The 57,671-nt window shown below is 31.2% G+C and carries 39 protein-coding genes (2 of these 39 cut by a window edge); 17 read left to right on the top strand and 22 right to left on the bottom strand.

All coding sequences use genetic code 11. From position 1 onward, the window contains the following. A protein-coding gene (locus BUB70_RS00260) for a rhamnogalacturonan acetylesterase (RefSeq protein ID WP_073117687.1) crosses the window boundary here: on the top strand, positions 1-113 show its 3' portion. Its footprint begins 1,408 nt before the window's first position; the window shows 113 of its 1,521 coding nt (coding positions 1,409-1,521); the start codon falls outside the window, past its left edge; its stop codon occupies positions 111-113. Positions 114-183: 70 nt separating this feature from the next. Here BUB70_RS00260 and BUB70_RS00265 read toward each other — a convergent pair whose 3' ends face one another. The 13 genes from BUB70_RS00265 to BUB70_RS00325 form a co-directional block, all read right to left on the bottom strand. After that, the gene (locus tag BUB70_RS00265; protein WP_073117688.1) at positions 184-867 is read right to left on the bottom strand and encodes an SGNH/GDSL hydrolase family protein; all 684 of its coding nucleotides are present in this window, start codon (positions 865-867) and stop codon (positions 184-186) included. Between the two features lie 247 nt (positions 868-1,114). After that, a complete protein-coding gene (locus tag BUB70_RS00270; RefSeq protein WP_073118536.1) occupies positions 1,115-2,857 on the bottom strand; it encodes a RagB/SusD family nutrient uptake outer membrane protein in 1,743 nt (580 codons plus the stop codon). 20 nt (positions 2,858-2,877) lie between these two features. Further along, positions 2,878-6,033, bottom strand: a complete 3,156-nt coding sequence (locus tag BUB70_RS00275) for a SusC/RagA family TonB-linked outer membrane protein (protein WP_229742998.1) — start codon at positions 6,031-6,033, stop codon at positions 2,878-2,880. Between the two features lie 20 nt (positions 6,034-6,053). Continuing rightward, positions 6,054-7,547, bottom strand: a complete 1,494-nt coding sequence (locus BUB70_RS00280; protein ID WP_084730120.1) for a fasciclin domain-containing protein — start codon at positions 7,545-7,547, stop codon at positions 6,054-6,056. Positions 7,548-7,579: 32 nt separating this feature from the next. Then, positions 7,580-9,280 (bottom strand): fasciclin domain-containing protein, encoded by a 1,701-nt coding sequence (locus BUB70_RS00285; RefSeq protein WP_073117691.1) that lies wholly within the window; start codon positions 9,278-9,280, stop codon positions 7,580-7,582. A 13-nt stretch (positions 9,281-9,293) separates the two neighbouring features. After that, the gene (locus BUB70_RS00290) at positions 9,294-10,793 is read right to left on the bottom strand and encodes a RagB/SusD family nutrient uptake outer membrane protein (protein ID WP_073117692.1); all 1,500 of its coding nucleotides are present in this window, start codon (positions 10,791-10,793) and stop codon (positions 9,294-9,296) included. An 18-nt stretch (positions 10,794-10,811) separates the two neighbouring features. Beyond that, the gene (locus BUB70_RS00295) at positions 10,812-14,093 is read right to left on the bottom strand and encodes a SusC/RagA family TonB-linked outer membrane protein (protein WP_073117693.1); all 3,282 of its coding nucleotides are present in this window, start codon (positions 14,091-14,093) and stop codon (positions 10,812-10,814) included. Between the two features lie 2 nt (positions 14,094-14,095). Further along, positions 14,096-16,363, bottom strand: coding sequence for a fasciclin domain-containing protein (locus tag BUB70_RS00300; RefSeq protein ID WP_073117694.1), 2,268 nt, complete (start codon positions 16,361-16,363; stop codon positions 14,096-14,098). A gap of 510 nt (positions 16,364-16,873) precedes the next feature. Continuing rightward, positions 16,874-17,200: an L-rhamnose mutarotase gene (rhaM, locus tag BUB70_RS00305; protein ID WP_073117695.1), complete on the bottom strand. Its 327-nt coding sequence runs from the start codon at positions 17,198-17,200 to the stop codon at positions 16,874-16,876. 2 nt (positions 17,201-17,202) lie between these two features. Then, complete coding sequence (locus BUB70_RS00310) at positions 17,203-18,210, bottom strand: family 43 glycosylhydrolase (RefSeq protein ID WP_084730163.1); 1,008 nt, start codon at positions 18,208-18,210, stop codon at positions 17,203-17,205. Between the two features lie 10 nt (positions 18,211-18,220). Continuing rightward, the gene (locus BUB70_RS00315; protein WP_229742999.1) at positions 18,221-19,609 is read right to left on the bottom strand and encodes a sulfatase family protein; all 1,389 of its coding nucleotides are present in this window, start codon (positions 19,607-19,609) and stop codon (positions 18,221-18,223) included. 146 nt (positions 19,610-19,755) lie between these two features. Then, positions 19,756-21,246, bottom strand: coding sequence for a RagB/SusD family nutrient uptake outer membrane protein (locus BUB70_RS00320; RefSeq protein WP_073117696.1), 1,491 nt, complete (start codon positions 21,244-21,246; stop codon positions 19,756-19,758). 22 nt (positions 21,247-21,268) lie between these two features. Next, positions 21,269-24,385, bottom strand: a complete 3,117-nt coding sequence (locus BUB70_RS00325; protein ID WP_073117697.1) for a SusC/RagA family TonB-linked outer membrane protein — start codon at positions 24,383-24,385, stop codon at positions 21,269-21,271. A gap of 443 nt (positions 24,386-24,828) precedes the next feature. Between BUB70_RS00325 and BUB70_RS00330 the strand changes: the two genes are divergently transcribed. The 11 genes from BUB70_RS00330 (at position 24,829) to BUB70_RS00380 (ending at position 41,388) form a co-directional block, all read left to right on the top strand. Continuing rightward, entirely contained in the window at positions 24,829-27,576 is a 2,748-nt protein-coding gene (locus BUB70_RS00330) for a glycosyl hydrolase (protein WP_073117698.1), read from the top strand. Positions 27,577-27,603: 27 nt separating this feature from the next. After that, a complete protein-coding gene (locus BUB70_RS00335) occupies positions 27,604-28,725 on the top strand; it encodes a glycoside hydrolase family 88/105 protein (RefSeq protein ID WP_073117699.1) in 1,122 nt (373 codons plus the stop codon). Between the two features lie 68 nt (positions 28,726-28,793). Beyond that, on the top strand, positions 28,794-30,161 hold the full coding sequence (locus tag BUB70_RS00340; RefSeq protein ID WP_073117700.1) for a glycoside hydrolase family 28 protein: 1,368 nt from the start codon (positions 28,794-28,796) through the stop codon (positions 30,159-30,161). A gap of 122 nt (positions 30,162-30,283) precedes the next feature. Then, positions 30,284-32,101, top strand: coding sequence for a prolyl oligopeptidase family serine peptidase (locus BUB70_RS00345; RefSeq protein ID WP_073117701.1), 1,818 nt, complete (start codon positions 30,284-30,286; stop codon positions 32,099-32,101). A 298-nt stretch (positions 32,102-32,399) separates the two neighbouring features. After that, the gene (locus BUB70_RS00350) at positions 32,400-33,470 is read left to right on the top strand and encodes a T9SS type A sorting domain-containing protein (RefSeq protein WP_073117702.1); all 1,071 of its coding nucleotides are present in this window, start codon (positions 32,400-32,402) and stop codon (positions 33,468-33,470) included. Between the two features lie 213 nt (positions 33,471-33,683). Beyond that, the gene (proB, locus tag BUB70_RS00355; RefSeq protein ID WP_073117703.1) at positions 33,684-34,763 is read left to right on the top strand and encodes a glutamate 5-kinase; all 1,080 of its coding nucleotides are present in this window, start codon (positions 33,684-33,686) and stop codon (positions 34,761-34,763) included. 2 nt (positions 34,764-34,765) lie between these two features. Continuing rightward, positions 34,766-36,016 carry a glutamate-5-semialdehyde dehydrogenase gene (locus BUB70_RS00360; protein ID WP_073117704.1) on the top strand — a complete coding sequence of 417 codons (1,251 nt, stop codon included), beginning with the start codon at positions 34,766-34,768 and terminating at the stop codon, positions 36,014-36,016. A 110-nt stretch (positions 36,017-36,126) separates the two neighbouring features. After that, positions 36,127-36,708: a Crp/Fnr family transcriptional regulator gene (locus tag BUB70_RS00365; RefSeq protein ID WP_073117705.1), complete on the top strand. Its 582-nt coding sequence runs from the start codon at positions 36,127-36,129 to the stop codon at positions 36,706-36,708. 230 nt (positions 36,709-36,938) lie between these two features. Continuing rightward, a complete protein-coding gene (locus tag BUB70_RS00370; RefSeq protein WP_073117706.1) occupies positions 36,939-37,514 on the top strand; it encodes a Crp/Fnr family transcriptional regulator in 576 nt (191 codons plus the stop codon). Between the two features lie 96 nt (positions 37,515-37,610). Beyond that, positions 37,611-38,930 (top strand): ribosome biogenesis GTPase Der, encoded by a 1,320-nt coding sequence (gene der / locus BUB70_RS00375; RefSeq protein ID WP_073117707.1) that lies wholly within the window; start codon positions 37,611-37,613, stop codon positions 38,928-38,930. Positions 38,931-39,003: 73 nt separating this feature from the next. After that, the gene (locus BUB70_RS00380; RefSeq protein ID WP_073117708.1) at positions 39,004-41,388 is read left to right on the top strand and encodes a hypothetical protein; all 2,385 of its coding nucleotides are present in this window, start codon (positions 39,004-39,006) and stop codon (positions 41,386-41,388) included. Positions 41,389-41,391: 3 nt separating this feature from the next. On the opposite strand, the gene BUB70_RS00385 is transcribed toward BUB70_RS00380, so the two are convergent. After that, complete coding sequence (locus BUB70_RS00385) at positions 41,392-42,597, bottom strand: Pycsar system effector family protein (protein WP_073117709.1); 1,206 nt, start codon at positions 42,595-42,597, stop codon at positions 41,392-41,394. A 72-nt stretch (positions 42,598-42,669) separates the two neighbouring features. On the opposite strand from BUB70_RS00385, the gene BUB70_RS00390 reads away from it, so the two are divergent. After that, positions 42,670-46,332, top strand: a complete 3,663-nt coding sequence (locus tag BUB70_RS00390) for a metallophosphoesterase (RefSeq protein ID WP_073117710.1) — start codon at positions 42,670-42,672, stop codon at positions 46,330-46,332. Between the two features lie 223 nt (positions 46,333-46,555). Here BUB70_RS00390 and recJ read toward each other — a convergent pair whose 3' ends face one another. The 8 genes from recJ to BUB70_RS00430 all read right to left on the bottom strand — a co-directional run bounded on the left by recJ (position 46,556) and on the right by BUB70_RS00430 (position 54,655). Continuing rightward, positions 46,556-48,274: a single-stranded-DNA-specific exonuclease RecJ gene (recJ, locus tag BUB70_RS00395; RefSeq protein ID WP_073117711.1), complete on the bottom strand. Its 1,719-nt coding sequence runs from the start codon at positions 48,272-48,274 to the stop codon at positions 46,556-46,558. Between the two features lie 89 nt (positions 48,275-48,363). Continuing rightward, the gene (locus tag BUB70_RS00400) at positions 48,364-50,292 is read right to left on the bottom strand and encodes a leucine-rich repeat domain-containing protein (protein ID WP_073117712.1); all 1,929 of its coding nucleotides are present in this window, start codon (positions 50,290-50,292) and stop codon (positions 48,364-48,366) included. 15 nt (positions 50,293-50,307) lie between these two features. Continuing rightward, positions 50,308-51,675 (bottom strand): CotH kinase family protein, encoded by a 1,368-nt coding sequence (locus tag BUB70_RS00405; RefSeq protein ID WP_073117713.1) that lies wholly within the window; start codon positions 51,673-51,675, stop codon positions 50,308-50,310. Positions 51,676-51,681: 6 nt separating this feature from the next. Then, entirely contained in the window at positions 51,682-52,326 is a 645-nt protein-coding gene (locus BUB70_RS00410; protein WP_159431398.1) for a DUF2490 domain-containing protein, read from the bottom strand. A gap of 40 nt (positions 52,327-52,366) precedes the next feature. Then, positions 52,367-52,966, bottom strand: coding sequence for a DUF4956 domain-containing protein (locus BUB70_RS00415; protein WP_073117715.1), 600 nt, complete (start codon positions 52,964-52,966; stop codon positions 52,367-52,369). Between the two features lie 199 nt (positions 52,967-53,165). Then, the gene (locus BUB70_RS00420) at positions 53,166-53,807 is read right to left on the bottom strand and encodes an O-methyltransferase (protein WP_073117716.1); all 642 of its coding nucleotides are present in this window, start codon (positions 53,805-53,807) and stop codon (positions 53,166-53,168) included. Positions 53,808-53,810: 3 nt separating this feature from the next. Beyond that, positions 53,811-54,077: a hypothetical protein gene (locus tag BUB70_RS00425; protein WP_073117717.1), complete on the bottom strand. Its 267-nt coding sequence runs from the start codon at positions 54,075-54,077 to the stop codon at positions 53,811-53,813. 8 nt (positions 54,078-54,085) lie between these two features. Further along, entirely contained in the window at positions 54,086-54,655 is a 570-nt protein-coding gene (locus tag BUB70_RS00430) for a sigma-70 family RNA polymerase sigma factor (protein WP_073117718.1), read from the bottom strand. 158 nt (positions 54,656-54,813) lie between these two features. Here BUB70_RS00430 and panB point away from each other — a divergent pair, with 158 nt between their 5' ends. The 4 genes from panB to cysM all read left to right on the top strand — a co-directional run. Next, a complete protein-coding gene (gene panB / locus BUB70_RS00435) occupies positions 54,814-55,632 on the top strand; it encodes a 3-methyl-2-oxobutanoate hydroxymethyltransferase (protein ID WP_073117719.1) in 819 nt (272 codons plus the stop codon). A gap of 80 nt (positions 55,633-55,712) precedes the next feature. After that, positions 55,713-56,654 carry a 2-hydroxyacid dehydrogenase gene (locus BUB70_RS00440; protein ID WP_073118541.1) on the top strand — a complete coding sequence of 314 codons (942 nt, stop codon included), beginning with the start codon at positions 55,713-55,715 and terminating at the stop codon, positions 56,652-56,654. A 40-nt stretch (positions 56,655-56,694) separates the two neighbouring features. Beyond that, positions 56,695-57,471: a serine O-acetyltransferase EpsC gene (epsC, locus tag BUB70_RS00445; protein WP_073117720.1), complete on the top strand. Its 777-nt coding sequence runs from the start codon at positions 56,695-56,697 to the stop codon at positions 57,469-57,471. 5 nt (positions 57,472-57,476) lie between these two features. After that, positions 57,477-57,671, top strand: the beginning of a protein-coding gene (gene cysM / locus BUB70_RS00450) for a cysteine synthase CysM (RefSeq protein ID WP_073117721.1). It continues 690 nt past the right edge of the window; the window shows 195 of its 885 coding nt (coding positions 1-195); it begins with the start codon at positions 57,477-57,479; its stop codon lies beyond the right edge, outside the window.

The raw sequence follows: 57,671 nt of genomic DNA on the forward strand, positions 1-57,671 counted from the left end.
CTCATACCAATATCAAAGGAGCTACTTTTATTGCTACTACTGTAGCCAACTACCTTAAAAACAATAAAGAAATTGGATTACGATTTTTTATCAATAGTTTTTATGAGAAATAACAACTGCTAAATATTATAAAAAAAGCTCTAACCTTTTGGTTAGAGCTTTTTTTATATAAATATTGAAAATCTATTGATGAATATAAGTTGCTACTTGTTTATTAATTTGTTCCATTCCTTTTATGGAAGGATGTCCTGATTTTTTATCGATATCTTTCAATTCAATACAATCAACATCATAATGTTTACAAATGGTTTTCACGGATTCATTGATTTCTTCTTTTAATTCTGTGTTTAAAATAAAATAAACTTCAACATTTGGATATCTATTTGTAATATAATCTAACATATAAGCCATCGCTGGGCGGAAACTATATAAATCTTTAGTATCCCAATTATTATATTGATATTCTCCTATTGGAGCACCAGCCCAAGCATCATTTGTAGCTCCAAAAATTAATATCATATCAGGCGAACCCAAATTTTTCATACGAGTAATAAAAGAACAAAAAGTATAATCTTCTTTATTATAACCTGTATTACAAATAGTAGAACCAGAAAAAGAATTATTCATTTCTAGTTTATAATTATTCTCCGACACAAATTTATGCCACCATGTTTGGTTTACACTAATTACATCTGTATTATTTGATGGGTTCTCGAAGTACCAAACCCTATTCTCACTAGGTTGTACATGTTCATCAAAAGTTGAGTAAGAATCTCCTAAAATAGAAACAGATTTTAAGCTTTGAGCAAAACAAAAATTACCAATCCCAATGGTAATTAATAAAAGGGTTTTAAATTGTAACTTCATTATTTTCGTGTGGTTTCATTATAGATTCTAAAGTTAATGTTTTACTTCAAAACATCCTAAGCTGAAGTTACTCTGGGAAAAGTAATTGTAGCAAAATACGAATAGAACAAATAAATGTTTATTGAACATACTTGTTATTTATATATAAAGTTAGACAGGCATATAGTAACTAAAGTTTAATACCACTCAAAAAAAAGGTTTTAAAAGTAGACACTTTTAAAACCTTTTTTTTGAATAGTTTAAATTATTATTTCCAATTAAAAGGTAAATACCAATTATCTGGATTCATAAGTTTTGTACGGACTGAACCTGCATTAGGGTTTCCATCTTTAGATAACTTATTATAAATTTTATCTGCTAAAAAAGTAGGATCATTACGTCTTAAGGCGATACGTAATAAATCTTCCCAACGGTTTCCTTCGTATGCTAATTCTAAAGCAGACTCCATAATAATATTGTCTTCTAAAGAAATTAAAGGATCACCTATGATTGGTGCTCTTTCAACATAAGCCCTACGACGAATACCATCATTTCTATGCCAATCACCTCTATAATATGGAAAATCTCCTTGTCTAGCATCAAAATCATAAGGAAATGGTAAATCTGTTTTTTCTTCATTCGTTACATCTACTGCTCCTGTTGTATATTCAGACTGAATACCAACATTTAATAAAGCATCAGCTATTCTTTGTTGACCATCTCTGTTTGCTGCTTCAGCAAAACGTAAATGTAATTTTGCTGCACGATACAAAAACCAATTTCCACCTGTTTCAAACATATCTATAGGTAACTGGTTTTCACCAAGGTAATTATATAAATATTTCATAATTACTGGTTGATCGTTAATCATGTTATATGTAAATTTTTTTCCTCTTGCATCATAACTAAATCCATTTAATTGCTTTTGATCATCCCAATAATCAATAGCCGCCTGAGAAGGCTTTATTAAATAACTACCACTAGGTGAAAAAATATCTATAAAAGGATTTCTAGGAGCAAAACTTGCATCAAAAGGTAAAGACCAAATCCATTCGGTATTCCATAATTCATCTCTTTCTCTAGAAAACATTGAACGCCAACCATCATCATTACTATTAATTAGCGAATTAATATCTTGCTCTCTATACCTTAAATATCCTACGGCCAAAGTTACCTGATTAGGGAAATTAGCTCTAATTCTATATATATCATAACGATCATTTATATCTGCAGCCCCATCCGCAGTTGACATTACTTCCTTATAATTAGAAGCTGCCTTTAGATAATTTCCTTGCCACAAATATAAATCTCCTAATAAACATTTTTTGTTAATAAAGAACTTTGCTGTATTATAACCATCAACATCAATTACTAGACTACTAGAGTTGCTATAGGGATCTGTATAAGGCAATTCTTCTTCTACAAACTCTATTAAATCACTTAATAAATCATTAAAAGACAACTTAGCATCTTCTTTAAGATCCTTAATATCATCAACATTTTCAATTGGCTCTGTTACATAAGGAACATTCCCATAATGAATTCCTAATTGTAAGTATAACCAACTACGTAAACAACCAATATCTGAATAACGTTCATTGTACTCACCTGAAGACATTGTCTTCTCATTTTTCATGATTTCAAAATTCTTAAGAGCATCATTACATAAATTAATAAGCTCATAAAACTCTCTAGGATTTGCATAAGGATTATCATCACTAACTGAGTGTTCACTTAATTCTTTTATAAACCTAGTTGCATTTTCTGTTGGACTAGCCAAATCGGCTCTTAGTTCATTTAATAACACATGTTTTTCAGCAAGTTGCATGAACTTACCGTATATCCCCACAATTGCAGCATCAGCATCATATATATTGTTATATACTTGCTTATTATTTAATTTATCTTGTGGATCAATATTAATAGAGTCACTGCAAGAACTCAAACAAAGAGCAGCAGTCAAAACTCCTATAATATATTTTCTTCTAGTATTTTTGATCATTGTTTTCATTTTTGTAAAATTTAAAATCATTATAGTCCTATACGCAATCCTAATTGGACAGTTCTAAACTGAGGCATCAAACCAACATCAGTACCTTGACCATAAATAGAGGATGTAGCACTAAACTCAGGATCAAAACCTAAATAATCAGTTATTGTAAATAAATTATTTGCACTTGCATATAATTTTAAGTATCTCAGAAGACTAGATTTTACATTAAAGTCGTATGAAACCATAACAGTCTTAAGTCTTAAATAAGACCCATCTTCAATCCATCTACTAGAAAATTCTGAATTTCCTAAAGGATCTCCCCAAGTAGCCTTAGGAATAGATGTTTCTTGACCTTCAGCCATCCATCTATTTTGAACAGCTAAACTTTGATTTTCATAACCACTCATTTTCTCTAAATTATTACGAACACTATTATAAATATCGTTTCCTAAAGAAAAATTCAACAATCCTGATACAGTAATTCTTTTGTATGTAAAGTTTGCACTCACACTTCCTGTTAAATCTGGGTTAGGGTTACCAATTACTCTACGATCTTTATCATCAATTATTTTATCACCATTTAAATCTTCAAATATAACATCTCCTCCTCCAAAAGGGATTAATGTACCATCTGCAGTCCTTCTAGATAATCCTGCACCTGAAGCTTCAGACGTAGAGCTATATACTCCATTTGCTTTTAAACCATAGAATAAGTTAGCATCTTGTCCTTCTGCAGTAATATAGGTAGCCCCACCAAATTCATTAAGAATATTATCACCTGGAAGACTCAATACTTTATTTTTATATCTAGCTAAATTTAAACCTACATCAAACTTAATATCTTTTGACTGTATCAATCTAGTATTTAAACTTAATTCATAACCATTGGTTTTCATACTTCCTCCATTTGCAACAATATAATCTAAACCTGTAATTGTATTTGTTGATTGATATGTAATCATGTCAGTTGTTTTATTCTCATAAAAATCCAATGAAGCATTTACTCTTTCATTAAACAAAGACATATCAAGACCTACATTAAACTTACGAACTTGTTCCCATTTTAAATCTGGATTTCCAATATTACTTAGTACCAAACCTTGAACTCCTAGTAAATTTTGAGAAACATATAATTCTTGAGATGTATAGTTTCCAATATCATCATTACCACTTAGACCATAGCTTGAACGAATTTTTAATAAGTTAATGGTACTCATATCTTTCATAAAATTCTCAGATGAAATCAACCATCCAGCTCCAATAGTACCTAGTAATGACGAGTTAGTATTGTTACCAAAACGACTAGATTTATCAATTGAAGAATTTAAAGTAAAGTAATATTTGTTAGCAATGTTATAATTAAAAACACCATATAAATTATACCAATTCCATTCTCCGATTCCTCCTCCAATTACTCTTAAAGAATTATCACCCGCACCAATAGTGGTAAAATCATCTGTAGCAGAATTGTAACCCAATCCTAAATCATTTTCTGATTTGTTTATTTGACTTCTAAAACCTGCACGTAAATGAATGTTATTAACTCCTCCTAATGTTTCTTTAAAATTCAAGTATATATCCGTATAACTTGACTTGTATTCTTGTACTTCACTACCACTTCTATTGGTTCCAATAGCTGTTGGTAAAATTACATTTGCTGTACCAAAGTTGGGTACAAAGAATTTTTCTCTCTCTTTACTATAAGTCATCCCTAATAAGATGTTCGCTGTAAGAGAATTGCTAATTTTATATTTAGCATCTAAATTTCCATAAAAACGGTAATTCTTATTAAATGCATATCCATATTTATTAATTGCATTTGGGTTACCACTGTCAAAAATATCTGTATCTGTTAAATTTGGAGACTCTTTACCGTTCTCATCATATTCATAAATTCCAATTAAAGGAGATTTTGTTAAAGCCAAATACATCGGGCTTAATTTATATGCTTGTCCTTGATGGTTTTGAGTTTCTTCATTGTATGCAAATGAAATATTTGATAGAATACTTAATTTTTCAGTCAAACGTAAATCTGCATTTAACCTTGTATTATATCTACTTAAATCAGTCCCTTGAGTAATTCCTTGATTTTTTAAATATCCAACAGACAATCCATATTTAGCAATATTATCTCCTCCTTTTATCTTTAAAAAATAACTAGTATTTTCTGTTGATTTAAAAACTTGATCTTGCCAATTTGTATTATTATGATATCTATAATATGATAACGATTGAGGATCGTCATTCATCCAAGGTAATTGAGAAATTTGTTGTTGACTATCACCTCTAGTCGCAACTAATTGAGACATATAAGTTCTATAGGCGTTTGAATCCATTACAGGTAATATAGATGGGGCTTGATTTACCCCTCCTTGAATTGCAAAATCAATTTTTGTAGTTGATTCTGTAGCTCTAGTTGTAGTAATAAGAATAACTCCATTAGCTCCTTTGGTACCATATAAAGATGATCCATCTTTTATTACAGTTACATCTTCAATGTCTTTTACATCTAACATCGTTAAAGGAGATGAAGTATTATTTTGGATAATCCCAGAACCATAATCATCATCTTCATAAATCATTCCATCAATAATAATTAATGGTTTGTTAGTAGCGTATAAAGAATTGAATCCTCTAATTGTTAAATATGATCCAGCTCCAGGAACACCCGAGTTACCAACGCTGTTTAAACCAGCAACTCTACCTTGAATAAAATTCTCAACAGACTGATTTGTTGTTATCCCCCATTGATCTTTCTCAAAATCTACGACAGTTGCTGATTGTATATTTTCATATTGTAAAACTTTTTTACCAGGTGTATTGGCTTCTTGGAAATTTTGAGAATAATTTTCTTCATAAAGACTAATTTCAAGTCCTTCATTTCTCGAATTTACTGGGTAAACTTTTGCTTGGTATCCTTCTCCTTTTACAGATAGTAAACTATTTAAGTTAGGAACTTTAATTGTGAAAGTTCCATCTTCATTAGATATAGCTGATGAAAAATTCTCTACAGATATACTTATCCCTGCAAGTCCATTTCCTGTAGCAGCATCTTTAACCAATCCTTTAATTAAAGTACCGTTTTTGGTTTCTGAATTAACAGTGTTATTGTCTACTTGTGCATATAAATTAGTGTTGATCCCTCCGAAAAACAATGCACATGCTAGACTTGTTAGTTTAAATATTTTGAGCATAATAGTTAGTTTATAAGACATTATTTAATTACTGGAACTAATTTTAGATAATCTAATGTTATAGTATTATTACCATTAGTTCCATTGTTTGCAGCTATTAATGATACTAAAGTTTGGCCACCTGGAGCTATAAAAAGTTCAAAACCACCAACTTCAACCTCATTATAAATATTAGGAGCTACATCAACATAAGGTGTTTCTGCCCATTCATCAACGATAGATCTCTCACCTTGATCATTAACCGCTAAAGCTCCTCCAAAACTTAATTTTTGCTGAAAAGTATTTGTTTGAATATCATTTATGGCTCTCCAATAAACTTTATACTCTGTTGTATATAAATCATTAGCAGTATAAACAACCCTTAATTGAGGAATCCCATGATTTTGCATCATAAAATCTATAAAAGGTTCACCTGTTAAATCTTCTTTCTCTCTTGTATATAAGCTCGAACGAGGATATTGTTGTAATACATATGACCTATTTTCACCTTCAATAATTGTAGGTACTAATCGTTTTGTTAAAGGAATATCCATGCTACTCATCACATAGACCACACCATTACTTAAATCAATCTGTTCAACAATCTTACTTTGATCAATTGGTACTTCTACTTCAAACTGAGAAGTTAAAAAACTTGGTAATTTTTGTTGATCAATTGCTTTATAAAAAGCCAAATCTCTTACGTTAAAATAACTTGCATATATAGCAGTAGAATCTACAGTACCTTTTATTAAATATGGCTCTAATTTAGCTACTTCTGCATCAAAGGCAGCATCTTCTAATAAGAAGAATGTATATTTATTTTTCTCATTATTTAAGTTAAAAACATTTTTTAAATAGGAATTGCTTAGTGAATCCGAAAAAACACCTGTTAATGGTGCAATATTAGCAATACTATCTGTTGCTTTTGCTATACTATCTGCCCTGTGATAAATATTAAATTCATCTAAACTTAATAAGTAATCAGCCATTTTATTAGTTCCTTCTAAACTTTTAATATATTCCCAAATATTTTTTCTTGGGATAATAGCCTTATCGATGATATGTAACAATCCATTTGATGCATATTGATCTGCTTTTAAAACCCCAGAGTCATTAATAACCGTTCCATTTTCCAAAAAGTCAAAATACTTATTAGATAACATTTGGACATTTACAGTATCCATTTCACTAACCGTAGAAAAAGCTGTTAATGCAATATGATTCTGAACAAACAATGTTTTACTTTCTTTATCTGAAAGTAAATTAGGATCTACCTGACCAATTGCTTCATTTGTTGGAGCCCATACAGTAAAAGTTTTAGAACTAGATAATATTTTATCCATTCCTGTTTCTTTCAACAATTTACTAAACTCACTTGTTTCTGAAGTCATACTGATACGCTCAGTAAGATTATCTGACAAGTTTTTATCTTTTATTTCGCTTCTGTCATCCCATGGGTCAGAACAGGAAACGGCTGTTAGAATGGCCATACCCGCAAATATGGCCTTTGAAAATTTATTTATTGATATCATCCTTAATAGAATAAGTTAATTTATTAGTTTTTTTATTGATCGATTAGTCCATCTCCTCCAGACTCGAACTTAGGATATAACTGATCCATATCTATTGGTCTAAATTCAACTACATCAAACCAACTAGCCCCACTTGCACCTGTCAATGATTCAAATCTTATTTTGTGTCTTCCTGTAGTCTCTACATTTATAATTCCTAATAATTTACAGTTAAATTCTGACCTACTTGGAGAAATATGACGTTTATAACCTTGTGACTCTAAAACTCTTTCCGCTTCACTCTGATTACTATATTCAGTCATATTTAAAGTTCTTGCTAACGCTACATCATTATAGTACATTCTAACAGAATTAGGTGCTCTACGATTCTGTCTGTAAGACACCCATACTTTATATTGTCCTTTAATAATTACTGGAGTGGTAAATTCAAGGTTATTAATGTATCCTGTTCTTAATCTATAAGCCTCAAACCAGTCTCCATGCCATCCTGCAGCATTTTTATCACCAATTCCTGCTGCAAAATATGTAACGGCAGGGCTACCCTCCCATGTTACATCTGCTAATTCAGCATCAAACAAAGATGCCCCGTTACCAGGTTTTCTAAATACCCCACTCAATTTTCTAAACTCTGGTTGATCAGCCAAATCAAAATAAACAGGAGCAGGTAGCCTTTTCTTAATAAAGAAGTTCTCATCAACATTATGTAAAACACCATTTGAAGTTGTTATATCACTTGATGCTCTGTTGATAGCCACCCCTTTTTCTAATACACCATTAAAAGTTTCTTCATTTAGTAAAATGGTATCTAAAGCCAATTTCACACCAATTACTTCTAATGGGGCTTTTGTTAAAACAGCCTGCGTTACCGCTAAATCTGCCATATAATTTAATCCTGGCACTATTCTATACGCTACAAATAAATTAAGACTATCTGCAGGGTTGGTTGGATCATTTAAATGACTATACTTAGCTTTTAATTCTGCATAACTATTAATATTGTCTTTAGCAAAAACTTCATTGGTCTGAGCCAATACAGTTAAATGACCTGTATAAACAATTTCTGTTTCATCATCAACAATAATTTCATTACGTACTAAAGGTTGATTTAAAGCATCGTACCAATTTGTTTCATGAATAGCCTCTGCTAAAATTGAAAGATTTGGATCACTATCAATAGTCTCAGCTAATGTTTTCACGGCAACAATTAATACTTTATCGATTACATGAATAATTCCATTTCCAACTTCATAGTTTGAAATAACAATTTTAGCTTCTTTATTTACAACAACGCTAGAAATACCTTCATCATTTACAGCTCCAGTAATTAAATACTGACCTTGTAAAGTTGGACTTGCTATTTTTCCATCTGTAAACTCGGTAGTTGTTATCTTTTCTTCTAATACATGTAATTTAGCAAGTTCTTGTAAATCCGTTAAAGGAACTTGATCTATTGATGTGTAATTATTATCAACTAGGTAATTCTCTATGGCATTATTTGTCGGCAAAAACAAAGTATACGTACCATAAGTATTCATAAATGTATCATATCCTGTTTTCTCTAAAATTTCAAGAAACATAGAATATTCAGGTGTATCCCTTAAGTACTCAGTAATATTAGGAGTTTCATCTGTAGTTTCCTTGTATTGTTCTGGCTCACATCCAATTAATAATGAAATTGAACATATCGTCAGAAACATCAACCTAATTATAGGTAATTTTATAATATTTTTCATGACTTATAATTTTTTATTTATAAAAAGGATTTTGTACTAGAGCCTTATTATTAAACAACTCATTTTCGTTTATTGGCATATAATGACTATTAACATCTTGAAGCTTAGCTGTAATAATTTGTTGTTGATTTGCTGGGGCAGACTTTAATGCAATAGCGATGATGATATCTTTATATGCATAATTATCTTTTCTTGCATTTCTTAATATATCAAACCAACGCTTACCTTCAAAAGCTAACTCCCTAGATCTTTCGGCTAAAATATACTCTCTAATTCCAATTTTATCATTTTCCGACACTACTTGCTCAGTTAAGTCTATGGCTTGTCTAGAGAAGCGAATGTCTTCGATAATATCGATAGCTTCTTGACCTCTATCTAATTCGTTTAATGCCTCTGCTTTCATTAAAAGTAAATCAGCATATCTATAAACAAACCAGTGAGTATCTGATGATTGAGAAGGCTTACGTTGTAAGTTATCACTAGTTATACCTGTAAACTTATATATTTCATTGGTTCCTGGAACTAAAGAAGCTCTTGGTCCTCTTACATCAACATTGTTTGCATCATTGTAATCTAATCCAAATACATCTTCTAAAACACTTGCTTCTGCTATAAAGTTTGGATTGTTAGAAAACATCTGGTAGAATGGGGAAAGTATTTGAGTATCATACTGTAATTCAAAAATACTTTCAACAGAATTTCCTCTTGCAAATACTGTGTTAAACCAATCTAAAGTTCTTGAATCAAGCAACTGATAATCTTCACTAGAATTGATTACTTTATCTGCAGCAATCAGAGCTTCATCATATTTTTCTTGCCATAAATACACGTCTGTAAGCATGGTATTAATAGTGTTCTTTGTTATGCGTCCTTTATTAGATGCATTGTCACCATAATCTTCTACTGCTAAAGACTCTGCTTTAACCAAATCAGCCACTACTTGATTAAAAATATCCTCTTGTTTGGTCACAGGAATTTGGAAATTATCTCCATCTGATAATGTAGCTGTTAATACCAAAGGAACGTCTCTAAAAATACGAGACAAAGAAAAATACATGTATGATCTTATTGCCAATACTTCTGAAGTATAGTTATCTAACTGTTCTTGTGTAAAAGTGGGATCTTTCTCCAACACACCTGGTCCAAATGCTAGTACTTCATTACAATAATTAATAATTTCATAAAACATATCCCATCTTGAAAGGCTGTTTGTAGGAAGAATGTTAGTAGTTAACATATCTATCTGGTCTCTTGTTGTAAAAGCCAAATCTACCATACCTCCTCTTATTTCTCCATGAACAAACATCTGCTCTGCAATAGTTCCGCTATTTTTTGGTGCATTTAACATTGCTGTGTACACTCCAAAAACAGCTGCTCTTACATCTTCTTTGGTTTGCCAAAATTCCTCTCTAGTAGTTCCATCTTCTGGATTTAAATCTAAATAGTCATCACATGATGTTAGATTTAAAGATGCTATGATGATAGCATATATATATATAATTTTTTTTCGCATGATCTAATATTTTTTTTATTAAAATCTGGCAGATATTCCGACAGTAAATTTACGTGGTACTGGAGTTCTTGATTTATCTACCGCTATTCCAAACATGTCTCCACCTTGCATACGCGTATCAGGATTCTGTCCACGATAATTTGTAAAGGTGTAAATATTATCTACAGTAAAGAACATTGACAAGTCATCCATTTTTAATCCTTTAAGAACTTTTTTATCAAAACTATATCTTAAACTAGCTGTTCTAAATCTTAAAAAAGAAGCGTCTTCTACATACCTATCAGAAGCTAACCAGTTAAACCCTCCTCGATATATAGCTCTTGGCATATTGGTTACATCTCCAGGATTTCTCCAACGAGACAACACTGCTGTACTTTGATTGTCAAAACCATACATATTTGTAGTATACATATCTGTTTCATTAATCACATCATAATCTAAACGATAGTTAAAAAACAACATTAAACTTAAATTCCTGTTATATTTTACAGTAGTTCCAAAACCTCCTGTAAACATAGGATTACTGTTTCCTAAATACACAACATCTTTACTATCTATGTTACCATCATGATTTATATCTTCATAAATTGCATCTCCAGGTTGAAAAGTATAATCTGTATTAGGATAATTAAATCTCATATATACATCTTGCCCGTTAGGGCCTACAATTACGTTCCCTTGAGCATCTCTAGCTTTTGTTGCTTCTAAGTCTGTATATACTCCTTTAAATTTATATCCGTAAAAAGATCCAAAAGGATTGTTTTCCTTCACATATCTCTTATAAGATCCATTTTGTTCAGCACTTCCCGCTTCTGCAACCAAATATTCAGATAATTCACGAACTACGTTTTCATTTCTAGAAATGTTAAAGTTAAAGTCCACTTGCCATTTATCTGATTTATATGGTGTTGATTGTAAACCAATTTCAAAACCTTGGTTATCCATAGTTCCAACATTTTTATAGCCTAAAGAGCTATAACCTGAGGATGATGGAATTGATAAGTTTTGGAATAATAAACCTCTAGTACGGTTTTGATAAAATTCTACATCTAAAGAAAATCTATAATCAAATAACCTTGTGTTAAAACCAATATTCTTACCTGTTAAAGTCTCCCACTGTAAATCATCTAACTGAACATTAGCTGAATATACTCCATTTTCTCCTAAATAAGTATTTCCAAAAGTATTATATTGGTTTTGATAAATATAATTACCACCTTTACTAGGCACCCCTCCTGATTGCCCTATACTAGCACGTAAACTTAAATCGTCTACAAATTTTAAATTCTTCATAAATGGTTCTCCAGAAACTCTCCATCTGGTAGATAACGAAGGAAACGAAGCAAATCTTCTACCCGGTCCAAACTTAGAATCACCATCTGTACGAATCCCTACATTAAATAAATATCTATCTAAAAGTCCATATTGAGCACTAAATACGGCAGCCACATTTCTGTGAGTACCACTACCACTACCTATACCTCCTGTGTTTGTTCTAGAAGGAATAGAAGGATCTCTTAACAATACTGATGCAGAATTAGAAGTAGTTGCTATATAACCTTCACTTTGGTATTGGTTTGTTTGAAAAGATGCTAATGCTGATAAGGTATGAATATCTGAATTCATTTTAGGCGTGAAAATAAAATTCGTTTTTGTTTGAATTCCCAAACCATCAGAGTTTGATTCATCTACCAAGTTCACAATACTTTCAGTAAATGGTCTACCCGTTGCATTTTGTGGTAAAAATCTTTTTCTCTTAACACTATTAAAATCAAATTGTAAATCAAAAATTGTTTTTAACCAACCAGGAACAAGATCCGCATCTAATCTAAATTTAGGAATAATACGGTTATCTTCTTGTGTATTTTGAGCAAACTCTATCATAGCCAAAGGATTATAAGTCCCTGGATAAGACCCTTGAATGTTATTTTCAGGAGAAAATAAATTTGGAGTTAAATTCCCTTGTTCATCATACTCATAAATACTCATGTTTGGCATTTTTTTCTGAGCAACTCCTCTAATTAAATCACGATCTTTAGATCCATCTGTATAATTTCTGTCATTCTTTGAAGTTGTATAAGATAAATCTGCTCTAAACCTAATTCTATCAGAAACTGTATAATCTAAATTTAAACGACCATTTAAACGTGTATAGTTTGCTCCTTTGGTTACTCCATTAGAATCATAAAATCCAACTGAAGCATAGTACCTAGCCTTATCTCCACCCCCATTCATGGTAATATTATGATCTTGCGTAAATGCTGTTTGGGTAATAGCATCTACCCAATCTGTATTGTTTGAATAATTTTTATACCAATATACCTCCTGAGGATCATACTGAAATTCTTTTACAGTTAAAGTATTTAAAGGAACCCCTATACGGTTCATATACGCTTCAGGAATTAACTGAGAATATTGATCTCCATTTAACATTGGAATCTGTTCTGGCAAAGACTGCATGGTTCCTCTATATGAATATTGAAATCTTGGTTTACCAACAGCTCCTCTTTTCGTATTAATAATTAAAACCCCACTAGCAGCACGAGCTCCCCACATAGCTGTTGCAGCAGCATCTTTTAAAATACTAATGGTTTCAATATCACTTGGAGCAATATTTAACATTGCCGCATATCCTTGTTGATCAGCAGTACTAAAATTAAATCCTTCAGGAACCGAAGTTTCAAGAGGCATACCATCTACAACAATTAAAGGTTCTGAACTACCATTAATAGAAGAAGTACCTCTAATACGAATTTGCATTCCAGCACCTGGATCTCCAGAACTTGCTGTAATATCCATACCAGGAACACGCCCTTGAAGTTGCTCCGCAATAGAAGCCCCTTGAACATTCTCAACCTCTTTTGCATTAATCGTAACAACACTTGTTGTTAAATCACGTTCTGCAATATTTAACAAACCACTCTCTGGTGTTTTTTTAGCTACCAATTCAATTTCATCTAAATCAGTAGATGAAGAAATCATGGCTACAGTCATCAATTTGTTCATTGATGGTTTTACCTTTTGAGTAGCATATCCCATATAGGATACTACTAAATTACTTACTTTATTTTTAAATCGGATCGCAAAATTACCATCAAAATCTGTTACTACAGCTGATATAGTTCTATTTTCTGCATCTTGTTCTGTTACTGTTGCACCAAGTATTGGTTCATTGGTCGTTGCATCAATTACTGTTCCCCTAACCAACATAGTACCTTCTTGAGCAAAAAGCTTATTGGTTGTTATTGAAATAACAATAAATGAAAAACAGTATAATAAGTTTTTTATATTATGTTTCATATTTATTCAGTATATAATAGATAGTTATCAACTAAGTGAATTAAAGTACGATTGGCAAGGTTATTACTCTGTGCTGGAATAAAACTAGCCAACCTATTTCCATTATCTGTAAATATTAAGTCACCTGGGGCACTTGCTATATTTACATATGTCTTTTCACCTAATTCCGTTTTAAGTAAAGTTTCTGACAATCCATTTACCAAACCATCATCAGAAGCAGTTCTAGTAGCTATAATGTGATACTTAAGAAAAGTAGCTATCTGCTCTTCTTCGATCACATCTGCAGCTGAACCAACCGTTGGATCTCCTGGCAATACACCATCTAATACAGCTTGTTCAATTGCAGCATTGTTTGGAATTATAAAAGTGTAAGAAGTTCCTAATTCTACCCCATCTATAGAACCTACTGTATTATCAAAAATTGGACTATTATTTAAGTAATTATAAAAATATTCAAATTCAGATCCTGGTTGAGTTGCAAGAGTTTGTAATACAGCTCCTGGGAAGTTCTCAGCTGGTTGTAACAAATTATCTATATAATAAGTACGCCCATTAGATTGTTCTTCATATCTAGGTTGCCCAGTAGAGGCATCTATTTTTAAATTTACACGATTTCCTAATTCATCATTTCCAGCAGTCCAAAGTTGGTTGTTTTCCCACTTTATGTATTCTCCAGCTAAATCAACATCTCCAGATCTAATAATACCAGAACCTGAAAGATCATCTAACTCACCATTTGGTGTTGGTACTATACCATTAAACAAAACTCTTAACAATCTATTTCTTGCTAAAGTCCCTCTAACTTCATTTCCGTTTATATCTACATAAACCCATTCTGTTCTATTAATATCATAGTCAAAACCTAATTCCCCTAGAACAGTATCTGAAGGTAAGAATAAAGTATAATTACTATAAATATTACTTATAATCTCCTTATAGCCAGAACCATCATTAAACAAACGTGTTGCTAAAGTAAACTCTGGATCTAGATAAGCAGATGTATAAACACTGTAAAACAAATTTGATTCTTGAATTTTATTAGTACCATAAAAGAAACCATTACTTAAGATTTGTGCATTCTTTTTTTGAGTTACAGGATCAATATCAATATCGGCATTTAAATCAATACGAATATCCTCTTCTAATGCATTACTAAAACCGGCTGCTTTTGATGGCCATACAGAGTTCTGAACCATATGCGCATTAAAGAAATCTTCAAATACATATTTTGGTAATTGATTTAAAGATGTATAGTTTTTTAGCAACACTTCATCTATAAAAGTTTGAAGCACTGTATTGTTTGGAACAAATAAAGTATACCCGTCAGTTTGAGCATCGTTATCATCACTTTTTAAATAATTTTCATTATTTGGAGAAAAAATTAAAGCTGGATCATATGTTTTCAACAAAACCTCATCAGTCTTACCCGTGTAGTTAAAATAAGCTGTTGTAGCATCTTGATTTACAGGATATTCAACAAGATGCTCCTCTAATAATTCTCTAAAAAGACTATAATTAGGACTTTCTTGTAATTTCTTATCTAGGCTAGGTAAAGGCAATAATACTTTATTTGACTCATGAATAATACCATTCTCAGCTACAATATCAGCATTTATAACCTCTGCATCTAAAACATTAAACCCCATATAATTAGCATCTGGATAAAAATAATTATAATCAGAAGCTCCTAATCCATTAGCTGTCATAAATTCATCCATGAAATAAGAGATATGTTTATTATTGTTATCTCCCGACACATATGGAATACTTCCTTCAGCATTATTTCTGTTTGACTGAATTAATACTTTATTCCCACTACCTACGGATACATTTTCTTCATAACCAACATAATAAGCAGTTCTTCTTTTAAAAGCCATATCTTCCATCCAACCAGCTGGAGATTGATAATCGGACATTCTTTCTGTACGAAAGGCATTGTAAATTAGTGCGTATTTAACTATTTTAACAGCTGTAGTATCTTCAACAGCAGCTGCATTAGCATAACCTTGCTCTTGAAAAAATTCAGCAAAAGCTGCATCATTAGGAGCTATCATTGTCCAATAACCAGATTTACCTAAAATATCTTTATATCCTGCTTTTTCAATTAATGCAGTTAGACTGGTAAAGTTACCACGTGCCACTAATTGTTGATAAATAGGATCTTCAAGGCTGTCTGGTCTTTCATAATACTTATTTACCTCATCTTTGCTACAGCTAGTAAAAAGAATTAAAGGCAAGAAAAGCAAATAATAGCGTATCATTTTCTTCATTATTTGTTATTTAGATTAGTTAGTTGTTTAAATTAATTTAAGCTTGTACGACCTTTTCTCATTCTACCAGTAGATCTGGTATAGAGAAAAACATAAGAATTAGAAGATTAGATCGTCATTTGATTTTTCATCGTCTAGATAGTTGTTTAGTTTAGTTATTAAAAGTTGTTTAGTTTAATCGTTTATTTCAAAGTAAACGATTAACATCAAAAGTATTAAAACTTATAGCTTCACCCCGTCCTGCACTATCCTGTTATCTTTACATTTTTACATTTATTACATGCTTTTTTTTATGATTTCACTAAACGAAATCGTTTATTTATTACCAAATAATAACCTATAAGCTTAAAAAACAAGATTCGAAAACTCCAAACATTAACGATATCTAATGACTATATTTATTTTTATTTCCCTTAATCAAGGATTAATGAAACAAGAAAAAGGGTGTAAATAATAAACAATCATCTACACCCTTGTATGGAATATTTTTCTCAAATATTAAATTTTGCTTTAATCCATATGAAAAACTTCTTTTAAAGGTTTTTCTACAGGGGAATTATCTGGGTTGGTATCCATAATATCTCCCATATAAGCCCACCATTTTTTTACTATAGGATGATTTGGCAACAAGCTACTATCAAAATCCTTATTAAGTTTTTGTACTGCAAAAAGAATCAAAGTTTCTTCATCTAAAAAAATACTATAATCTTGAATCCCTGATTCAGACAATAGTGTTTCTAATTCAGGCCAAATTTCATCGTGTCGTTTTTTATACTCTGCCTCAAATCCAGGCTTTAACTTCATTTTAAAAGCATTTCTAACTATATCTTTTTCCATTTTTATGGTTTTAAATTTATTTGTACAGGCAAATTACGATTGCATATAATATTTCCGTTTAAATATTCTAATTCCGCTACTTGAATAGAGGTTCTTCTTGTTTGGGTGTTATCTTTCCCCTCATTTTCTGCAGTTCTACCCGGATGTGTAAAATAAAAAACATAAGCACTACCATCGTTTACGATTACATCTGGATGTCCACCTTTTACTCCATCATCTTTTCCTGTTCCAGGCATTTGCAAAATATTTTTCTCTTGTCTTTTCCAATCAACAAAATCATCTGAAGCATAAACCCCTAAACCTTTCCAAGCATCGTTCATCATCCAATTTTTTCCTTTCCATGTAAAAACCACAGGTCCTTCCCCTCTATCTTTAACTACTTTTACTCCACTATCTACCCAATGATATAAATCTTTACTATCAGCATAATAAATAGATTTTCCATCATTTTCATTGTTGTAATACATTCTGAAAGTCCCATCAGGCAACTGAAAAACATCCGCATCTATACATCGCTCTGAAGCTAGGGTTAATTTTGATTGATATCCCCAATCCATTAAGTTTTTGCTAGTTAAATGAATAATATATCTGGGGTGATACCAATCTTTAAAAATACCTGGCACAATAGTTAAATACATATGATAAGTATTTTTGTACTTAATTACCTCAGGAGCCCAATAAGTAACATCTTTTAGATGATAATTAATATTACAAGTATCCTTATAAGTCCAATGCGCACCATCGGTAGATTCTGCAACCCCAATTTTAGTCCCGTGAACCCAATCAATTCCTTTAATAGAAGTATCATTGGCTCTTCTATTGGTATAAAACATCAACCATTTTTGTTCTTCATCACTCCAAATAATGGAAGGATCTGCTGCCCCATCAAAAACAGGATCTCTAAACAATGGCTTATCAGCAATATTCTTTTCGTTATGCTGTGCTTTTATAGAAACCGAACACATCACCAACAAGAACATCAAAATAACTTTATATGATATTTGATACATTTTAAAAATCTTATTTAAGTTCAACATTTACTGTTTTATCGTCTTTTACAAATTGATTTTGCAATAATATTTTTAACCTTACCAACACCTCTGGTTTTTGATTGACTAAATCTTGTTTTTCTTCAGGATCTTCATCAATATTGTATAATTGATATAAAGCAGCAGAACCATCTTTATGTCTTGTTCTAATAATTTTATAAGGTTGATGAATTAAACTTTCCTGTTTATGCCCTCTTACATAAATATCATGATTGGTTTTAACTTTAGCATCCGTAATAGATGGCCAAACATTAACACCTTCAACATCTTTCGGAATCTCTTTATTGATTAATGATAAAATGGTAGGCATTACATCACTAACAGACATATAGTTCCAATTTTCTTGATTCTTTATATGATTTTTCCAATACACAATTGCAGGAACTCTTATAGCTCCTTCATAATTTGAAGTTTTCCAATCTTTTAACGGATAATTACTTCCCAGTACATCATTTGCTTTAAACTTTCCGTTGTATTGATAGGTTGGATTCCAATCTTCCATCGCTCCGTTATCACTCATAAATACAACCAAAGTATTTTCTTCTAAACCTTCATCTTTTAAAGTTTTTAACACTTTACCAATACTATGATCTAAATGAGACATGGCTGCTGCAAAATCTCTACGAGAATCATTTTTAATCGTTTCTAAATACGGTTCTTTCCATTTATCTTCTTCTTGTAAAGGAAAATGGGGAGCACTGTAAGCCAATTGCATATAAAAGTTTTTAGCTACATTTCTTTTCTTAGTCATCCATTCAATCGCTTCTTTGGTAACTAAATCTGTGGTATGACCTTCTTCTTCAATCATGTTATTATTTCTATACCAACTTGCATCACCATTTTTATATCTGTGTGTATATTGATCTATTTGACCATGAAGAAATCCATAAGAATAATCAAACCCGAAAGCATTTGGACCATTAGAAATATCTAACCCTAAATGCCATTTACCAAACAAAGCATTTTCGTAATTGTGCTTTTTTAAAGCCTGTGGCAAAGTAGTAATAGAATCTGGCAAAGTTTTATTACTTTTTCCACTAATGGGAGCTACAACACCAATTCTACTAGAAGGCATTCCTGTTAACAGCGATACACGAGAAGGAGAACAAGTAGGGTTTGCATAAAATCGATTTAATTTTACTCCTTTACTAGCCAAAGCATCAATATTGGGTGTATTGATTTCGGAACTATTATAACCAACATCATTCCAACCCGCATCATCAGCAATGATGACTAAAACATTTAATCCTTTTTCTAAAATATCCACATTAGCTTTTTTTGATTTTTGTTGACAAGCAGTGAATACCGATAAAAAAAGAAATGGTAAAATTTGATAATATTTCATTTTAACTCTAGTCATTTTATCTTGTTTTTAACAAAACTGACGATAAATCTATAATAATAAAAACTACACGGTATCCTGCACCATACTGCTATTAACAACAAAAAGCACCACAACCCTGAGGCTATGATGCTTTTCTAATTAACATAAACTAACTATCTATACTAGTTATATCCTTCATTTTGTTGATACAATCCTTCTTTTACCGTAATTTGATTAGACGGAACAGGATAAATGACAAAATCTTCTTTCATGGTAGCAATTTTACCCGAAACATCATCGTTTGTAATCCACGCATTCATCACTTGCACTACTTTACCTGTACGAACCAAATCTGCCCATCGGGTATTTTCCCCTGCAAACTCCAATCTTTTTTCAGCCAACAAACCATCAATATCTACATTTGCTAAATTCCCTACTAAACCTGCTCTTGTCCTAATGAAATTCACAGGTGTATCCACATCTGTTTGTCTTCCTGTATTACTCATTAAAATAGCTTCTGCTCTCATTAACTGAACATCTGTATATCTTATTACAGGATAATTCAACCCCCAGTCAAACCTATCACGACCCTTAAAATTTAAATCTATATACTTTCCATAAAAAGTAACATCATTAAATATATTATTTTCATCAGTATAACCATCTATTATAGTAACATCATCTCTTACATCTAAAAGATCATAGCTATTGATTAAATCTTCTGAAACTCTTTTATTATCTTCTCCATTAGTAAATCCTGCCCCATTAGCTCTCAAATAAGCATCAGGAACTGTAATAGATGGATAATCTGCCCCTACTTCTGCACCTGAATTATATTGAATATCAAAAATAATTTCTGAATTATTCTCATTATCATAATCAAAAATAGTAGCATAGTCATCTTCGTAATCAAACGGACCGTTGTTAATAACATCGTCAAATAGGTCGATAGCTAAATTATACTCTCCACTATTTAAACCAGGCCCTTCTATTCCATAAGTAGGTCCAGATTTTGTTAAATAAACTTTCCCTAACATGGCTTTTGCTGCCCAAGAAGTGGCTTTCCCTAATTGATTTCCAGAAAAACTAGGAGGCAACAATGAAATAGCTGCATTTAAGTCTGAAACGATTAAATTGTATATTTCAGAAACATCACTTCTCCCTATTTCTAATGTTTGAGCAGGCGTATATACTTGATCTATCAAAGGAACTTTCCCAAAAGTTTTCACCAAATCAAAATAGAAAAAAGCTCTTAAAAACTTAGCTTCTCCTTCCATCCTTTCTCTAGTAGCCTGATCTGAAACCACATTATCATTTAAAGACTCTAAAATGGTATTTACCCTTAAAATCCCCTCAAAATTAGTATCCCAAACATCACTTAAATAAGTATTGGTAGCAATGCTATTATCTAAATTATTAACAGGCTCAAAAGGTCTTACTCCTGTCTCTGTAATTGCATACATATTATCAGACCTTACTTCTTGCAAGTGAAATTGAGTATCTGGAAAAAAACGTAACGTACTATAAGCTCCATTTATAGCTATTTCAAACTCCTCTGTATTTGAATAAAATCCATTAGCTCCCAAATCTGATATTGGAGACTGATCCAATTCATCCGTTGAACACGAAACGAACCAAATGGATAAAATCGCTGTTATAAATATATTTTTCATTTGTGTTGTTGTTTTTTTGTGATTAAAAAGTAAAGTTTAAACCTGAAATAATTGATCTTGATAACGGAAACCCTCCATAATCATCTCCACTACTATTTACTGCTTCTGGATTAAACCCTCCAGAGTACTTATCACCTCCAAACCAGTTTTCCATAGTTACATACACTCTTAATCCTTTTATACTTTTACTTTTTAAAATAGCTCCTAAATCATACCCTAATGTAATATTTCTAATTCTCCAATAATCTGAAGAGTACAACCAATCTGTATTCTTAATTCTACCAAAACTTCCATTTACCTTTCCTTCAACTCCCGCACCAGGACTTTCTGCTGAACGCCATCTATCTCTAGCTCTACCAACAGTATTCTCAACAAACCCCATGCTTGTTCTATTTATAGCCCTACCAAAAGTTGAGTAAATTAATCCCCCTTGTTGTCCTTGAACCAATACAGACAAATCAAATCCTTTATATTTAAAAGTATTATTAACACTCCATAATAAATCTGGATTAGGATCTCCAGACAACTGCCTATCTTCTGGTCCTATAGATCCATTACCATCAAAATCAACATATTTATGATCTCCAGCACTTTGATTCCCTAAAGTTGGATATCCATTATCTATATCTTCTTGAGATAAAATTCCATCTCTTTGTACCAAAAATAAAGTGTACATTGGTAAACCAACTTGTAATACATTGTGTTGAATATCAAAACTACCTCCATAGATTGGTGAATTGTCTGGTCCTAATTTTTTAACTTCGTTTTGGTTGCTACTCAAATTAATATTAGTTGTCCAGTTAAAATCACCTGTAAAGTTTCTAGTAGTTAATTCCAGTTCCCAACCTTTGTTCTGCACTTCACCAATATTAGTTACTGCAGAACCAAAACCTGAACTTGTTGGAACTGGTACATTTAACAATAAATCACTATTGGTTTTTACGTAGTAATCTAAAGACGCATATATTCTATTATTTAAGACTCCTACATCCAATCCAATATCGTATGTTTCGGCAGTTTCCCAACTTAAATCTGCATTGGCAGAATTAGAAGGAACCTGACCTGGCATTGAACTTCCTCCTAATGAATAATTAGAAATTCCCATAGTAGCAATACTTGCATAATCTCCAACTCCATTATTTCCTGCAACTCCCCAACTTGCTCTTAACTTTAAGTCTCTAAAAACGTTTTGGGTTTTCATAAACTCTTCATTATTAATTTTCCATCCTAATGAAGCTGATGGGAAAGTACCCCACTTGGTGTCTTTACCAAAATTTGAAGAACCATCACGTCTAATACTTGCCGTTAGCAAATAGCGATCATCATAACTATATTGTGCTCTACCAAAGTAAGACATTAAAACTCTTTTAGTTTCCGAAGTATAAGTTCCTCCCTGATTAATACCATTAGCAGCATTTAAGGTTGTTATGTAATCCGTAGCAAAACCTCCAGCAGATTGTATTCTTTGCTCATCAAATTTATAGGTACTATAAGATCCTCCTGCCAATAAGTTTAAATCATGTTTATCATCAAAAGTATTATTATACGTAACAGTATTTTCATTTACAAAACTTTGTCTTCTATATGTTCTATGACGAGCACTTGCTGTTCTGTTTCTATCTGTAAACCCAGGTGTAAAAAACTTATAACTACTGTCAGAATTATCAAAGTTCAAAGAAGACTTTACCTCTAACCCAGGAATTACTTCGTACTTACCAAACATTGTTGCTAAAGTTCTAAACAACTTGGTGTCTCCTGTGGTGTTTTGAACATATCTTACTGGACTAGGCCTACTAGCCCCCCAAGTATAAACCGTATTATCTCCTGTATTATAATCAACACCGTCTTCATTTACTGGTGTTGCAGATACCGCTAAGTGCAATTGCTGATCTTTTCCTTCAACTCCTGGGTTACTAGCAATAGAATATGACGGAGCTAAATTCACCCCAAAAGTTAACTTATCGTTTGGAGAAACCTCAACATTAGCTCTTGCAGAGTATCTTTTATACCCTAAACCAATAGCAACTCCTTCTTTATTTAAATGATCAGCACCTACATAATATTTTATATTATCTGTACCTCCTCTTGCAGATATTTGATAGTTCTTTACCAAACCTGTTCTAAACAACTCATCCTGCCAGTCAACAAACTCTAAACCCGGATGACCTGGCATAGCCCATCTATCATCTTTTATGAAATTACGATTAAAACTACCTAAAATAGCTTCTCTTTCAGCACTAGTTTGATTAGCATTTCTACTCCCATCAGTTACAGAGTTCACCCAATTGTAATCAATAGCTTCAGAAGCTCTTTCTATCCACTCCTCCGAACTTAATACATCTAATTTTTTTACGGTTTTATTTACCCCTACATAAGTATTAAAATTGATAACAGGTGCACCACTTTTCCCTTTTTTGGTAGTAATTAACACTACTCCGTTAGATGCTCTTGACCCATAAATAGCTGCTGCCGCTGCATCTTTTAACACTTGGATAGATTCAATATCGTTAGGACTAATATTGTCCAATGGATTTCCTGATCCATATCCACCTGATGTACTTTGTGTTTGTTGATCTATCGGAAAACCATCTATTACGTATAAAGGCTGATTACTTGCAGATATAGAACCAGCACCTCTTACCTGTACATTAAATCCCTGACCTGGAACACCACTAGTCTGAACTACTCTAACTCCAGCCATTTGCCCAACCATTGCTTGATCTACAGCTGCAACTGGACGTTGATCTAATAAATCTGTTTTCATTGAAGCAACGGATGATGTAATATCTCCTTTTTTCTGAGAACCATACCCCACAACTATAACTTCATCTAAATCAGTACTACTTGCTTTCATAGTAAGATTATATGTAGTAGAACTCCCTATTAATCGCTCCTTAGTTTCATAACCAAGATAAGAATACACAAGAGTTTGCCCTTCGGAAACTAAAATACTATAATTCCCATCAAAATCGGTAGCAGTACCACTATTAGTACCTTTAATAACTATATTAACTCCAATCATTGGTAAACTTGAGGAGTCTAAAACAGTTCCTGTAATTGTTTTTTGTTGTGAATAACTTGATGCATGGATTAAAACAAGCATCAGAAAACTCATCAACAAAGTTCTTTTGTTTTTCATATTATAAAAATTTAGTAATTGTTTCATCAAAACTATTTATTACCAACTAGTAGGCTATCCTGTACATTCCTGTATACCCCCATACAAAACCAGTGTGAATAATACACTTACCAACAGTAAAGCCTTATATTTTAAAGAGATGTAAATTAATTAAAAACTTAAAAAAAAATTAAATCAATTATTAATTTAACAAAAAAACCAACAAAAAAAAACAAAAAACACAAAAAAAACAAAAAAAAACATAATTAAACACTAATGAATCGCTACCGAAATTAAATCTATTGAGCGATGACAACAAAACACTATAACTCCAATCAATACAGGAAAGAACAGGACACATTATAAAACCAAGTTTAATAGTTTTATAATCTCATTATTGGTATGTGTTTTTTGAACTATTATTAAAAAACCATACCTTTTATCTAAATTTCTATAAACACATAATGAAAATAAAACTCAGTTATATTCCTGTACTTTTTTTGATATTAAATACAGTAGGTTGTTCAACTCAAAAGAAAGAAACAAATAACCCAAATTTAAATAAAAAAGCTTGGCCAGAACAAACTAACACAACAAAACCATGGACACGCTGGTGGTGGATGGGTAGCGCTGTTGACAAAGAAAATATAAAACAGAATCTAATAGATTTACATAATGTAGGAATTGGTGGTGTTGAAATTGCTCCTATATACGGAGTAAAAGGAGAAGAAGATAATTTTATTGATTATTTATCTCCTAAATGGATGAGCATGTTAGATTACACTGTTAAAACTGCTGATAGCTTAGGAATGCAGGTAGATTTAACCTTAGGAACAGGTTGGCCATACGGGGGACCTCAAGTAACTCCAGAGTTTGCAGCAACTAAATTAGTAACCGAAAAGTACGAAGTTAAAAAAGGAACTATTTTTAATCAAGAAATTATAGTCACAAACGAAAGAGACAGAAAGAACGCTACCCTGCAATACGTTTTAGCATATGGCGAAAAGGGCGACTTTATAGATTTAACTTGTGAATTGAAAAACAACTCTTTGAAATGGAAAGCTAAAAAAGACAATTATACTATTTATGCTGTTTTTGAAGGAAAAACAGGACAAAAAGTAAAAAGAGCTGCTCCAGGTGGTAGTGGATTTACACTTGACCATTATTCTACTGATGCCTTAAAAACATACGTAAAACCTTTTGATGATGCTTTAATTGGTTTTGATGGTAAAATAAGATCTATTTTTAACGATAGTTACGAAGTTTACGGAACTGATTATACACCAAAATTCTTTGAAACTTTTGAAAAAAATAGAGGATACGACTTAAAACCCTACCTTCCTTTATTGTTGGATAAAAACGATACAGAAGAAGGAAACAGAATCAAAAGTGATTACAGAGAAACCATTTCTGATTTATTAAAAAACTTTGACAACCACTGGACTGCATGGGGAAATAACAAAGGATTTAAATCTAAATTACAAGCTCATGGTTCTCCTGGTAATTTAATTGATTTATACGCATCTGCTGATATTCCAGAATGTGAAACCTTTGGTTCTATGCCATATGATATTCCTGGATTACGAAGAGAAAAAGAAGATATTAGAGACGGTGATGCAGATCCTGTAATGCTTAAATTTTCATCCTCTGCTGGACATATTTCGGGAAAACCTTTGACTTCATCAGAAACATTTACTTGGTTAAGAGACCACTTTAAAACCGCTGTTTCTCAATGTAAACCAGAGGTAGAAGATTTACTTTTAAACGGAATCAACCATGTATTTTTACACGGAACTACTTATTCGCCAAAACGTGCTGCTTGGCCAGGTTGGAAATTCTACGCTTCGGTAAACTTTAACCCAAATCTTACGATTGGTGAAGAAGAAGCTCAATTATTTTCTTATATCGCTAATTGTCAATCTTTATTACAATCGGGAACTCCAGACAATGAAAATTTATTGTATTGGCCTATTTATGATACTTGGGGTAAAAACTTAGACGGAACTTTGTTTTTTGAGTTTAAAATTCACTCATTAAAAAAGTGGCTACACGGTACTTCTTTTTATGATACTACTAGAAAGTTGATGGACAAAGGGTACGGAATGGATTTTATTTCTGACAACTTCATCAAAAAAGCAACTTTTGAAAATGGAATGATTCATTTACCTGGAGGAAGCTACAAAACTTTAATTATTCCGGCTTGTACAAATATGCCATTGGCTACTTTAGAAAAATTAATCGACCTTAAAAAACAAGGGGCTAAAGTTATTTTTGAAGGATTGCCAAGCTCAGTTCCTGGGTTTAACGATTATCAAAAAGAAAACAACAGGTTAGAAAAATTATTAGTCAAAAATAAATCTATCATCTATCCTACTAAAGATGTTTTTGCTGATTTAAACGAGGCAAACGTACAACCAGAAAAATTGGTTGAAACTGGATTAAAATTTATTAGAAGAGATGACAATGGAAATAAAATTTACTATTTGGTAAATCACACAGCCAAAGCAGTAGATCAATATATTCCTGTAAACATTAACAACAAAGAAGTGATTATTTTTAACCCAAACACTTCTGATTACGGTAAAGCACAAACAAAAAAACAAGGAGATATTACTTTGGTTAAAGTACAAATAAAACCTGGTCAGTCTTTATTTTTAAAATCTGAAGATACTTCTGATATTAAAAATTGGTCATACTTTACAGCAACAGATAAAACTTACAAAGTTGAAGGTAATTGGGAAATTTCATTTTTAAGAGGTGGCCCAAGCATCCCAAAAACTGAAACCATTTCTGAATTAACTTCTTGGACAACTTTAAGCAAAGAGACAGAAGGTTTTTCTGGAACTGCTAAATATCAAATCACTATTCAGAACCCTGATGAAAACGTTCAAAACTGGTTATTAAAATTAGGTGATGTTAGAGAAAGTGCTAAAATTTGGGTAAACGGAAAGTACGTTGGAGCTTTATGGTCTAATCCTTTTGAAATGAATATCGGATCGCTTAAAAAAGGAGAAAACACCATTACTTTAGAAGTAACCAACTTATCTGCAAACAGAATTAGAGCCAAAGAAATGAGAGGTGAAGAATGGAAAAACTTCTATGAAATTAATATGGTAGACAAAGATTACAACAAATTTGATGCAACCAAATGGAAACCTATGCCATCAGGTTTGTTAGGCCCTATCACTTTAACTCCATTAACAAAAAATTAAATCACACAAATATTAAAAATATATCACATGAAAAAACACATCTTACTTGTATGTATTTCTGTCCTGAGTCTTCAAACTGCATTTAGTCAAATTTCTGACAAAAAGAAGGTTTTAGAAAAAATGCAACTTGCTAATGAATATTTTATGAACAAATGGCAAGATGTAGGAAAAACCATTATTACAAACAAAGAACGCCCAAGTAATATTTGGACTCGTGGCGTTTATTATGAAGGATTAATGGCTTTGCATGAAATTTATCCAAAAGAAGAGTATTACAAATATGCATACGACTGGGCTGAATTCCACGACTGGGGATTTAGAAATGGAAATGCCAACAGAAATGCTGATGACTATTGTGCTGCACAAACTTATATTGATTTATATAATTTAGAACCAGATGCTAAAAAATTAAAAAACACAAAAGCATGTATCAATATGCTTTTAAACACTCCTCAGTTAGATGATTGGTCTTGGATTGATGCCATTCAGATGGGAATGCCCGTATTTGCTAAATTAGGAGTTTTAGAAAATGATGATCGTTACTACGAAAAAATGTACGATATGTATATGTATTCTAGAGACAAGCATGGTGATCACGGACTTTACAATCCTAAAGATGGACTTTGGTGGAGAGATGCAGATTTTGATCCTCCATACACAGAACCAAATGGTGAAGATTCTTACTGGAGCCGTGGTAACGGATGGGTCATTGCTGCTTTGGCAAAAGTATTAACCATTATTCCAAAAGATGCTCCACACAGAGAACAATACATGATGGATTTAAAATCTATGGCTCAAGCCTTGGTTCCAATCCAAAGAAAAGATGGTTTTTGGAACGTAAGTTTACACGATCCTAAACATTATGGAGGAAAAGAATTATCAGGAACTGCTTTGTTTGTTTACGGAATGGCCTATGGAGTAAATAACGGAATTTTAGATAAAGAAACTTATTTACCTGTGATAGAAAAAGCTTGGAATGCCATGATTAAAGATGGAGTTCATAAAAACGGATTTTTAGGATATTTACAATCTACAGGAAAAGAACCTAAAGATGGACAACCTTTGTCTTATGATAAAATACCTGACTTTGAAGATTACGGTTTAGGATGTTTCCTTTTAGCCGGTGCCGAAGTTTACAGAATTAAATAATTACAAAAAACAACTATCTTTTAGATAGTTGTTTTCTTATATACTATATTCATTTAGACATATTAATTATGAAAAAAGTTATCTTACTTATAACTACTATTTCAACTTTATTGTACGCTTGTAATCATAAAAAAGCAGCCATGACTTTTGATGAAATTAAAGTAGAAGCTCCTTTTGAAATGCCTAGCATTCAAATTCCTAATTTCAGCAATTTCAACACCTATTCTATTGTAGATTTCGGAGCAGTTAAGGGCGATAAAGAAAAAAATGCTTTGGCTATTGAAAAAGCCATTAACGAGGCCAATAAAGCTGGAGGAGGAACCGTTGTGATTCCCGAAGGAGAATGGATTACAAAAAAATTACATTTTAAGAGCAATGTTAATTTACACTTAAACAAAAAAGCTGTTCTTTTATTCTCAGAAAAACCTGAAGATTATTTACCCGCAGTACATACTACTTGGGAAGGAATGGAATGCTACAATTACTCTCCTTTAATTTATGCTTATGAATGTGAAAACATTGCCATTACAGGTGAAGGAAAACTTAAAGCCAAAATGGAGGTTTGGAAAAAATGGTTTGCAAGACCTACTCCACATATGAACAGTTTAAAGCACCTATACAATTTGTGTGCTAAAAATAGTTTGGTTGAAGAAAGACAAATGGTAAACGATACCGCAAACTTACGTCCACACTTTATTCAGTTTAACAGATCTAAAAACATATTATTAGAAGGGGTTAGCATTGAAAACAGTCCATTTTGGACCATCCACCCTTATTTATCAAAAGATGTAGTCATCAGAAATATTAATGTTTATGCTCATGGTCACAACAATGATGGGGTTGATCCTGAAATGTCACAAAACATGTTGATTGAAAACTGTGTTTTTGATCAAGGTGATGATGCCATTGCTGTAAAATCTGGACGTAACCAAGATGCTTGGCGTTTAAATACTCCTACCAAAAATTTAGTCCTTAGAAATTTATTAGTGAAAAACGGACATCAATTGTTGGCTATTGGTAGTGAACTTTCTGGTGGTATTGAAAATGTTTTTATGGACAATTGTGAAGTCGTTGATGGTGCCAAATTAGGTCATTTGGTATTTATTAAAACCAACGAACGCAGAGGTGGTTATGTTAAAAACATTCATGTTAGTAATATTAAATGCGGTAAGATTGATCTTGGTGTTTTAGGAATTGAAACTGATGTATTGTATCAATGGAGAGATTTGGTGCCAACTTACGAAAGAAGATTAACTCCTATTAGTGATATCTATCTTGAGAACTTTACAACTAAAGATGTAAAATTTGTAACCAATATTCAAGGACAAAAAGAAGAACCTGTTAAAAACATCAACCTAAAGAACATTAAATGTGAGGTGGTTGAAGGAGAAGAACATATTCAAGAAAATCTTATTGGTTTTAATGAAATAGAGTAAGTCTCATAATAAATCACTATTATTTTTCTATCAAAACTTGTTGATTATATTTATCAAACAGAATTAACACAAATACAAAGTCTTAAAGAATAGTTGAAAATTATTTATAGACATCGAATTTTATGAAAAAAACAATTAAAAATCTTAACAAAGCACTGCTATTTAGTTTAGCATTATGTGCTGGAGTATCAACAAACTCATTTTCACAAGAAAATCAAATTCCTTTATGGGATAAAGTTCCCAACTCTAAAAAAGATAAAGATTATAAAGAAGAACCTAGATTAGACAAAAACGGAAACAGAACAGGAATCAGAAAAGTAACAAACCCAACCATTACTCCTTATTTGGTTGACAATGGTTCTGATGAAAATACAGCTGTGATTATTTGTCCGGGAGGTGGTTATTCTGTGTTATCTTTTTATAAAGAAGGGATTGACATCGCTAAATACTTTAACTCTATTGGTATTTCTGCTTTTGTTTTAAAATACAGATTACCTTCTGATATTATCATGAAGGATAAAAACATTGGTCCTTTGCAAGATGCTCAAGAAGCCATTAGAACAGTAAGAAGAAATGCGAAAGAATGGAACATCAATCCAAACAAAATTGGAGTGATTGGATTTTCTGCTGGAGGACACTTGGCTTCTACCCTTTCTACACATTATAATGATGAGGTATACAAATCAGACAAAACTAGTGCAAGACCAGATTTTTCTATTTTAATCTATCCTGTTATTTCTATGGAAGATGGTATTACTCATAACGGATCTAAGGTTAATTTAATTGGAAAGAAAGCCTCTGTTGATTTGATTGAAAAATACTCTAACGAAAAACAAATCGATGCCAATACACCACCTACATTCTTTGTACACGCTACAGATGACCATGCAGTACCGGTAGAAAATAGCATCAACTACTATTTAAAATTAAAAGAAAATAAAGTAAGTGCAGAAATGCATATTTATGAAAACGGAGGTCACGGATTTGGATTAGGAAGAAAAGGAACTAGTTTAGATTGGTCCAAATCCCTTACAAGTTGGTTAAAGGAGAATAATTTAACTCCCGAAAAACCAGTATATATGTTTTCTTATTTTAAAGGAAATGGACAAGATGGTTTACACTTTGCATATAGCAACGATGGATATACTTTTAAAACCTTAAAAAATGATACTTCTTTTTTAACTCCTGAAGTTGGAAAAGACAAGTTGATGAGAGATCCTTGTATTATTAAAGGAGGAGATGGTTTATATCATATGGTTTGGACAGTTAGCTGGACAGACAAAGGCATTGGATATGCAAACTCTAAAGATTTAGTTCACTGGTCTAAGCAACAATTTATTCCAGTCATGGAGCATGAAAAAGACACAAGAAACACTTGGGCTCCAGAAATTACTTATGATGATTCGACTAAAGAATATATGATTTACTGGGCATCTACCATTATAGGTGCTTTTCCTGAAACTCAAATAAAAGAAGATGCCGGATATAATCATAGAATGTACTATACTACAACCAAAGATTTTAAAGACTTTAGTAAAACTAAATTACTTTATGATCCTGGATTTAATGTAATTGATTCTAGCATTCAAAAGCAAGGTGATCAATTTGTAATGTTCTTAAAAGATGAAACCAAAAAGCCTGTGCAAAAAAATCTTAAAGTTGCTTTTAGCGATAAATTAACAGGGCCTTATACGGAAGCAAGTAAACCTATTACAGGGAAATATTGGGCAGAAGGACCTACTGCTGTAAATATAGAAGGAAATTGGATTGTTTATTTTGATAAATACACAGATCATAAATATGGAGCCATCCGTTCTAATAATTTAAAAGATTGGGAAGACATCTCTGATCAAATAACGTTTCCAAAAGGAACAAGACACGGAACTATTTTTAAAATTTCTCAAAAGGAATTTAAAGAACTTCTAAACCTTATTAAATAAATCAGAAAGTTTTATTAACATACTCAAAACACCTTAGTGATTAAAATCACTAAGGTGTTTTTTTTTACCAAAGCAACTAAAACAACACAACAACAAAAACCACACTAATAACACACAAAAACAAACTATATAACAATAAAGAACAATAAAAACAATAAAAAACACACCAAAACACCATTTTTATCAACAAACACACAACTAAGCAGGATAGAACAGGATTGTATCAACCTTATACAATATTATCTTTACGAAAAACAAGGGTTTACAACACCTATTATTAACTTTAAAATAAAAATAAATGAAACTAAAACTACACAATTTTAAAACTTCAAAATTATTTATGACTGCTGCCTTGGTAGCATTTACTTCTTTTTTCTCTTACGCTCAAACTTGGACAGGAGCAACAAACACTGACTTTCTAGAGGCAACTAACTGGGATGGAGGAGTAATACCAAATGACACTGATGTTATCATCGCTCCGTCATCTAACAATCCCGTAATGAATGCATCTTTAACATCTGCTGGTAATGCAAATGATTACATTTCTCATCTAGTAATTAATCCTGATGGTAACTTGACTATTTCTACAACTTTATTAATTGGTGCTAGTGGAGGTAACTACTTTGGAAGTGGTACCTTAAATGTGGAAGAAGGAGCTGATATTAATATCCGAAACCAAGGTCGTTTTGGAAGTGATGCCGATAATCCTCAGATAGTTAATATTAACGGAGGACTACTGAACACTAAAAACCAAATTATCATTGGAGATAATGGAGATTGTACATTTAATATTAATGGTGGTTTAGTAACATCTACGACTAATGGAATTATTTTAGGTGGTTACAACGGAGTTGGAATTGTTAACATAACAGGAGGTGTAATGCGTTTAAACGGTGGATTAGCAATTGACGACAGAGATGACAGACCAGGAAGTGGATATATAACTATAAGTGGAGATGGTTCTCTAGAACTGGTTGGAGATCAAACTGAAGCTGTAGCTCCATATATTACTGCTGAAAAAATTCGTACTTCAAATGGTACTTTACAAGCAGTATATGATGGTAGAATTGACATGACTGTTATATCAGTTGATCCTGCAACATTATCAACTAACAATGTATCACTTGTAAAAGACATAAAAATTTCTCCAAATCCAACAAATGGTGCTTTTACAGTTAATTTACCCGTAGCTTTACAAAATATTACAACTGAAATCTACAGTATTAATGGAGCTTTCGTTACTAGTCAAAAACATCAAGACAATCAAACTCAATTAAACATTAACATTAGTAATATTGCTACTGGAGTTTATGTTTTAAAAGTACTTTCTAATGAAGGTCCTATGAGTTTTAAATTAATCAAACAATAAGACCACGCTAAGTTTATAAAACTTTAATTAGCAAGTAAAATTAAAACCTTCAACAGATGTTGAAGGTTTTTTTGTTTCTCTTCATCTTTATTTAAATTATTTTATTTATCAAATGAGCACCAATGCTTATCAATAGCGTTTGTACATTCTTTAAAAAATAACGACTTTTGTAATACCATATTTGTTTTTTCATTATTAGAAGCAATAACCACCATGAATGTTATATCTAAGAAGATTTTAATTAAAATAGGTTCCAATGTTCTTACGCTTTCATCAGGTGCTCCTAATAAAGAACGTATTAAACATATTGTGGAACAAGTTGCTACTTTAAAAAAGCAAGGACATCAAGTTATTTTGGTATCCTCTGGAGCTGTTGCTGCAGGTAGATCTCAAGTTACTTTACCTTCATCGTTAGATGCGGTTAGTAAAAGACAAGTATTAGCCTCTGTTGGTCAAATTGCTTTGATGAATTTATATAATAGCTTTTTTAACAGTCATCAATTGGTTTGTTCTCAAGTATTAATTACTAAGGAATCTTTTAGTACAAGAGAGCATTATTTAAACATGACCAATTGTATTGAAGCATTGTTAAAATGTAACATTACTCCTATTATTAACGAAAATGATGTGGTTTCTGTTACTGAATTAATGTTTACAGACAATGATGAATTGTCTGGTTTGGTAGCAAGTATGGTACAAGCAGATGAATTGCTGATTTTAAGTAATGTTGATGGTATTTTTACAGATCATCCTACAAAACCTAATGCAAAACTAATTAGAGATTTTGAGAATGAGGAAATTAATTTAGAAGATGCCATTAGCGAAGAAAAATCAGAATTTGGACGTGGGGGAATGTTAACCAAAGCCAATACCGCTATTAAAATTGCAGCTTTGGGTGTAAATGTATCTATAGGAAATGGTACAGTCCCCGGTATTACTGCCCAGCTCTTAAATAGAGAAACTGGAACGTTTTTTAAAGCTCGTCACGATAAAAACAAATCGGCAGTAAAAAAATGGATCACCAATTCAGGAACTTTTTCTAAAGGAAAAGTAACCATTAACAAAGGAGCTCACGATGCTCTTTTAAGCAGTCAAGCAAACAGTTTGTTGCCAATTGGAATCGAAAAAATTGAAGGTGATTTTAAAAAAGGTGACATCATTACCATTATTAATAGCGAAGGTAATGAAGTAGGTTATGGAAAGGCATCTTATGGTGCAGAGAAAGCCCATGTGTTTCAAAAAAAACACAACCAACCTGCGTTAGTGCACTATAATTACTTAACAATAAAGTAAGAATGGAATTTAAATTAGAACAAACATTTCAAAATGCTAGAAACGCAAGTAGAACATTAATTGAAATACCATCAGAAGAAATTAACAACATATTGATAGAAATTGCAGACAAAGCAGTTGCAAACACTGATGTTATTTTAAAAGCAAATCAAAAAGATTTAGATCGTATGGATAAAAACGATCCAAAGTACGATCGTTTATTATTAGATGCTGATAGAATTACTGGAATTGCAGGAGATATTAAAAATGTAGCTCGCTTAGAAAGCCCTATCGGGAAATTGATTGAAAATAAAGTTCTAGACAATGGTTTAGACATTTCTAGAATTAAAGTACCAATTGGAGTTATTGGGGTTATCTATGAGGCCAGACCAAACGTATCTTTTGATGTATTTGCTATTTGTTTTAAAACTCAAAATGCATGTATCTTAAAAGGTGGTAGTGATGCTGAATTTTCTAACATTGCTATTGTAAATATTATTAAAGAAGTCTTAAAAAATCACAATATCAATACAGATGTTGTAACACTTTTACCTGCAGACAGAAGTGCTACTACAGAAATGTTAAATGCAGTTAAATATGTAGATGTTATTATTCCAAGAGGTAGTCAAGGATTAATTAACTATGTACGTGAAAATGCAAAAGTTCCTGTGATTGAAACTGGAGCTGGTATAGTACATATCTATTTTGATAAAGATGGAGATATTGAAAAAGGAACAGCTATTATAGCCAATTCTAAAACAAGAAGAGTTAGTGTTTGTAATGCCTTAGACTGTTTATTAATTCACGAATCTCAATTAGCTAATCTAAATAAGTTATCTACCGAGCTGGCAAGCAAAGGAACTATAATTTATGCTGATGAGAAATCTTTTGCAGAATTAACAGACTATCCAAAAGATTTATTAAACAAAGCCGAAGAAGCTCATTTTGGAACTGAATTTTTAGCCAATACGATGTCTATTAAAACAGTAGCTAATATAGATGAAGCCTTAAATCATATTGCTAAATATAGTTCTAAACATAGTGAGTCTATTATTTCTGAAAATGCAGAAACCATTGCAAAATACTTAAATGTGGTAGATGCTGCTGCCGTATACGCAAACGCATCAACAGCCTTTACTGATGGAGCTCAGTTTGGTTTAGGGGCAGAAATTGGTATTAGTACTCAAAAGCTACATGCTAGAGGGCCTATGGGATTAGATGAAATTACTTCATATAAATGGGTCATCAAAGGAAATGGACAAATCAGGTCTTAACTTCCTGTTTTAATATAATTTTTTATACAAGCATAAAAATCTGTATATTTGAATAGTTACCTTCTAGTATTGAAGGTAACTATTCTTTTTTTACTAAAACTGAACTTAAAATGCCTAACAGAATTGTAGATTTTTTATCGAGAACCCAGACAATACCTACTACAGAGGCTGAAATACTAACAAGTTTGGTAAAACCTATGACACTTATTAAAGGTGAATATTTAAATTTTGAAGATAAAATCCCAAAACATGGAGCTTTTATTATATCGGGGATCTTAAGAGAGTTTTATACTGATGCAAAAGGAGTAGACTACATTAGAAGGTTTGCCTATGAAAATTGGTGGATGGTTGATTTGTATGAGTTATTACAAAACAAACCTGCTCTTTGTAGTGTACAAGCCTTAGAAAAAACTGAGTTACTTACTTTTACCAAAGAAGATTGCTGGGTCTTAATGGAAAAATGCCCTGTTGCTTCTAAAGTATTAGAAGAAATTTCAGCTGCAGAAAAATACTCACTTGCTAAAAAAGAAAAACAAAAAAGAAGCTTATCGGCACAAGAAAACTACGAATATCTTTTAAAACTTCATCCTAGTATAGATAAAAGAATTCCATTGTTTCACATTGCTTCTTATTTAAATATCAAACCAGAATCGCTAAGTAGAATAAGAAAACAAATGAGTCTAACAAAATAACCCCTTATATACTTCATTATCTTTTATTTAAAAATATATAAATCATAAAATTTTAATATTTATTATATTATTATTTTTTAATGTAATTTTGCTGACCTATTAAAGAAAATTAACAAAGTTGTAAAACGGAATTATTGTTGTATTAATATATAAATATCTGCTAATATTTATATAATATCTATGCTATGTAAGATATTACGATTATAAAACCACCCTAAATCATTTGAGTAATGCTTTATGAAATAAAAGAATACTATAAAAAAAGAGGCGTTATTATCCCTGAAAATGAATTTAACATCATTTCTGAACTGCTTCAAAGTAAATCTTTAAAGAAAAAAGAATTTTTCTACAAAGCTGGAGACACTAACACTTCAGTGGCTTATATCCAAAAAGGATCTGTAAGAGTATTTATTACTGACAAGCAAAAAAAAGAATACAATCGTTTTTTTGCTTTTGAGGATTGGTGGATTGGAGAATATCATCAAGTGATGAACAGTCTACCTTCTAAAACAAGTATACAAGCTCTTGAGAAAACAGAAATGATTGAAATTACAAAGAATGCTTTTGATATTATTCTAGAAAAATGTCCAATATTTACAAGAGCAACTTTTAACTTTTATTTAAAAAGTTATGCCAATCTTTTAGAAAAAGAAGAGATTAAAAAAACCTTGACTATTGAAGACTTGTATCTAGACTTGCTAAAAAATAAACCTGAAGTTTTAAAGAGAGTTCCTCTTTATCATATTGCAAGTTATCTAGGAGTTAAACCAGAATCTCTAAGTAGGGTTAAAAAGAAATTTCAATAAACATAATAGGCTATAAAATTTAATTTTATCGTTTCATTATTTGCTTTGATTTTATAACCATTCATTTTACGTATCTTTGCACAAAATTTACATTTCATGAATAGTATTGTAGCAATTGTAGGGAGACCAAATGTAGGGAAATCTACATTATTTAATAGACTAATTCAACGTAGAGAAGCTATTGTTGATGACGTTAGTGGTGTTACTAGAGACAGACACTATGGTAAAAGTGATTGGAATGGAAAAGAATTTTCTTTAATTGATACAGGAGGATATGTTGAAGGATCTGACGATATTTTTGAAGAAGAAATTAGAAAACAAGTTATTTTAGCACTTGATGAGTGTGACATTATTGTTTTTGTGGTAGATGTTACTGCAGGAATTACTCCTTTAGATGAGACTGTTGCTATTCTTTTAAGAAAAACAAAAAAACCTGTTTTTGTAGCTATCAACAAAGTTGATAACGCTATGAGAGAATCTGATGCATATGAATTCTACAATCTAGGTTTAGGTGATTTTTATACCATTTCATCAATCAATGGAGGTGGTACAGGAGAATTATTAGATGCTTTGGTAAAAGAAATGCCTGAAAAGGAAGAAGAAGATACTGATATTAATCCAGGCGATGAATTACCAAGATTTGCTGTAGTAGGAAGACCAAATGCAGGAAAATCTTCTTTTATCAATGCCTTAATTGGAAAAGACCGAAATATTGTAACCGATATTGCTGGAACTACAAGAGATACTATTGATACAGTTTACAATAAATTTGGTTTTGATTTTAAACTTGTAGATACCGCTGGAATTAGAAAAAAATCAAAAGTTAAAGAAGATATTGAGTTTTACTCGGTAATGAGGGCGGTAAGAGCTATTGAATATTGTGATGTTGCCATATTAATGATAGATGCTACCCGTGGGTTTGAAGGACAAGATCAAAACATATTTTGGCTGGCTCAAAAAAACCGTAAAGGAATTGTGATATTGGTTAACAAATGGGATTTGTTAGATAAAGAAACAAATACCATGAAAAAGTGTGAGGAAATGATTCGTAAAGAAATTGCTCCTTTTACTGATGTACCAATTGTTTTTACTTCTACCATTACAAAACAACGTTTGTTAAAAGCTTTAGAAACAGCTGTAGAAGTACACAAAAGCAGAAGCAATAAAATTGCTACTAGTAAGTTAAACGAAACCATGTTGGAGGTTATTCAAAGTTATCCGCCACCAGCAGTAAAAGGAAAATATATTAAAATAAAGTATTGCATGCAGTTGCCAACTCCAACTCCTCAATTTGCTTTTTTTGCTAACTTACCTCAATATATTAGAGATCCTTACAAACGTTTTCTTGAGAATAAAATGAGAGAAATTTACGATTTTAAAGGAGTTCCAATCACCATTTATTTTAGACAAAAATAACCTGTTATTACTAATTATATTTTACGACCTATATTTTGTAATTTCATTATGAAATACATTAACAAGGTTATATATGTATATTTTAAAAAGTCCAGTAGTCAATAAAGAATTACCTATCAAAGTTCACGTTAGCTTTGATAGTATATTTGAGTACTTGGAAAATCAGGCAAACAACTCTGAAAGTATTTTTCATGAATCTGCTATTAAATTACTTAAAGAAGTTAATCAATACCCTGAGCTTAAAGAAGGATTTACAGATTTATCTTTATTAAAAACATATAAGCATCAAATTAAAAGATTATTATCTGTTTTATTTCCTGACCTTTTACAAAGCAACGAAATAAAAGCAGCCTCAATTCCTTTTGACATGACAGCTTTTATGCTTTCTAAAAGATTTAGAAGTATTATAGACAATGCTGGAGATGATTTTAAATACGAAATAAGAAACTTTGACACTAAAAACATGTACATACTTACTTGTGTGTATATTTTAAGTTTTTACTACAACGAAAAAATAGATTTTAAAAGACCTTTTTTCTACGATATCCCTGATGTAAAAAATAATACCATCAAAAGTTACAGAGCTTTGTACAATGCTGATTTTGCAAAAATTATAAAAACAGACAATGCTCCAGAATTAACCAAAGATGACATCAAACTCCTATTAAGAAACTTTGACAATATTGATATTTGGAAAGAAAAAATCCCACCAAGTTCTTATATATTTAAAGGTTTTGGAATCATGAACCTTTTTGATGTTACGCAAGATGAAACCATTTCTAACATCAAAAATACCGTTATAAAAAGAGACCTCAATACGCTTGTTAATCTTGAAAAAAACTTACAAGATTTATTTAACGTTCCTGATTTAAAAATGGGAATTTCTATTTATAATAAAAACGAAGGAAACAGATCTGTTAACTTTATAAAAACAAAAATTGATCATAGTATAATTGCCAACGAAAATTGTTGCGATGTTAAAGATTATTTTTGTCATAATATTAAAAATCGTGTTTTTAACGACTATTTAATCACCAGTATTGCAGATGTTGAGGAATATAAAAAGAATTCAAACGAAGATCATTTCTATAAGTCTATCAACTCTAAAAACATCCAAAGCATCATACTTGTTCCCATACTACTTGACAACGATTATATTGCCGTATTAGAATTGGCTTCTCCTAAAAGCTATGCCTTAAACTCAGTAAATGCCAACAAACTAAAAGATATTTTACCTGTATTAAATATTAGTCTACAAAAGGCTATTGATGAACGTCAAAATTTATTAGAATCTGTTATTCAAGAAAACTATACCACCATTCATTCTAGTGTCAAATGGAAGTTTTACAATGCTGCTGATGAATATTTACTAAACAACAGCCAAAACAACAGTACTAAACTAAAAAACATCACCTTTAAAAAGGTATATCCATTATATGGACAATGTGATGTAAAAGACTCTTCAGCCGCCAGAAACAAAGCCATTCAAGATGATTTAACTTCTCAATTAAAAGACACAATTTCTTTGTTTGAAAAAATTCATCAAGAAGAAAAACTTTTGGTTTATGATGAGATTATTTATCGTTTGCGAAAAACGTTAAAATCTATTAAAAACGGTATTAAAACCTCCGATGAATTATTAATTACCGATTTTTTTAAGAATGATATTTACCCTGTATTAAATCATTTAAAAGAACATCATGCATTTATTAAAAATGATATTATTGACTACGAAAGTAAAATTGATCATACTTTAAAAATTGTATATAAAAAACGTAAAGCTTATGAGGATTTTATATCTAGCTTAAATAGTAGTTTGGCTAAACACTTAGACCATGCGCAAAAAGAAGCACAAGAATTTTACCCACATTATTACGAGCGTTTTAAAACCGATGGTTTAGACTACAACATGTATATTGGGGAAAGTATTAGCAATACAAAAGAATTTCATCCTATATACATTAAAAACATTAAACTTTGGCAGTTAATCCAACAATGTGAACTTGAAAAAATTGCAAAACAAATTGACAGTAATCATAAAGATATTAGTCTACAAGTCACTTCTTTAATTTTAGTTCATTCTCAACATCTAGACATTAAATTTAGAATGGATGAGAAAAAGTTTGATGTAGATGGAGCTTATAACATGCGCTACGAAATCATCAAAAAAAGAATTGATAAATCTTATTTAAAAGGAACCAAAGAAAGATTAACCCAAACAGGAAAATTAGCCATTGTTTATACCCATGAACATGACTTAGAGGAGTATTTAAAATATATTGAATACTTAACCAAACAAGATTATTTTACAAAAGACATCGAACTAGTAGACATAGAAGACCTACAAGGTGTTTCTGGTTTAAAAGCCATTAGAGTAGGAATTAATTACAACCGTATAAATAATGATTTATTGTCTTTTGAAAAATTATTAAAAGCAACTGAGTTGATTACAAGGTAATATTTAAATTCCTAAACTATAAAAAGCAAGTCCAAAAGATATCACAGAAAGAATAATTCCTGTCATGAAAATAGTATAAGTTATTCTTAGTAGCTTATACTTTCTTGCCAATACAACTCCTAAAAAGTATAAGTCTTTATTTAAAGATTTATACAAATATTCTCTATCATCAATCAAAGCAAACATACTATCATCAAATGTTTGTAAAGGCATTTTATGAAAATTTCCAAAAAATAATAAATTCACTTTTTTATTATCTACATCCTCTTGCGTAAAAGTCCCAGAAGTAACCTTTGGGCGGGTAGATAAAATGGCAAATATGATTGAAATAACCGCTGTTAAAAGAAATATAATGGTTGGTGTAATTAAGTAATGATTGTCGGCTTTATCTAACTTTGGAAACAAACTAGACAATGCTAAAGATAAAATAATAGCATTTACACTTAATAAAATATTTGCTTTAGAATCTGCAATAGCACTTAATTTTATATGGTTACGTAATGTAACTCTATACATGGTTTCTACAGTCTTATCTGCCTTTTTATCAAATGTACTTTTAGTACTCTTAGATTTATTCTTTTCTCTTTTTAGCAATGCATCATCTTCTTTTTGAATGGCATTTTTTAATTTTTTTTCATTGGATGCCAAATTAGATGATTTTAAAGCACTCCAATGTCTAAATGCAAAATCTGTATAAAACTTATGTGCTTTTAAAAATTCAGAATTACACTGAAACCATTCTACATCTGTTAAAGTTTTTCCTTCTAATAACTCCCACTCTGCTCTTAATAATTTGCTATCAGATTCAAAAGAAGAAGTTGCTACGTGAAACAAATCTGCATCACAAATAATTTCTTCTATTTTATTCGTAGGATTTTGAGGCATTTTTGTAGCTCTAATACAATTAACCACTACCTCTATTTTATTTTCATCATAATGATGATCTTTTAAAAAACTAATGACCTCTTTTACGCTTCTTTCTTCATGTCCATCTCCTCCTTTTGTATATCCAATATCATGAAACCAAGCTGCCAACAACAAACTTTCTTTATCTTCTTCAGAAATTTTTTCTTCTTTGGCCAAAGTTTTAGCAGCATCAACCACATCTTGTGTATGCGTTATGCTATGATAAATAGTACCTGAAGGTAAATTATGTTTTAAATAACTAACAACATATAATTCTGCAGACTCTACTATGGAAGATTTCATATCTTTATATTGAGGTTCAACCAAATTTATTAAAATAAGTTTACTTTTAGTTTATCATTACATCAAATAAAAATGAATTTAATTTCCCTTAAAAATTCACTTCTATTCATTTCTATGTTATTAGTAATGAGTTGTGCTACCTACAAAAAACAAATTTCAGAACAATTTAAAAACTGGAATGTAAACAAAAATACATCTAAAGAAATTAGTAACATTTACTTAATTGGTGATGCTGGTGACCTTGCAACAGGAAATAAAACACTAGAAAGTTTAAAAAAAGAACTTTTAAATCAAAGTGAGAACAGTACTGTTATTTTTTTGGGTGATAATGTATATCCTAAAGGGATTTCTCCCAAAAAAGGAAAAAAACAAAAAGATGGGATTTCTAAACTAAACGCTCAGTTAGATATTCTAAAAAACTACAAGGGAAAAACTTTATTCATTCCAGGAAATCACGATTGGTATTACGGACTTGATGGTTTAAAAAAACAAGAAAAATTAGTAGAAGATGCCTTGGGAAAAAATACTTTTTTACCAGAAAATGGTTGTCCACTAGAGGTGGTACATTTAAATAAAGAGGTAGATGTTATTGTAGTAGATTCTCAATGGTATATCACAGATTGGGATCAGCATCCGGAAATGAATGACAAATGTGATGAAATTAAAACCCGTGAAAAGTTTTTTGTTGAGTTAGAAGGATTGATAAACAAAAGTCAACAAAAAATAACACTTCTTGCTATTCATCACCCTATGATTAGTAAAGGAACTCATGGCGGTGAAAATTCTTTTAAACAGCATATCTTCCCGCTCCCTATAAACATTCCTTTACCTGGACTGGGAACTCTTTTTCAAGCCATTAGAAAAACTAGTGGCTTAAGCCCTCAAGATTTAAATGCTCATAGATATCTTCAACTAACCGAAAGAATTACCACCCTAGCCAAAGAACATCCACATCTTATTTTTGTTTCTGGACACGATCATAATTTACAATATCTGTACAAAGATGGAATTCCACAAATTATTAGTGGTGCAGGCTCTAAAACCTCCCCCACTTATTTGGGAAAAGAAAAAGGATTTACTTATGGTAAAAATGGTTATGCAAAACTAAGCATCTACCCAAATAAAGAAGTTAGTGTAGCATTTAAAAATAATATCAAGACAATATTCGAAACGACTGTTTTTAAAGCAGAACAAGAAAAAAGAGAAACAGTATACAATCATTTAAATATTCCTCCTTTTGTTAATGCTGCTATTTATCCAAAAAACTTAACAGATAAGAATAAAGTTTTTAAAGCCATTTGGGGACATCATTACAGAAACGAATATAGCATTCCTGTAAAAGCAAAAACTGTTTTGTTAGATACTTTATATGGTGGTTTAACTGTAGTTAAAAAAGGCGGTGGACATCAATCTAAATCTTTGCGTTTGGTAAATCCTGATGGAAAACAATACGTAATGCGTGCTTTAAAAAAGAGTGCTGTTCGTTTTTTACAAACTGTTGCTTTTAAAAATGATTATGTTACCAATCAACTAAAAAACACCTATACCGAAAATATTTTATTCGATTTTTATACTTCTGCACATCCATACACGCCTTTTATTATTGGTGATTTATCCGATCCTATAAACGTTTACCACACCAATCCTAAATTATTTTATATACCCAAACAAAACGCTTTAATCCCTTATGACAATGAATTTGGGGATGCTTTATATATGATTGAAGAAAGACCTGAAGAAGATCAAAAAAAAATAGCTTCTTTTGGTTTTCCTGATGATATTATTAGTACTGATGATTTATTTGAAGAACTTAGAGATGATAAAAACAACAAATTAGACGAGAAAAATTACGTAACCGCTCGTTTATTTGATATGATTTTAGGAGACTGGGACAGACATACCGACCAATGGAGATGGGCAGTATTTAAAGATGGTAAACACAAAACTTTTAGACCTATTCCTAGAGATAGAGATCAGGCATTTTCTAATTATGATGGTCCTTTGTTAACTACTTTAACCACACTTGTTGACCCTATTAAATTGATGCAAACGTACGATAAAGACATCCGAAACTTATTTAAGTTTAACGATGAACCTTACCCTATTGACGTTTCTCTATTACAAGAAAGCAATTACAAAATTTGGGAAGAACAAGCCAATTATATCAAACAAAATTTGACTGATGAAGTTATTAACAAAGCTTTTGATCAGTTACCTGATGCCGTTAAAAACAATAATATTGAAAGAATAGAAGAGGTTTTAAAATACCGAAGAGATCATGTGATAGAAACTGCTAAAAATTATCGTAAAATTTTAGAAAAATTTGCCATTGTAAAAGGAAGTGATAAAGATGATTGGTTTGAAGTTACAGCAGATAAAAAATTAACTACAATCCTTGTTTTTAACATTAAAGATGGTAAAAAAGAAGACTTACATTTTACCAAAGAATTTAATAACAACAACACCAAAGAAATTTGGATATATGGTTTAGATGATAACGATTATTACGAAGTAAAAAACATTAGTAAAAAAAGTCCTAAAATACGTTTGATTGGTGGACAAAATCATGATACTTATGAGATTGATAATGCTAAAAACATTAGAGTTCACGATTTTAAAACCAAGAAAAATACTTTTAAAGGCCGTTTTAAAAAACATCTAAGCAATCAATACGATAAAAATATTTATGAGTACCGAAAAGTAAAGGACAATACCTTAACAGTATTGCCTCTTGTAGCATACAACCCTGATGATGGAATTAATTTTGGCCCTAGTATTACCTTTACTAATTATGGTTTTAACAGGCAACCTTTTACCAATCAACACCATGTAAGTCTTAAATATTTTAGTGCTACAGTTGGTTTTGATTTTGCTCATAAAAGCGAATTTGCTACTTACTACAATCATTGGAATCTGTTTGTAAATACAAGATTAACAAGTTCTAATTTTAGTAATAACTTTTTTGGATTTGGAAACAACACCATGAATAATGATCATGCTTTGGGTTTAGATTACAACCGAGTAAAATCTGAAATAAAAAGTATTGAACCTGGAATTACTTGGAACAATTTAATGGGTGCTAAGTTTAATATCAGTATTCCTTTAACTATTTATGAACTTGAAGAAACAGAAGGAAGATATATTAATACTTTACCTATTGAGTTTGATGAGCAAAATTTTGCAGGAATTAAAACAAGTCTAAACTTCTCTAATTTTGACAGTACTTCTTTACCCTCTTTAGGTTTCGATTTTAATTTAGATTCTGGTTGGGATTATAACCTTTCTAAAGAATCTTCTTTGGCTTATGTAAAAACAAATTTAGGAATGATGTTCCCCATCTCTTTAAATCACAAATGGGTATTTGCGAGTAAAATTCGTTCTCAATTTAATTTTGGAGAAAATTTTCAATTGTATCAATCTGCATTTATTGGAGGAAACAATGGATTAAGAGGTTTTAGAAATGAACGATTTGCAGGAAAAAGTGCCTTTACCCAAAACTCAAATATTAGATATACTATCAACAAAGTTAAAACTCCTATTTTACCTGTTACTTACGGCCTAAGTTTAGGCTATGATTATGGTAGGGTTTGGCTGCCTAATGAAGTATCTGACAGATGGCATACTTCATACGGAACCACCTTATGGTTTAGTGCCCCGTTGGCAAAAATAAATTTAAACTTATTTAACAGTAAAGAAGGGTTAAGATTTACTTTTGGAGTTGGAGTAGATTGGTAAATGGTGAGTAGTGAGTAGTGAGTAGTGAGTAGTGAGTAGTGAGTAGTGAGTAGTGAGTAGTGAGTAGTGAGTAGTGAGTAGTGAGTAGTGAGTAGTGAGTAAAATTAGAAAGTCGACTGAACAGCTCAAGCTCTAACCACTTAAACATATTAACAAGATAGCAGTTTTTCAGTCAGCAGCGCTTAATAAAAACATCAACTAAACAGTTAAACACATAAAACAACTACTCTGTGACTCTTACATCTTTTAACATCAATTGTAAGGACGTATAACCATTCCAATTATTTTCTTCTAAAGTAAAGGCTGCTTCAAAAGTTTCCGCATTTACAATATCTTCTAGTTGATTTCCCATTCCAAAACCAATGGCATTATAAGTTTTGTCATCAGCACCATAAATAATATTTAAACGCAAATGTTCTGGCAAATCATTTTCGTTTTCCACTTTACCAATACGTTTTCCATAGCCATTATCTCTTAAACCTGTAGCTTTAAAAACAGGCTTCATATTAGCAGGTCCAAAAGGAGCAAATTGTGATAAAATTCTGTAAAACTTTGGATTTAAATCTATCAAATCAACCTCAGCATCAAGAATAATTTCGGGTGTTTTTTGTTCTTCAGATAAAGTTTCTTTCACCACTTGTTCAAAAGCTCTTTTAAAAGCTGTATAATTTTCAGGTAACAAAGTCAATCCCGCAGCATATTTATGTCCTCCAAACTGTTCTATATGCTCTGAACAAGCCTCTAAAGCATTGTAAACATCAAATCCTTTTACTGATCTTGCCGATGCCGCTAGTTTTTCACCACTTTTTGTAAATACCAAAGTGGGTCTATAGTAATTTTCTATGAGTCTTGAAGCCACAATACCAATAACACCTTTATGCCAAGTTTCACAAAAAACAACACTCGTGCTGTTTTGCTCTTCATTATTTTCTCTAATTTGTTGTATAGCTTCATCTGTTATTTTTTTATCTAATTCTTTTCTATCAGCGTTGTATTGATCAATTTCTCTAGCAAACTTTTTTGCTAAATTCATGTCTTGCTCGGTAAGTAACTCTACTGCATGAATCCCTTGTTTCATTCTACCCGCCGCATTAATTCTTGGAGCAATCATAAAAACAACATCCGTAATGGTCAATTCTGTTTTTTGAATTTGTTCTAAAACAGCTTTGATTCCTGGTCTCGGATTTGAGTTAATCACTTTTAAGCCATGATAAGCTAAAATTCTATTTTCTCCATCCATAGGAACTATATCAGCAGCAATACTTACCGCCAATAAATCTAAATACGGAATCAATTCTTCAAAAGGTTGTTCTTGAACTTGTGCAATGGCTTGAATCACTTTAAATCCAACTCCACAACCGGACAATTCATCAAAAGGATAATGACAATCTGTTTGTTTTGGATCTAAAACCGCTACAGCATCAGGAACGTTAGCTCCTGGCCTGTGGTGATCGCAAATAATAAAATCTATATTTTTTTCTTTGGCATAAGCCACTTTATCAATGGCTTTGATTCCACAGTCTAAGGCAATAATTAAACTGATATTATTATCATCAGCAAAGTCAATTCCTTGAGTAGAAATTCCGTATCCTTCAGCATATCTATCAGGAATATAAGTCACTACATTAGGATGCAAAGTCAATAAATAAGAAGACATTAAAGCAACAGCTGTAGTTCCATCAACATCATAGTCACCAAAAACCATAATAGTTTCATTATTTTCAATGGCATCAAAAATTCTTTGCACAGCAGCTTCCATTCCTTTCATTAAAAAAGGATTGTGTAATTCTGCTAAATTAGGCCTAAAAAAACTCTTAGCTTTTTCAAAAGTATCAACACCACGTTGTACCAATAAGGTTGCTAAAACTTTATCAATCCCTAAAGAGTTTGATAAACTAAGAACCGTTTCTTGATTTGGTTTTGGTTTTGATATCCAACGCATTTTTTAAATTATGAAAATAAAAACAAACTTAAAAGAAAAATGTGCAATGGAACATCTTAAATAAATAAAAAAATATAGTCTATTAATTTTTATTGAACATACATCTTTTTCACAACCATATTACCTAAACTATCATTAGCAACAACAATATAAATTCCGTTTAAATTATTGTTTAAAACTTGTTGTCCTTTAGTATTATAAATTTTTAAAGAAACATATTCTTGTAAATTGTTGCTTATAGTTCCATGATTAGAAATTAACAGTAAACCTGGTATTTGATTTATTGTTGTATCAATTAAATCTGTTCCATCTGTAATACTTTTAAAACCTATCCAATAAGAATCATTATAGGCATAATAAGAATCTGCTGGTATTGTTAAATCTATATTGTTTTTGTTTGCAAACAAATCATTATATAAAAAAGGCTTTGAACTCTTACAGAATACTTCTGATACAGGATTATTATCAAAAGCAAAATATTCAATACTCTTTACATTTTCTGGTATAATTACTGTTCTTAAAAGATTATTATTAAATGCAGAAACACCAATGGTTTTTAATCCATTACCAATTATTAAATTTTTTATTTTATTACCATAAAAAGCAAGATTAGATATGGTGATTACATTATCTGGAATGGTAACATTTGTTATTTTGTTACTATGAAAAGCATAAGAACCTATTTTTTGAACAGAACTACCAATTGTAAGTGTTCTAATACTATTATCATAAAAAGCTGCATTACCAATAATTTTAACATCGTTAGGAATTAAGACATTTGTTAAAACATTTTCAGAAAATGCCTCATTTCCTATGTAATTTACTTTAGAAGATAGATTAACACTAATTAATTGATTGTCTTTAAAAGCATAAGAATCTATTGTATAAACATTATCAGGAATAGTTATAGTAAGTAAATTATTATGTGAAAAAGAATCGTATCCTATTCTTGTTAAATTATTTGGTAAAATTACACTAGATAAATTTTTGTTCTTAAACACTAAATCACCTATTTCAGTAATCTTATAAGTAGATCCTTCATGAACTACTTCACTTGGAAGAACTAGATCTATACTACTTCCATAATAATTTTCTATTTCAACATGTCGTAGCCCTAAATTTATAATAGAGTACTCTATTTCATCAATAATAAATGTTTCTAACTCTAATGTTTCTCCATTTACACTACCAAAATCTACCCAACCAGCATTGGCATAAACCTCTGAGGTATTCTCTGGAATAGTTAAACTAATATTAAAATTATTATCAAATGCACTTAAAGGTAAATTGGCAGGGGTTGTACTTAATGAAGTTACATTTACAACAGGATTGTATAAAAAAGCTCCTTCTTCAATATTTGTTACACCAGAACCAATTGTTATATTTTCTATAGAGTTACTTGAAAAGGCATTCTTTTTTATAGTTGTAACTTTGTTTGGAATAACAATTTCACTTATAGAGTTATTATTAAAAGCAGATTCTCCTATATTTTCTAGATTAGCTCCTAACACAACGGTTTCCAATAAATTACTAACAAAAGCATATTTCCCAAGAGATATAACATTATCTGGTATATCTATATTTGTAATAACATTGTTTGCAAAAGCCGAATCTCCGATAAAGGTTATACTATTCGGAAGGCTTATACTAGTTAAAGAGTTATTAGAAAAAGCATCCGAACCTATAGTAAGAACGCCATTTGAAATAAACACTGACGTTAATTGATTACTTGAAAACGCTCCAGATTCTATAGTAACAATAGAGCTTGGAATACTAGCACTAGTTAATCCCTTTTGATAAAATGCACCATTTTTAATTTTTACAACTTGGTAAGTAATATTATTACTCTCTGCAGTATTAGGAATCTCAATATTTGTGTCACTTCCCAAATAAGTAATGATTTCAACTTCATTTGTACTTATAACATTGTATTGAATATTGTTTACGGTAAATATTTGAGCACTTAATAAATAACTATTAAGTAATATACTCAATACTAAAAGTAGTTTCTTTTTCATAATTCCTCTTAGTTATTAATTTAAGTATAACATTATCGCTTCATTTCTTGACACGCAAAATTCTTTCATTTTCTTAACTGCAGTTTCAAAATCATCAGAACCAGCAAACAAACTTGTATACTTTGAAGTTTCTGAAGTTACACCTGATAAAATTAAATTGTAATAGTTATCAAATATGATTTCCATTCTAGCTGGGTTATAATAATTCTCTACAAAATCTCTTAAATATGCTTTGTAATCTTGCTCGTAAGAATCTACATCAATTAAAAAAGATATTAATGGCCAATCAGAGCTTACTTCACTCATACTTAACGATACTGCTTGTAATTGTGCAGCACCTCCCTGAAACGCTTCATTATTATCCCATACAATCCATTTAATAAGTCCATCAGCTGGATCGTGATATAAATAATAATTATGTCTCATGTTTCCATAAGTATCCCAATTTTGTATAGTGTTATTTACCGCCAAGTATTTCAAAAAACCTTGCACATCAAAGACACGCTCTAAATTAGCTTTCCAAGCCTCAACATCAGAAGTTCTCAAAGGAGAATGTAATACCTCGTATAATTCTTCAATATCTGAAAAATCAGCTATTTCTTCATTTGTTTTTTTCTCAAAATCACTCAAAGTAAATTCATTCAATGAAAACATAGATCCACTCCCATTTGGTTTGTAACAATTTCCTGTGTTACTCCCAAAAACTGAATTTAGCATAGTGTCAAACACCACCTCGTCTAGGGTATATAAACCATTATACACTGGTGTCCCTGTACCTTCATCTACATAAACTTCATAAAAAGCTGTTTTAACTGCAGGAACACCAAAATCTCTAAATAATTCTGTTGCTATTTTCTCCCTCATAAACGAAGGATCGTTATAATTACTTCCTAAAGACAGGTGTTGAAACCCATAAAATCGCTGATTCTTAATTTCAGGATATTCATCTTCAAAAGCATCAAACTTAAGTCTTAAAGGAAGTTTCTCATTCCCATTATTATTTGCACCATACAAACTTGAATTCCCTTTGTATCTAATTCCTACATGATACCATTCTGTTCCATTGAAGTATAAATCACATGGAGAATAAATTGGTTTATTATCCGTTAAATCATTTGGTCCATCTGCTTCAGTAATCAATTTTGCTAAATTAGACCTGATCGTTTTATACTCAGATGGAGAGAAAACAATATCAATTCTATTTACTATGTCTTTGGGGAAAACAACATCATAATTTACCCCATTCAAATCCGAATGAGTTTCGAATGTCCACTCTTGAATGTCTTTATTGGGAATAACCTCAACTTCTCTACAAGATACTATCAAGAGTAAAATGATTAAAATCAACCACACAGATTGCGTATTTTTGATTTTTATATTCATAATGTTTTACTTTAGATTGTATATATATTTTACCCCAAGAATACTTACAGCCTTAGGAAACTCAGTATTTAACTCATTATCAAAGCCATAAAAGAGCTTCATTTTCGCTGATTTATGAATATCAAAAGTAGTTCCTAAAGTAATTCTATAACTTTCTAGCTGATTATTTGATTCGGACCCAACAGAACGAAAAAGCTCTCCTGACAACTCAGGATCTAACTTCCACTTTTTGATATTATACTCAGCATCAACTTTAAAACGAACTATTTCTTTTAATTTATCATCCTCATTTAACTCCTTACTATTCTGATATCGAATCCTATACTTTAAACTTAAATCATTAATTTTTTGTTTATAAACACCATCAAAATTATACCTAAAATGATCTCTATAACCTTGAATGCGACCTTTATTGTCATTCTCTTTTGTATAACGTAGCCCTCCTGAAAACTCAAAATGCTTAGAAAAACTATACTCTAATTCAAATTGTCCAAAGTATTTTTTTATTTCTGAACTATTATTGTTTAATCTCAACTCTCCCTCAAGAAGCGCAGTCCATTTTTTATTGATTTTATGTTTTAACCCCACACTAGACCAAGTTTCCATATCTCTTACTACAATTGTATCTTGTCCATATGTATAAATAGACATCAAAAACATTCCTAATAAGAAAAAAGGCCTAAGTCTAATCTTATTTATTTTCAAAGTAAATGATAATATCTGCATATTTTTTTCTAAAATTAACTTCATCAATTTTTATTTTATCAATGCTTAAACCTGTTCTTTGTTCCAAATCTCCCTTTAATAAACTGTAGTTTTCAGGCTTTAAATTTTCTAAAACTTCATATACAATTTTTCTTGAAACTTGGTGCTTTAAACTCCAAAACCACTCCGTAAACCATAAAACAGTAATAATTAACGCATTAGCTGCAAACAACTCAAAATAACTCATTTTCTTATTAGCTAAAGAGTTTACTACTGAAACCCCAATGACTATAAACAAATAGGTCATTTCCTTGATATCAATAGCATTGGTTCTATATCTGATAATTCCAAAAATAGCAAACAACCCTAAAGCCATTCCTAAATCTAGTTCAAACTTTTTAAGAGTAAAACATAAAAAGAATACAATTACACTTATCATATAGTAAGTAAAAAAGTATTCTTTATTTTTTGTCTTTTTATAGTAAAGACCTCTTATTATTATAGTTAAAAAAACAATATTAACAACAAATCGAAAAAGCATCTTATAAAAATCATCATCAAAAACTGGGATGTTAAATATTTCCATATTATTTTTTTGTTAAATATTTTGAATGTGCAAAAATGAAAAAAATAAAATGATTTTTTATGGTAAAAAATCATAAAAAATTAACATATATCAAAATACAACTAATTATTAAAACAATTTTTAGATATATTTCCATAAATAAACAAGGTATTCTTATATAAGAATACCTTGTTTATTTATTTAAGAATTTAAAGATTTGTTATTTAACTCTAGTGATAGTTAATCCATCTCTAATAGGTAACAAAACAGTTTCAACCCTAGGATCTTCGTTTACTTTTTTATTATAAACAACTAGCTCTTGTGTATCTATATCTTTAGGATCTATTTCTTGTACTACTTTACCACTCCACAGTACATTATCTGATAAAATTACGCCTCCTGGATTCATTTTATCAATAATTAAATCAAAGTAGTTTCCGTAATTGGCTTTGTCGGCATCAATAAAAACCAAATCAAATTTTTCATCAATAGTTGGAATAATATCTAACGCATTCCCAACATGTTGATGAATTTGAGTTCCGAAGTTAGACAAATCAAAATACTTACGTTGTAAATCGTATAACTCTTCGTTTTTATCTATCGTGTGTAAATTCCCATCTGTTTGCATTCCTTCGCACATACAAAGAGCAGAATAACCTGTATAAGTACCTATTTCTAAAATATTTTTAGGATTGATGAGTTTAGAAATCATGGCTAAAAGTCTTCCTTGAAAATTCCCACTTAACATACGAGGATTTAATACGGTTTGCCAAGTTTCGGTATTTAAAGCTTCTAAAAGTTCTGGTTCGGGTTGAGAGTGATTTACGGCATATTCATCAATCTCATCTGGTAAAAAGTGCATTTTCTATAATGTTTTTTCTAATTCTTTTATTTGCTGTTTTAACTTTGCTTTGTCTTCTTCTGACAAACAACATTTAGACAATTCTCTTTGTTTTTTTACCATGCAACACATGGTTGATAGTTTAGAGTTTTGCTTACTAAACACCTTACATACTTTACAATACATAAAGTGTAAGTTTAACTTTATTTTTTCTAGAAAAGTAGCTTCTCCGTACTGTGCTTTTGAACAGATGGTAGTAGCTTCTTCACATGTAATTTTTATTTTTCCCATCACCTTAATTACTTTTTAAACCAATTTTCTTCCATACATTCTCTAAGCTGAGTCCTAGCCCTATGGATGATTACCCAGAGATTAGACGGAGTGATATCTAGCTCATTACAAATATCCTCAGTATCAAAACCTTGAATAGTTTTCATTTCAAATACAATTCTATACTTTTCTGGTAATTTGGCAATGCAAGACTGTAAAGCTTCTCCTAACTCTTCTGTTTCTATTTCAGCATCTGCATCTCCAGACCAATCTTGTGGCACTCTTTCTTCTATCCAATCCCCTTCTCTTTCTCCATCGCTATAAAAGTTCATGCGCACTTCGGCCTTTCCTTTATTAGAATTTATTTTTCTATAATGATCAATAATCTTTCTTTTCAATATTGAAATCAACCAAGTTCTTTCACTTGCTTTTCCTTCAAAATTTTTCATTGACTTTAAACCCGCAAAAAAAGTTTCTTGCACTAAATCTTTTGCTTTGTCCGCATCATTTACCCTAGCAATTGTATAATTAAAGAGGTAATCTGCGTAAGCATCAATCCAATTATCTGGATTTAAAGTATGTATTTTGGTTTCTGACATAATCCTTGAAAGGTTTTCTCTAGGATAAAGATATAAATATTTAAATGTAAAACTCCATTCTTTTTACGACCAACTTACTTGTTTTACTTCTTCTTAATTAATTGTCCGAATTCCTTAAAAAAGAGTAATTTTACAATCCGTTTTTATTTTAAAAATATATGTCTGCTATTAAAAAACAATATAAAAGAATTACTACAAATTCATTAATTGAAATGAAAAGTAATGGAGAAAAAATCTCTATGCTTACTGCCTATGACTATACCATGGCTAAAATTATTGACAATGCAGGAGTTGATGTTTTATTGGTGGGTGATTCTGCCTCTAATGTAATGGCTGGTCATGAAACCACTTTACCTATTACTTTAGATCAAATGATTTACCATGCAAGTTCTGTAGTAAGAGCTTCTAACAGAAGTTTAGTTGTAGTAGATATTCCTTTTGGTAGTTACCAATCTGACTCTAAAGAAGCTTTGCGTTCTGCCATCAGAATTATGAAAGAATCTGGTGCTCATGCGGTAAAAGTTGAAGGAGGTATTGAAATTGAAAACGCATTGTCTAGAATTATCCAAGCAGGAATTCCTGTGATGGGACATTTAGGATTAACGCCACAATCTATTTATCAATTTGGAACTTATACAGTTCGTGCTAAAGAAGAAGCGGAAGCTGAAAAATTATTAGCTGATGCCAAATTGTTAGAGGCTAAAGGATGTTTTGCATTAGTACTAGAAAAAATACCTGCAAAATTAGCTAAAAAAGTAGCCGAAAGTTTAACCATTCCTGTCATTGGAATTGGTGCAGGACCTGATGTTGATGGTCAAGTTTTAGTAGTACATGATATGTTGGGAATGACTCATGAATTCCATCCTCGTTTTTTACGTAGATATGCCAATCTATACGATGAAATGAGCAATGCTTTTACGCAATACAATGCAGATGTAAAAGCCAAAGATTTTCCAAACGAAAAAGAACAATATTAGTTTATTGATGATTTGTTAAACTGTGTATTTGATTAATCAATTTAACTAAAATCTTGATTCCTGATACTAGATACCACAAAATGAAAATACTTCACATAGATTCAAATCATCCTGTGTTAATGGAAGACTTAGCTTTGTTAGGATGTAAAAATCACGAAGATTATACCTCATCTAAAACCGAAATAGAAGCTAAAATTGCCAACTATGATGGTATTGTGATTCGCAGTCGTTTTAAAATTGATAAAACTTTTATTGATGCTGCTACCAATCTAAAATTCATTGCTCGTGTAGGAGCAGGTTTAGAAAGTATAGATTGTGATTATGCAGAAAGTAAAGGCATTGTTTTAATTGCTGCTCCAGAGGGAAATATGAATGCTGTTGGAGAACATGCTTTGGGAATGATTTTAAGTTTATTCAACAACTTAAAAAGAGCTGATGCTCAAATTAGACAAGGACAATGGTTGCGTGAAGCCAACAGAGGTTTGGAACTAGAAGGAAAAACCGTTGGATTGATTGGTTACGGAAACATGGGAAAAGCTTTTGCTAAAAAACTAAAAGGTTTTGATTGCGAAGTGATTTGTTATGACATTAAAGAAAATGTAGGGGATGAAAATTGCCAACAAGTTTCCTTAAAAGAATTGCAAGAAAAAACCGACGTACTAAGTATTCATACCCCACACAACAATCAATCTTATAAAATGATTGATGTAAATTTCATCAACAATTTTAAGAAACCTTTTTACATTATTAACACCGCTAGAGGAACTGCAATTGTAACCAATGATTTGGTGGATGGATTAAAATCCGGTAAAATTTTAGGTGCTTGCCTAGATGTATTGGAGTATGAAAAATTATCTTTTGAGAATCTTTTTGAAAATAAAGAACTACCAAATGCCTTTGAATATTTAATTAGTTCCGAAAATGTTTTACTATCTCCACACATTGCTGGCTGGACAGTAGAATCTAAATATAAACTGGCAAAAACAATTACAAAAAAGATAGAGCAACATTTTTTTAATTAAACATTTGTAATGTTTACTTTTATGCCTAGACAAGTAAAGCATGAAAGAAATAATTAAAGAATTACAAAACATTAAACAAAACACTGATTTAAACTACAGTGTTAAAACTAGTGTTGAAGATTTTACTCAGAAAATATTTAGTGTATTATTTGATGATAGTATTGATTTGGCTCATAGTTTTGAAGAATTAGAAAATTTATTTAAAGCTGCTGCTAAAATATCATGCATGTGTCCACAAGAAGTTTGTGATAAAACTTGGAATACTTTTGCTAAAAAACTGCCTACGATCTTAAAAGATTTAAATAAAGATGCATTGTACTTTATGGAATCTGATCCTGCAGCAAGAAGGATTGAAGAAATTTACTTTGCTTATCCTGGTTTTTACGCGTTGGCTATTCATAGATTAAGTCATGAAATATACAATCAAAACTTATACTTATTTGCTCGTTTAATGAGCGAATATGCTCACAGACAAACCGGAACTGACATTCATCCAGGAGCTACCATTCACGCTCCTGTATTTATAGATCACGCAACAGGAATTGTGATTGGAGAAACTTGTATTATAGAACCTCATGTAAAAATTTATCAAGGGGTTACTTTAGGAGCCTTAAGTGTAAGTAAAGACAAACAAGACAAAAAAAGACATCCTACCGTAAAATCTAACGTATGCATTTATGCAAATGCAACCATATTAGGAGGAGAAACTGTGGTAGGAGAAAATTCTATTATTGGCGGAAACGTTTGGGTTACCAAATCTGTTCCAGATAATTCAGTAGTGTACAACACCATTCAAGCCAATATTAAAACAAGATAAATACTATGTATCGTAAATTATTAGACTGCATTGGTAACACACCATTGGTAGAAACATCTCATTTGGTAAAAAATCCAAATGTAAAATTACTTTTAAAATTAGAAGGTGACAATCCTGGAGGAAGTGTAAAAGATCGTGCTGCATATAGCATGATTAAAGGAGCTTTAGATAGAGGTGAAATAAAAGATGGTGACAAATTA

Source organism: Wenyingzhuangia marina (assembly GCF_900130035.1).
GTDB lineage: Bacteria > Bacteroidota > Bacteroidia > Flavobacteriales > Flavobacteriaceae > Wenyingzhuangia > Wenyingzhuangia marina.

What these genes read in the sequence shown, in the direction of transcription:
- BUB70_RS00265 (WP_073117688.1), bottom strand. Translation starts at nt 867, where the DNA reads ATGAAGTTACAATTTAAAACCCTTTTATTAATTACCATTGGGATTGGT.
- BUB70_RS00270 (WP_073118536.1), bottom strand. Translation starts at nt 2,857, where the DNA reads ATGAAAACAATGATCAAAAATACTAGAAGAAAATATATTATAGGAGTT.
- BUB70_RS00275 (WP_229742998.1), bottom strand. Translation starts at nt 6,033, where the DNA reads ATGCTCAAAATATTTAAACTAACAAGTCTAGCATGTGCATTGTTTTTC.
- BUB70_RS00280 (WP_084730120.1), bottom strand. Translation starts at nt 7,547, where the DNA reads ATGATATCAATAAATAAATTTTCAAAGGCCATATTTGCGGGTATGGCC.
- BUB70_RS00285 (WP_073117691.1), bottom strand. Translation starts at nt 9,280, where the DNA reads ATGAAAAATATTATAAAATTACCTATAATTAGGTTGATGTTTCTGACG.
- BUB70_RS00290 (WP_073117692.1), bottom strand. Translation starts at nt 10,793, where the DNA reads ATGCGAAAAAAAATTATATATATATATGCTATCATCATAGCATCTTTA.
- BUB70_RS00295 (WP_073117693.1), bottom strand. Translation starts at nt 14,093, where the DNA reads ATGAAACATAATATAAAAAACTTATTATACTGTTTTTCATTTATTGTT.
- BUB70_RS00300 (WP_073117694.1), bottom strand. Translation starts at nt 16,363, where the DNA reads ATGAAGAAAATGATACGCTATTATTTGCTTTTCTTGCCTTTAATTCTT.
- rhaM (WP_073117695.1), bottom strand. Translation starts at nt 17,200, where the DNA reads ATGGAAAAAGATATAGTTAGAAATGCTTTTAAAATGAAGTTAAAGCCT.
- BUB70_RS00310 (WP_084730163.1), bottom strand. Translation starts at nt 18,210, where the DNA reads ATGTATCAAATATCATATAAAGTTATTTTGATGTTCTTGTTGGTGATG.
- BUB70_RS00315 (WP_229742999.1), bottom strand. Translation starts at nt 19,609, where the DNA reads ATGACTAGAGTTAAAATGAAATATTATCAAATTTTACCATTTCTTTTT.
- BUB70_RS00320 (WP_073117696.1), bottom strand. Translation starts at nt 21,246, where the DNA reads ATGAAAAATATATTTATAACAGCGATTTTATCCATTTGGTTCGTTTCG.
- BUB70_RS00325 (WP_073117697.1), bottom strand. Translation starts at nt 24,385, where the DNA reads ATGAAAAACAAAAGAACTTTGTTGATGAGTTTTCTGATGCTTGTTTTA.
- BUB70_RS00330 (WP_073117698.1), top strand. Translation starts at nt 24,829, where the DNA reads ATGAAAATAAAACTCAGTTATATTCCTGTACTTTTTTTGATATTAAAT.
- BUB70_RS00335 (WP_073117699.1), top strand. Translation starts at nt 27,604, where the DNA reads ATGAAAAAACACATCTTACTTGTATGTATTTCTGTCCTGAGTCTTCAA.
- BUB70_RS00340 (WP_073117700.1), top strand. Translation starts at nt 28,794, where the DNA reads ATGAAAAAAGTTATCTTACTTATAACTACTATTTCAACTTTATTGTAC.
- BUB70_RS00345 (WP_073117701.1), top strand. Translation starts at nt 30,284, where the DNA reads ATGAAAAAAACAATTAAAAATCTTAACAAAGCACTGCTATTTAGTTTA.
- BUB70_RS00350 (WP_073117702.1), top strand. Translation starts at nt 32,400, where the DNA reads ATGAAACTAAAACTACACAATTTTAAAACTTCAAAATTATTTATGACT.
- proB (WP_073117703.1), top strand. Translation starts at nt 33,684, where the DNA reads ATGAATGTTATATCTAAGAAGATTTTAATTAAAATAGGTTCCAATGTT.
- BUB70_RS00360 (WP_073117704.1), top strand. Translation starts at nt 34,766, where the DNA reads ATGGAATTTAAATTAGAACAAACATTTCAAAATGCTAGAAACGCAAGT.
- BUB70_RS00365 (WP_073117705.1), top strand. Translation starts at nt 36,127, where the DNA reads ATGCCTAACAGAATTGTAGATTTTTTATCGAGAACCCAGACAATACCT.
- BUB70_RS00370 (WP_073117706.1), top strand. Translation starts at nt 36,939, where the DNA reads ATGCTTTATGAAATAAAAGAATACTATAAAAAAAGAGGCGTTATTATC.
- der (WP_073117707.1), top strand. Translation starts at nt 37,611, where the DNA reads ATGAATAGTATTGTAGCAATTGTAGGGAGACCAAATGTAGGGAAATCT.
- BUB70_RS00380 (WP_073117708.1), top strand. Translation starts at nt 39,004, where the DNA reads ATGTATATTTTAAAAAGTCCAGTAGTCAATAAAGAATTACCTATCAAA.
- BUB70_RS00385 (WP_073117709.1), bottom strand. Translation starts at nt 42,597, where the DNA reads ATGAAATCTTCCATAGTAGAGTCTGCAGAATTATATGTTGTTAGTTAT.
- BUB70_RS00390 (WP_073117710.1), top strand. Translation starts at nt 42,670, where the DNA reads ATGAATTTAATTTCCCTTAAAAATTCACTTCTATTCATTTCTATGTTA.
- recJ (WP_073117711.1), bottom strand. Translation starts at nt 48,274, where the DNA reads ATGCGTTGGATATCAAAACCAAAACCAAATCAAGAAACGGTTCTTAGT.
- BUB70_RS00400 (WP_073117712.1), bottom strand. Translation starts at nt 50,292, where the DNA reads ATGAAAAAGAAACTACTTTTAGTATTGAGTATATTACTTAATAGTTAT.
- BUB70_RS00405 (WP_073117713.1), bottom strand. Translation starts at nt 51,675, where the DNA reads ATGAATATAAAAATCAAAAATACGCAATCTGTGTGGTTGATTTTAATC.
- BUB70_RS00410 (WP_159431398.1), bottom strand. Translation starts at nt 52,326, where the DNA reads ATGTCTATTTATACATATGGACAAGATACAATTGTAGTAAGAGATATG.
- BUB70_RS00415 (WP_073117715.1), bottom strand. Translation starts at nt 52,966, where the DNA reads ATGGAAATATTTAACATCCCAGTTTTTGATGATGATTTTTATAAGATG.
- BUB70_RS00420 (WP_073117716.1), bottom strand. Translation starts at nt 53,807, where the DNA reads ATGCACTTTTTACCAGATGAGATTGATGAATATGCCGTAAATCACTCT.
- BUB70_RS00425 (WP_073117717.1), bottom strand. Translation starts at nt 54,077, where the DNA reads ATGGGAAAAATAAAAATTACATGTGAAGAAGCTACTACCATCTGTTCA.
- BUB70_RS00430 (WP_073117718.1), bottom strand. Translation starts at nt 54,655, where the DNA reads ATGTCAGAAACCAAAATACATACTTTAAATCCAGATAATTGGATTGAT.
- panB (WP_073117719.1), top strand. Translation starts at nt 54,814, where the DNA reads ATGTCTGCTATTAAAAAACAATATAAAAGAATTACTACAAATTCATTA.
- BUB70_RS00440 (WP_073118541.1), top strand. Translation starts at nt 55,713, where the DNA reads ATGAAAATACTTCACATAGATTCAAATCATCCTGTGTTAATGGAAGAC.
- epsC (WP_073117720.1), top strand. Translation starts at nt 56,695, where the DNA reads ATGAAAGAAATAATTAAAGAATTACAAAACATTAAACAAAACACTGAT.